We start from the raw sequence: 55706 nt of genomic DNA, 5'->3' as shown, positions 1-55706 counted from the left end.
GTCCTGGCTCCGTGGCCGCGGCCGGCTGAGCGCCGCGGCCGCCGGCCAGCTCGTCCGCAACGGCCGGGCCCTGGACCACCTGCCGGCGCTCGCCGCCGCCTTCGCCGAGGGGGCGGTGTCGGCCGACCACGTCTCGGTGATCGCGCCCGCCGTGAAGGAGAGCCGGCGGGCGGCGGCGCTCGAGCAGGGCCTGGACCTCACGGAACTGGACCAGGTCTTCACCGCGGTCGCCGTCTCCCGTGACATCAAGCAGCTGGGCCGGGTCGTGCAGCACTACCTCGCCCGCCTCGATCCCGACGGCCCGGAGCCCGATCCCACCGAGGAGCGGTCGCTCACCCTCTCGTCGTTCGCCGACGGCACGCTGATGATCCGGGGCCAGCTGGATGCGGTCGGCGGGGAGAAGCTGCAGGCGGCGCTCGAGGCGATCGTCCAGGCCGACCGTCCGAAGGGTGACCGGCGCACCCGCGCCCAGCAGCTCGCCGACGCGTTGGTCCAGCTCGCCGACAACCAGCTGTCCTCCGGCGTCCTGCCGTTCCTGCGCACGGTGAAGCCGACCGTCGTCGTCACCATCCAGCCCGGCGACCTGCTCGACCCGGCTCCTTGCCCGGCGAGCGCGACCACCGCGTTCGGGAGCCTGATCTCGGCCGCGAAGGCGCGGCAGCTCGCCTGCGACGGCAGCGTCGTCCCCGTCCTGGTCGACGGGGACGGGCTCCCGCTGGACGTGGGCCGCACCAAGCGGATCTATCCGCCGCACCTCCGCCGGGCGATCGAGCTGCGCGATGACACCTGCGTCTTCGCCGGCTGCGGGGCGCCGAAGCACTGGTGCGAGGTACACCACCTCATCCACTGGATCTTCGGCGGGGAGACCTCGCTGGAGAACGGTGCCCTGCTCTGCGAACGGCATCACACGAAGGTCCACCACGGGTTCCGGATCGAGCGAGATCGCCAGGGCCGATGGCACACCTACCGGCCCGACGGCACCGAGATCCTCGTCGGCACACCGCTGCTCGTCAGAGCCGTTCACCAGTGCACGGCTGTCACCTGGCTGTTTCCCACCACCGCCGGTGGGGAACGGGGTCCGGATGGGTCGACGAGGCGTGCGCCGGTGAGGGTGCGAGGGCTGTTCGAGCGGGCACTGCGAGCCGTCGAGCGCTGGGAGGTCCTCGACGCCCCCAGCTATCCGATCGAGCACAGCGTGTCCTTGGCCTTCCTGCTGACCGGGCGCTACGCCCGCCCACTGCAGGACGTGCTGCACGGAGTCTGGCTGGGACACCCGCTGCACCCGGCGCTGGTCACCGTGCCGATCGGCTCCTGGACGGCGGCCCTTGCCTTCGACGTGCTCGACGCCACCGGCCGCGGCGGGACCGGTTCCGGGCCGGCCGCCCGCACCGCCGTGCAGGTCGGCGTCGCCGGCGCGGTCGCCTCCGCCGCCACCGGGTTCACCGACTGGCAGCACGCCCACGACCAGGCCCGGCGCGTCGGGCTCGTGCACGCCGGCCTCAACAGCGCCGCCCTCGGGCTCTACACCTGGTCGCTGGCGGACCGGAAGCGGGGCCGGGCCACCCGCGCCCGCGTCACCGCCGCGACCGGCTACGCGATGACCCTCGCCAGCGGCTGGCTCGGCGGCGTGCTGGCCTACCGGCACGGGATGGGCACCGACCACGCCGTCCGCAGCTACGAACCACGACGCTTCGTCGACGTCGCCGCCGAAGCGGACCTACCGGAGGGTGAACCGGTGCCGGTCGACGTCGACGGCATGCCCGTCGTGCTCGTCGCCACCGACGGTGCGGTGCGTGCCGTCGGCGGTCGCTGCCCGCACCAGGCCGGCCCGCTCGGCGAGGGCTGGCTGCACCGCGGTGAGCTGGTCTGCCCCTGGCACGGCTCGCGGTTCTCCCTCACCACCGGACAACCCAGCCAGGGGCCCTCCACCGCTTCGCTGCCCTGCTTCGACGCCCGCATCCGTGACGGGCGCGTCGAAGTCCGCCGGCGGGCCGACTGGCGCACCGCCACCGCGGTCACCGCCATCCAGGAGGCGTCCCGATGAAGGCCGACGAGGTCCTGATCGCCCACCACGACGTGCTGCGCGGCCTGCTCCGCGGTCTGGCGGAGACCACCGGCGAGCAGCTCGGGCGACGGGAGGAGCTCCGCGATCGGCTGCTGCGCGAGCTGGAGATCCACACCCAGATCGAGGACGAGCTGTTCTACCCCGCCGTTCGTGACGTGTCACCGCTGCTCTCGCTGGCCCACGCCGAGCACCGCCAGATCGACGACCAGCTCGCCACCGTGATGCGGACCGCGACCGACGATCCCGAGTTCACGACCGAGGTCCGCATGCTGGAGAAGACGCTGCGCCACCACACGATGGAGGAGGAGCAGCGCATCTTCCCCCAGTCGCACGCGCTCGGCGAGGAGCGCCTCGAGGAGCTCGGCGCCCAGTTGCGGCAGCGGCAGCTGGAACTGACCCGCTCCGGCGGCATGCGGCTGATCGTCCGGCTCAAGCGGGCGGCCCTGCGGCTCGTGTGACGCGGGGCGGTGGTCCCGAACGGGGGAACGGCGGTCGCGCGTCCGGGTGACCCGGCGGCCCCGTTCCTCACCCTTCGGAGGGGGATACCAGCACTTTCCGTGACGAACGGGCCTCACGAGGGGCGGGCGCTCCTAGCCTCTGGTTGCACACCGTCACCGGAATTCTGCCGATGCAGGCTTCGATCAGTCGCACGACGGGAGCGTTCCACGGGGGGATCTGCGACGCGGCACGACTCGTTGCGTCTGCACCCCACGGAAGACCGGCGGGGGTGCGGCCCGCCACGGGGGGACACGCTGTGGCTGCAACGACATCGAAGGGCGAACGGTTCGACCCGTCGTACCGCTCGCTGCCCGTCTTCTGGCCCGTCCGCTGGCGGCTCATGTGGATCGCCCGCAGCGACCGGCGCGCGGGCCTGCCCATCGGCCTGAACGCCGACACGACTCCGGTGCTGCGCGACCTCGTCGCCCGCCGGGACGACGCCTGCGAGCACGAGCGCACCCAGTACTACGCCGACATCCGCGCCATCGACGTCCGGCTGGCCGAGATCGACAGCCAGCTCACCGCCCTGCAGCGCGACCTGGCCGTCCGCACCGAGGCGGCCATCCGCGCCGCCGTCCGGCCGACCGAGCAGGAGCTGACCCGCCGCAAGCCGGGGGAGCGGGACGTGCCCGTGGAACTCGTCCGCGAGCGGCGCGCCACCGAGCACCGGCGGATCGCCGACGCGGCCAAGGCCGCCCAGCTGGAAGCCCAGCTCCGGCTCGACGCCACCCTCGCCGAGGAGGCGCAGCTGGAGGCCCGCCGGCAGAACCGGGCCGACGTCGCCCGCTCCCGCGTGCTCCGTCTCGTCGAGTACGCCGACCGGCTCGCCGCCGTCTACCGGCGTGCCCTCATCCGCCGCCACCCGCAGCGCGAAGCCCTCGTCAGCAGCTGGGCGAGCACGCTCGCCGCACCGCCGTCCTGGGCGCTCACCGACGACCTCACGCCGGCCTCCCGCGAACCCGGGGCCGCCGCATGAGCCGGAAGCGCACGCAGGACGCCCTCCCGGGCCGCGCGGTCGACGGCGCCGAGGGGTGGGCCTTCCGCCATCCGGCCGACCCGCCGCTGCCGCCCCGTCTGCCCGCTCAGGACGCCCGCGACGCCGTCCACAAGGCGGTCACCGAGCTGCACGCCGGCGGCGCGCTCGACGCCGGCAACGGCGACGCCCTCGACGCCTGGATCGACACGCTGCGCCCGCAGTGGATCGCCCACCACGAGGTGGCTGCCGCCGAGACCGACGCCGTCGCCCAACTGGCCGCCGGCCGGTACGAGGCCGCCGCCGTCGCCGCCCGTGGGAAGGCCGAGGCCACGAGGGCCGAGCGCGACTCCACCCAGCGACTGGTCGGCATCTTCGAGCAGCGGCTGCTGGCACCCGCCGAGGCAGCGACCGGCGCGAGCACCGACCGGCGGCGCCGGCCGCGCCCGTCGGTCGACGCGCTGGAAGGGCTCACGCCACAGCGCGGCTGGCGGTTCGTGAGCATCCTGCTGCTCCTGCTCGCCACCGCCGGCGACCTGGCCGCCTTCTACGTCACCCTCGCCGGCATGACCGGTCAGCAGGCTTACATGGTCTGGACGCTGACCATCGCGCTGGCCGCCGCGGCGGTCGGGATCATGCACGTCGTCGGCCGGACGGCGCGCAACCTCCGCGAGGGCCAGGGCGGCCTGGGCCGGACGGCGATCGCGGTCATGACCCTCGGCTGGCTGGCGCTCGGCGCGGCGACCTTCTACGTGCGCACCCAGGTGCAGGATCCGACCGCCGCGACCGGCCAGGTCGCTTTCGGCGGCACCGCCGCGGCAGCGTCCGCCGTCGACCCGCTGCTCCCCGCGGTCCTCCTTGCCGCGCTGTACGTCGGCTCCGGGATCCTCGCGTTCTGGATCGGCTTCTCCGACCACCACCCGCGCATGACGGCCTACCTGACCCTCCGCCGGGACCTCGCCGCCCAGCAGCGCGCGGCCGCCGACGCCGAGCGGAAGGCGGTCGAGGCGGAGCGCCTCGCGACCAACGCCCGCGCCGAGGTCGAGCGGACGGCGGCGCGCACGGCAGCCGCCGCAGCCGGCGTCGACGCGGAGATCGCGGAGCTCAAGGAGCTGGCGCGGATCCACATCGCAGGCTTCCTCGGCGACCCGGCCACCACCAACAACCTCGTCTCCGGACGCGGGCAGTCCGCGGATCGTCCGGCGACGCCGGGCCCCCTCGGGCCGCTCGCCCCCTGGCCGGCTGCGCCGGTCGAGCTGTTCGCGCCGACCCACGGCAACGGCAACGGCAACGGCAATGGCCGTGGCCGGCACGCCGGCGCGCACTGACGGAAGGACTTCTCGTGCCCGGATTCCCGGCCCTGCACCGGCTCGCCGCGGTCGTCGCGTCGGTCGCCCTGCTCGCCGGTACCGCGGCCTGCACGGACAGCGTCGAACCCACCGGCGGCCTGGCGCTGGTCGTCGGTGCCCGCAGCAACACCCCGCCGCCGGCGCTTCCCGGTGCGGCGGCCGATGCCCGGGAGGCCGCGCTCGTCGCCCAGTCGCAGCTGTCCATCGTGGTGGCGGACGGGAAACCGTTCGTGCTCGACGGCGCCGGCGTGCTGGCGGCGCGGGACGAGAACTCCGTCGTCCAGGAGCAGGACCGCGACCGCAACCGGCAGCTCATCGACGAGATGCTCGCCCGAGCCGGGGCGAAGACGGCCGAGACCGACCTGCTGACCGCGCTCGACCTCGCCGCCCGTGCCCTGGATCCCGCGACCGGGACCCGGACGCTCGTCGTCGTCGATTCCGGGCTCTCCACCGCAGGCGCGCTGGACTTCGACGCCGATCCGGCGCTCCTCGACGCCGACCCGACCACCCTGGCCGCCGGGCTCGAGGACGCGGGCGCGCTCCCCGACCTGCGCGGGATCGATGTCGTCCTCGCCGGCCTCGGGGACGTCGTGGCGCCGCAGCAGCCGCTGCCGCTCCCGCAGCGCATCAACCTGATCGCGATCTGGACGGCGATCGCCGAGGCCGCCGGTGCGGCCGAGGTGCTCGTCGACCCGACGCCGCTCAGCGGCCGGCCGGGAGGCACGCTTCCCGCGGTCACGCCCGTCGACCCCGGCGCCGGGCCGGTCTGCGGGACGGTGACGCTGGGCGAGGACGACATCGCCTTCGTCGCCGACAGCGCGGAGTTCCTCGATCGGGCGGCTGGTCTCGCCGCCCTGCAGCCCCTCGCCGACAGGGTGCGGGCCGGCAGCTTCACGGCCGCGCTGACCGGGACGACCGCCGACGTCGGCGACAAGGCAGGCCAGGTCGAACTCAGCCGGCAGCGGGCACAGGCCGTGGCCGACGTCCTCGCCGAGCTGGGGGTGCCGGCCGGCCGGATGACGGTGACCGGGCTCGGCAGCGACTTCCCCGGCTACGACCCGGACGACCTGGCGGCCAACCGCGCCGTGACGGTCACGCTGGCCGGTGGGGGCGTGGCCTGCGGCTGAGCCAGATCCCGGCACCGGCCAGGCCGACCGATGGCTCGGGGGTGGCTACAGGGAGCGACGCCTCGCAGGAGCCCGGCGGGGGGAGGAGCAAAGGCCTGGCTGACGCCGGGAACTCCCTGGCACTTTCCCGTGCGTTCTCGGGGAACTCCGATGCAGGGAGAGACGCATGAGGTGCAGCAGGACGGCCGTGGGGGCGGCTGCGGTCACGGCGCTGATGACGGTGTCGCCGGCGATGGCGAACGCGCAAGGCGGTGAGGACGGCGACGGCGGACCCATCACCACCGTCGTGGGCGGGCTCGACGGGCCACGCCAGCTCAGCGACTACACCGGCGATCGACTCGTCGTCGCCGAGTCCGACAGCGGTGAGGTGTCGTCGGTGGACCCACGGCGCGGCCGGGTCGAGACGCTGCTTACCGGCCTGGGCAACGCGCAGGGGGTCGACTACCAGGACGGGCGCCTCTACGTCGCGGTGGGAGAGACCTTCGGCCCGCCCGTGGAGGGCGTTCCCAGCCAGGTCCTCCTGGAGGCCAAGCCGAACGGGAAGATCGTCCGCTCCTTCGACCTCCTCGCCTACGAGCTCGAGCACAACCCGGACGGTCAGCAGCAGTTCGTGGAGGGCACCGAGGAGCCCGTCGAGACGCTGTCCAACCCGTTCTCGGTCCTCGTCCAGGACAAGCGGATCCTGGTGAGCGACGCCGGCGCCAACGCCGTCCTCTCCATCGACCGGAGCAGCGGGGAGATCAGCACGTTCTTCGTCCCGCCGGTCATCACGGACGTGCCCGGCTGCGAGACCGCCCCTAACAACCCCGGCACCGTCGGCTGCGATCCGGTCCCGACCGAGATCGCAGAGGGCCCCCGCGATCACATCTACGTCGGCACGCTGGGCGCCGAGGTCCCCGGGGCAGGGCGGGTCTACGTCCTGGACCGGCACGGCGAGGTCGTGCGCGTGATCGAGGACCTCACGTCCGTCACCGGCGTCGCCGTCGACCACGGGAAGGTCTACGTCTCCAATGTGATCGCGAATGCGCCGATGAACCCGGACGAGCCGCCGGAGGGCTTCGACCCGGCGACGATCGGTGAGATCACCGAGATCCTGCCGAACGGTGAGCGGACCACCATCCAGGTGACCATGCCGACCGGGCTGGAGGTCGAGGACGGCCAGCTCCACGCCTCCGCGTGGAGCGTGGCGGGCTTCCTGGGCATGCCGAGCGCCGGGGAGGTGCAGCGGATCAGCGACCGGGCGTTCAGCACGCCCTGAGCAACCGGGCGGACCGACGACGGTGCCGCGGCCGGCAGGACCGGTCGCGGCACCGTCGTGTGCGGGTGACCACCGCCACAGCGCCGTCGGAGGCGTCTGCGAGCATCGCCCGGTGGCCCGCCTGCTGATCGCCAACCGCGGTGAGATCGCCGTCCGCATCGCCCGGGCGGCGGCCGCCGAGGGCATGACCTCGGTGGCCGTCACCGCCGCCGACGAACCCGACGCCCCGCACCTCGCCGCGGCCGACGAGGCCTACGTCCTCGCGGGCAGCGGCCCGGCCGCCTACCTCGACGCCGCGGACATCGTGCGGGCGGCGCTCGCCACCGGCTGCGACCTGGTCCACCCGGGCTACGGCTTCCTCTCCGAGAGCACCGACCTGCCGAACGCCTGCGCGGACGCCGGGCTCACCGTGGTCGGCCCGCGACCGGACACGCTGGCCGTGCTCGGCGACAAGGCCGCGGCCCGGGACGCCGCCGCTGCCGCCGGCGTCCCCGTCCCACGGGGCGGCGACGGCGACCCGGCAACCGTCGCCGGCCTCCTCGAGCAGACCGGCGCGGTCATGCTCAAAGCCCGGTTCGGTGGAGGCGGCCGGGCCACCCGGATCCTGCGCCGGGGCGACGACGTGGCCACCGCGATCCACGAGCTCGCGGACAAGGCCCGCGTAGCCTTCGGCACCGGCGAACTGCTGGCCGAGGAGTTCATCGAGGGCGCCAGGCACATCGAGGTGCAGCTGCTCGGTGACGCGCAGGAGGACGTCGTCGTCCTCGGCGACCGCGACTGCTCGCTGCAGCGCCGGCGGCAGAAGGTCGTCGAGATCGCCCCGGCGCCCGACCTCGCCGACGCCGTCCGGAAGCAGCTGCACGAGTCGGCGGCGGCCCTGGCCACCCAGGTCGGGCTCCGCGGGCTGGCCACCGTCGAGTTCCTGGTCCGGCCCGAGCGGACCGTCTTCCTCGAGTGCAACCCGCGGCTGCAGGTCGAGCACACCGTCACCGAGGAGACGCTGGGCCTGGACCTGGTGCGACTGCAGCTGCGGGTCGCCACCGGCGCCACGCTCGCCGAGCTCGGCCTCGGTGACGGCGCACCCCGCCCGGCCGGCTGGGCGGTGCAGGCGCGGGTGAACGCCGAGACGCTCACCGCCGACGGCGCCGTCGTCCCGTCGGCCGGGACGATCACCGGCCTGGTGCTGCCCGGCGGTCCGGGCGTGCGGGTCGACACCGCCGCTCGCCCCGGCGCGCAGCAGAGCCCGCGCTACGACCCGCTGCTGGCCAAGGTGGTCGTGCACGAGCGGCACGGCGGCCTCGCCGACGCGCTGCGCCACCTCGACCGCGCGCTGGCGGAGATCCACGTCGACGGCGTCGCCACCAACACCGGCTTCCTCCGCGCGCTGCTGACCCACCCCGACATCGCAGGCGCGACCACCACGTTCGTCGACGACCACCTGGCCGAGCTGGCCGGGGACACCGTCGAGGTCGAGCAGGGCGAGGGGCTGCGCGCCCCGGTGCCGGGCACCGTCGTCGCCGTCGAGGTGACGGCCGGCAGCACCGTCGAGCCCGGGGGAGCGGTGGTCGTCCTCGAGGCGATGAAGATGGAGCACGTCGTCGCGCTCCCGGCCGGCGGCACCGTGCGCAGCATCGCGGTGCGGGTCGGCGACACCGTCCGGCAGGGCCAGCTGCTCGCCGACGTGGCGCACTCCGAGCCCGGCGAGCAGGAGACGGCGCAGGGCCTCGACCTCGATGCCGACCGCCCCGACCTCGCCGAGGTGCGCCGCCGGCACGGGATGGGCCTGGACGAGCACCGCGCCGAGGCCGTCGCAAGGCGGCACGCGCAGGGCCGGCGGACCGCGCGGGAGAACCTGGCCGATCTGGTCGACGAGGGCAGCTTCCTGGAGTACGGCCCGCTGGTGTTCGCCGCCCAGGAGCGCCGCCGCAGCAAGGAGGAACTGCAGGAACGCACCCCGGCCGACGGTGTCGTCGGCGGGCTGGCAGACGTCAACGGCGGCCTGGTCGGCCGGGACCGGAGCGCGGCGGTCGTCGTCTCCTACGACTACACGGTGCTGGCCGGCACCCAGGGCATGCGCGGACACCTCAAGAAGGACCGGCTGTTCGAGCTCGCCGAGAAGCGGCGGCTGCCGATGGTCCTCTTCGCCGAGGGCGGGGGTGGGCGGCCCGGCGACGTCGACTCTCCGCACGTCTCGGCGCTGGACACCATGGCCTTCACCCTGTTCGGGAAGCTGTCGGGGCTGGTGCCGACCGTCGGCATCGCCAGCGGCCGCTGCTTCGCCGGCAACGCCGCGCTGCTGGGCACCTGCGACGTCGTCATCGCCACCGAGGACGCCACCATCGGCATGGGTGGCCCGGCGATGATCGAGGGCGGCGGGCTCGGCGTCGTCGATCCCGACGACATCGGCCCGATCGACGTCCAGCACGCCAACGGGGTGGTGGACGTCCGGGTCGCCGACGATGCCGCCGCCGTCGCCGCGGCTCGGCAGTACCTCTCCTACTTCCAGGGGCCGGTGGCCGACTGGACCGCCCCCGACCAGCGGGCGCTGCGCCACCTGGTGCCGGAGAACCGCAAGCGGGCCTACGACATGCGCGCCCTGCTGCGGGCGCTGGCCGACGAGGGGTCGGTGCTCGAGCTCCGCGACGGCTGGGGGCACGGGATGATCACCGCCCTGGCGCGGGTCGAAGGAGCGCCGGTCGGGGTGCTCGCCAACGTGCCCACCCACCTCGGCGGCGCCATCGACGCCGACGCCGCCGACAAGGCCGCCCGCTTCCTGCAGCTGTGCGACGCGCACGGGCTGCCGGTCGTCTCGCTGTGCGACACCCCGGGCTTCATGGTCGGCCCGGAGTCGGAGAAGACCGCCACCGTCCGGCACTTCTCCCGGCTGTTCGTCATCGGCGCCAACCTGTCCGTGCCGATCGGGACGGTCGTGGTGCGGAAGGCCTACGGCCTGGGCGCCCAGGCCATGGCCGGCGGCAGCCTCAAGGTGCCGCGGTTCACCGTCGGCTGGCCGACCAGCGAGTTCGGCCCGATGGGCCTGGAGGGCGCGGTGCGCCTCGGCATGCGCCGGGAGCTGGCCGCCATCGAGGACGACGCCGAGCGCGCCGCCTTCTACGACGCCGCCGTCGCCTCCGCATACGAGAACGGCCGCGGGCTCAACGTCGCCGCCCACTGGGAGATCGACGACGTCATCGACCCGGCCGGCACCCGCCGCTGGATCGCCACGCTCACCCGCGAGGTCGCCACCTCGCCCCGGCCGGCGAGGCGGAGGGGGCATGTGGACACCTGGTGAGGGGCCGCTCGGCTTCCTGGGGTGTCGTCCGAGCGGCTGCACGGGTAGTCCTGAGGTTCGTGTTACGCCTGGGCTGATTGAGAGACGAAACGGAGTCGTAAAGCGCGTTAAGCAACTGATCCTGTGGCACCGTCCGGTGCGGCGAGGTCAGAGAGCGATCGATACGTGTCGGTCCTCGACGACGGCCTCAACGACCTGATCGACGGGGAGAAACACGTGACTCAGCCGCCTTATGCGCCACCGCCGGTTCCGCCGCAGGGCGCCCAGCAGTGGCAGGGCGATCAGTCGTACGGCGGACCGCAGGGCCAGCCGTACGGGCAGATGCCTCAGGGGCAGCCTTTCGGCGCACCGGCTCCGCAGCCGCCGGCGAAGACGCCGTTCTACAAGAAGAAGTGGTTCATCGTCCTTGCGGTGATCGTTGCGATCGCCATCATCGCCAACATGACCAACGGCGGAAGCGGTGACACCGGCACTGCAGCCTCGGGCTCGTCCGACGTTGCGGCGGCAGATGCTCCCGTCGCGCCGGCCGAGGAGGCGGCACCCGAGGAGGTGGCACCCGAGGAGTCGAACCCGGGAATCGGAGAGGCAGCCGCGGACGGCGACTTCAGCTTCGTCGTCTCTGGCGTCGACTGCAGCCTGACCCGCATCGGCAACTCGACGTTCGGCACCGACGCGCAGGGGCAGTTCTGCGTGGTCGAGGTCGCTGTGACCAACGTCGGCGACTCGGCGCAGAGCTTCTTCGGTGACAACGCGAAGCTCTTCAACGCCCAGGGCCAGGAGTTCTCGGCCGACACCGAGGCGGCCATCTACCTCGAGGATTCCTCGTCCATCTACGAGGAGATCAATCCCGGGAACACGCTGAACAGCAAGGTCGTGTTCGACGTCCCGGCCGGTACGACGCCGACCTCGGTCGAACTCCACGACTCTGCGTTCTCCGGCGGAGTGACCGTCTCCCTCCAGTAACGAAGTCGGATCGCCAGGGGCGCCCCGCACCGCGGGGCGCCCCTGGCGCTGTTTTTCTGACCTCGAACATCTAGTGATCGACACGGCCGGGCGAGCGCCGCGGTCCGGTGGTTGGGCACGCGCCCGGCAGGGCAGGTAGGAGTCCGACGCAACCCCAAGGAGCCCACCATGGCAGGCATGATCCGCAAGCTCATCGCGTCCGGTGTCGCGGCGAAGGTCATCTCGGAGGCCAAGAAGCCGCACAACCAGGCGAAGATCAAGAAGTTCATCTCGGACTTCCAGAAGAAGAACAGCGGCGGCGGCAAGGGCCGCATGCGCTGACCTGAGCACGTACGACAGCGCCCCCTCCCCGGCTTCCGGGTGAGGGGGCGCTGTCGCGTGCCCGGCCCTGTCCGGAGTGGTCCGACGCCGAGATCGCCACCGAGCCGCGCCTCAGCCGCGAGACCCTGAAAATGCCCGTCAGCAGCGTGCTGCTCGACCTCGTCGCCCGGGACCGCATCCGGGCCGTCATCGCCGCGTACGAGCGGGTTCCTGTCGCGGTGCGCGGCCACCACCGCGATAGCGTGGCGAACGGTGAAGACGCGGGAGGAGCACTGGCAGGAGCGGCTGGCCGTTCCGGTGCTCGTCGCGGCGCTGGCCTCGATCCCGGCCATGTTCCTCACCGTCGCCGAGGGCGCGCTCGGCACCGCCGGTCACGTCATCGACATCGTGAGCGGGCTGGTCCTGGTCGCCGAGACGGGCATCCTGTTCGCCGTCGCGGAGCGCAAGCGCGCCTGGATCCGCGGGCACCTCGGCCTCATCGCGCTCACCGTCGTGGTGGTCGTCGCGGTGGTCTTCGCCCTCGGCCCGGCGCAGGTGCTGCGGCTGGTCCGCACCGTCGGCGCCCTGCGGATCCTGCGCGCCGGACGCATCGTCAAGGCCGCCCGCAGCGTGAGCGCCCGCCTGGGCTTCACCGGCAAGCTGGCCCACATCGCGGCGGCCGGCGCCGGGCTGCTGGTCGCCGTCTTCGTCGGGGTCGTCCTCGCCGACCCGACGTCCCGCTCCCGCGACCTGGTCACCGCCGTGCTCGGCGACATCGGGACGCCGGTCGTCGTCGTGCTGTCCGCGGTCGCCGGCATCGTCCTCGGGGCCGCCACCTACCTGCTGGCCCGCGACCCCGGCAGCGGCCCGGACGCCGAACCGGAGGCCGACGGCCGCCGCCCGGCGTGACTGCGGGATGACGATCGGGCCGCCGAGGGTTCGCCGCGGCTCCAGCGGGCACCGCAGGACGCATGGGACTCATGAGCAAGTTCGCCAAGGCCGGCGTCGCCAAGAAGGTCATGGACGAGGCCAAGAAGCCGCAGAACCAGAAGAAGATCAAGGACGCGATCTCCAACTTCACGAACAAGGGCAAGAGCGGCGGCACCAAGCGTCACTGACCGGCCCGGGAGACCGCAGGTCCGAGAGGAGTACGGCGATGACCGAAGGATCGATGACCGGCCGCCCCTACGGCGGCGCGAACGACCCGTCGGAGGAGGACGGCCTCCCCGGCGAGGTGCGGGAGAAGGACCAGGTCGGCGCCGCGCCGGAGCAGTCACCGCGCGCCGCGCAGGGCGAGATGAGCGACGACGGCGCCGGGGTGCCGGGCGCAGGGACGTCGCCGAACGCGGCCGGCCCGCCGGACGCCGGAACGCGCTGACCTGCCGCGTGTAGTAGACCGGGGGCGTGCACCGCATCGCCGTCCTCGACGACTACCAGTCGGCCGCCGCCGAGTTCACCGACTGGTCGCAGTTGCCGGCGGCGGCCGAGATCGTGGAGTTCCACGACTCGGTCGCCGACCCGGACGAGATCGTCGCGCGCCTGCGGTCCTTCGACATCGTGGTGGCCATGCGGGAGCGCACCCGGTTCAGCCGCGAGGTACTGCAGCGGCTGCCCGACCTGCGGCTGCTGGTCACCACCGGCATGCGCAACAAGTCCATCGACGTCGCGGCCGCCACCGAGCTCGGCATCACCGTCTGCGGCACGGCCTCGCAGGCGGCGTCCACCGTCGAGCTCACCTGGGCGCTCATCCTGGCCAGCCTCCGGCACCTCCCGCAGGAGGACGCCGCGATGCGCGCCGGCGCCTGGCAGCAGACCGTCGGCGGCGACCTCGAGGGCGCCACCCTCGGCGTGATCGGCCTCGGCCGGCTCGGCAGCCGGGTCGCGCGGATCGGTGGTGCCTTCGGCATGGACGTCGTCGCCTGGAGCCAGAACCTCACCGACGAGCGGGCTGCCGAGGTCGGCGCCCGCCGGGTCGAGCGCGACGAGCTGTTCGCCACCTCCGACGTCGTCACCATCCACCTGCTGCTGTCCAAGCGGACCCGCGGGCTCATCGGCGCCGACGACCTGGCGCTGATGAAGCACACCGCCGTCCTGGTCAACACCAGCCGCGGGCCGATCGTCGACGAGGCCGCGCTCGTCGACGTCCTGCGCCGCGGGGCCATCGCCGGAGCCGGCATCGACGTCTACGACACCGAGCCCCTGCCGCGCCACCACCCGCTGCGCGAGCTGCGCCGTGCCGTCCTCACCCCGCACCTGGGCTACGTCACCCGCGGCACCTACGAGCTCTTCTACCGCGAGGCGGTGGAGGACGTCGCCGCGTTCCTCGCCGGGAAGCCGATCCGCGTCCTCCCGTGACCGGCAGGCTGCTGGGTCGTTGGACCGGCATGGACACCCGTAGACCGTCCGGGCCGGGACGACGCCTCGCCGTCGTCCTCGGCGCCGTCCTGCTCACCCTGGCCGGGCTCGCCGCACCCGCCACCGGGGTGCCGAAACAGGCGTCGGACGACGGCGGGCTGCCGCGCCTGAGGATCGACGACACCTACGTCGCGGGCATCTCCTCCGGCGGCTACATGGCCACTCAGCTGCAGGTCGCCTTCTCGGGCCGCGTCGCCGGGGCGGCGATCTTCAGCGCCGGACCGTACTGGTGCGCCATGAACAGCGTCGCCGTCGCGCTGCAGTCGTGCACCGTCTCCACCGTCCCCACGCCGATGCCGGTGATCTACGAGACCACCGAGCGGTACGCGGCGGAAGGGAAGATCGACCCGCTGGCGAACCTGGCGCACTCACCGACGTACTTCTTCCACGGCACGCTCGACCCCACCGTGGTGCGGCCGGTGGCCGACGACCTCGCCGAGTTCTACCACCACTACGACGTGCCGCTGACCTACCGCGACCAGGTCGCCGCCGGCCACGGCTGGATCAGTCCGCTCGGGCCGGTGCCGTGCGATCAGACCGCACCGCCCTACATCAACGACTGCTCGCCCTACGACACGCAGGCCGACGCGCTGCGCACCATGTTCGGCTCGGTCAAGGCGCCCGGCGTCGGCTCGCCGCGCGGCACGCTCCGGCCGTTCGACCAGAACCGGTATGCGGTCGCCCCGCGGCCGGGAAACGGCGACGTCACCCGCACCGGTGGCCCGGCCATCGGCATGGGCAGCACCGGCTACGTCTACACCCCCGGCGCCTGCACCCGCGGGGCCACGTGTGACGTGGTGGTCGCGCTGCACGGCTGCCAGCAGACGGCCGAGCAGATCGGCGACCTCTTCGCCCGCACCTCGGGCTTGAACGCCTACGCCGACACCAACCGGTTCGTGGTCCTCTACCCGCAGGCCCGGCGCGACGGCGGCCCGGTCATCTACAACCCCAAGGGCTGCTGGGACTGGTGGGGGTACCTCGGCACCGACGACGCCGACTACGCCACCAAGCTCGGCCCGCAGATGCGCACGGTCATGAACATGGTGGACGGGCTCGGGGGCTGACACCGGCAGGGCTATCTTCGGCGACCGTGACCCACACCACTGCGCCGCAGAGCCCTGATTCCGACGTCGTGCTGCAGTGGTGGGCCGACGGCGAGCTGGCCGTCGCCGGCATCGTCGACCGGCTGACCGACGACGAACTGTCCGGGGGATCGGTGTGCCAGGGCTGGTCCCGAGCCCACGTCGTCGCGCACCTGGCCCGCAACGCCGACGCGCTGGTCAACCTGCTGACCTGGGCGCGCACCGGCGTCGAGACCCCGATGTACCCCTCCCGCGAGGTCCGCGACTCCGGCATCGCCGCCACCGCCGCGCGGCCCCCGGCGGAGCTGCGTGGCGACTACGTCGTCGCGTGCGCGCGGCTGGCCCAGGCGATCGAGTCCATGCCCGCCGACGCGTGGACGGCGCAGGTGCGCAACGGGCAGGGGGCGACCGTGCCGGCCTCGGTGGTGCCGTGGATGCGGGCCAAGGAGATCTGGGTGCACGGCACCGACCTGCGCGCCGGGCTCTCCTTCGCCGACCTCCCGGACGACTTCTGCGCCGCGCTCGTCGACGAGGTGCTCGGGCTGTTCGCCGCGAGGGGGCAGGCCCCGGACGTCACCGTCGTCGCCACCGACGTCGACCGCACCTGGGGCGACGGCGGTACGCGGGTCGGAGGGCCGGTGGCTGCGGTCGCCGCCTGGCTGACCCGCTCCGAGGCCTCCGGTCTCACCGGCGACGTCCCACCGCCGCCCGCGTGGCTCTGAGACGGACGATCGGCCTCGAGGACGTCAGGCCGAGCGCCACCGGGCCCCCACGCGCCCCAGCGGGCTCAGCCGTACCGATCGGGCGCCGGGAGGAGCGGGTCAGACGAGAAAACGGTAGGCCGTCGTCCCCGGCGCCACGTGCTGGATCCGCAGCGGACTGGCCTCGATCCGCTCCAGCAACCCGGCCAGGCCGTCGGCCGCCCCCAGCTCGATACCGGTGAGCGCGGCGCCGGTCTCGCGGTTGTCGCGCTTCATGTACTCGAACAGCACGATGTCGTCGTCGGGGCCGAGCACCTCGTCGAGGAAGCGGCGCAGCGCGCCGGGCTCCTGGGGGAACTCGACGAGGAAGTAGTGCTTGAGCCCGCGGTGCACCAGCGACCGCTCGACCACCTCGGCGTACCGGCTGACGTCGTTGTTGCCGCCCGAGAGCAGGCAGACGACGGTCTGGCCGGGCTCGACCGGAACCAGCTCACCGCTGAGCGCGGCCGGGGCCAGTGCCCCCGCGGGCTCGGCGATGATCCCGTCGGCCTGGTAGAGGTCCAGCATCTCGGTGCAGATCTGCCCCTCCGGGACGGCGACCAGCTCGGCGCCGGAGTCGCGGACCAGGGGATGGGTGACGGCGCCGGCACGGCGCACGGCAGCGCCGTCGACGAACGTGTCGAGCTCCGGCAGGTCCACCGGCCGGCCCGCGGCCAGGGCGGCGGCCATGCTCGCCGCACCCGCAGGCTCCACGCCCACCAGCCGGGTGGTGGGGGAGGCGACCCGCAGCCAGGTGGCGCAGCCGGCGAGCAGCCCGCCGCCGCCCACCGGCAGCACGACGACGTCGGGCGCGGCGCCGAGCTGCTCCAGGATCTCGACGGCGACCGTCGCCTGGCCGGTCACCGTCGACAGCGCGTCGAACGCCGGCACCAGGGTGGCGCCCGATGCCGCGGCGGCCTGCGCGGCCGCGGCCGCCGCCTCGTCGTAGGAGTCGCCGACGACGACCAGCTGCACCATGTCCCCGCCCAGAGCGGCGATCCGCTCCCGCTTCTGCCGCGGCGTCGTCCCGGGCACGTACACCCGTCCGTGCACCTGCAGCGCCCGGCACGCGTAGGCGACACCCTGCCCGTGGTTGCCCGCGCTGGCGCACACCACCCCGGCGGCGCGCTGGCCGGCGTCCAGCCGGCTGATCGTGTTGTAGGCGCCGCGGATCTTGTACGAGCGGCCGACCTGCAGGTCCTCGCGCTTGAGCCACACGTCGGCACCGGTCAGCCCGGAGAGGCGGGCGTTTCGCTGCAGCGGCGTCCGCTCGGCGACGCCGTCGAGCCGGCGGACGGCGTCGCGGACCTGGGCGGGGAAGTCCAGCGCGTCATCGCCGGGAGTGCTGCTCACGCCGCCCATCGTCGACGACGCGCTCCGGCGGGAGACGAACCGGGCAGAGATCGCGCCGTGATCTGCCCCACGGAGGCATCCCCGGGCCTACCCTCGGCGGCCCCTGAGGTCGCGCGAGGCGGTGAGTGGTCCATGGCCCGAGCCCTGGTCGTCTTCGAGTCGGTGCCCGCCGAGACGCGGCTGATCGCGATGGCCGTCGCACAGGGGCTGGCGACCCGCCTGCCCGTCGACGTGGCCTGCGCGCAGGACGCACCCACGGCCGTGGCCGGTGACGTGCGGTTGCTGGTGGTCGGCGGGCCGGGGCACCCGCCGGCGAGGCCGGCCGCACGCCGGTACGGGCTGCGCGAGTGGCTGGACGCGGTGACGCTGCCGCGCGGGGTGCACGTCGCCGTCTTCGACCTGCGCCCCGACGAGCCGGCCCGGTTCGCCGGCGACGGCGCCATGGGCATCGAGCGGGCGCTGGTGCGCGGTCTGGGCGCCACCGCGGCCGCACCGCCGGAGCACTTCCTGCTCACGGCTGCGCAGGGGCCGCTCGCCGACGGCCAGGAGGACCGCGCGCGCCGGTGGGGGCAGGCGCTGGCCGAGGTGGTGGCGCCGCGCCCGGTGGTCAGTGCGGCTCGAGCAGCCGCAGCCGCAGCCGCGGCTGGGTGACCAGCCGCTTCTCGAACGTGACCCGGTGCCGGCCGTCGTCGCCCTCCACGAACCGCAGTCGGTCGACCAGCGCCCGCATCAGCATCAGGCCGCGGCCACGGTCGTCGGTCGGGGCCGGATCGGTCTCCGTCGCGCTGGCGACGTCGAAGCCCGCGCCGTCGTCCAGCACGCTGATCGTGCACAGCTGCTCGTCGATGGAGACGTCGACCTGGTAGTCCTCGTGGTCGGCCGCGTGGTCCACCACGTTCGCGCAGGCCTCGGTGAGCGCCAGCGTGATCTCCTCGATCACCGGCTGAGTGACGTGGAGGTGCTCCAGCGCCTGCCGCAGCAGCCCGCGGACCAGCGGCACGCTCTGCGCGTCGGTCGGCAGCTGCACGCTGAAGTCGATGTTCATGGCCGGTCAGCCTCCTTCCATCCGGTGGCCTACCCTCGGACGCCGGGACGACCAGGTGAGGGCGGTGAACGGTGACCTTCGACGTGGCACGGACGACGGTTGCCGGGCGGCCGGCCCTCACCGTACGGGGTGAGCTGGACATCGCGACCGCGCCGCAGCTGACCGAGGCCGCCGACGCCGTGCTCGCGGGGTCGCCGTCGGCCCTCGTCGTCGATCTGACCCCCACCACGTTCCTCGACTCCTCCGGCGCCCGGACGCTGATCGTGCTGGCCCGCCGGGCGGCCGCGGGCGGAGTGCTCCTGCACGTGGTGGCACCGCGCGGCAACCGGCCGGTCCGGCTGCCCCTCGACCTGCTCGAACTCGACTCGGTGGTGTCGATCGTGGACTCGGCCGCCGAGCTGCCCGCCGCCGCGGGCAGCGACGCCACGTGACGTCCCGGCGGTGACCGGCCCCGCTGCCGGATCCGGGACCATCGACGACGCGCTGGCGCGCTGCGCCGACGAGCCGATCGCGGTACCCGGTGCCGTCCAGCCGCACGGGGTGCTGCTGGCCGTCACCGAGCTCGACCTGCGTGTCGTCATCGCCTCGGCCAACGCCGAGGGTCTGTTCGGCCGTGCGGTGCGCGGTGCCTCGCTCGCCGAGCTGCTCGACCCCGCCGGCACCGACCGGTTGCGCGACGGGCTGGCCGGCGACCCCGCCGAGGTCAACCCGCTGCACGTCGAGGTGGGCGGAACCGGCGTCGACGTCGTCCTGCACCGGGCCGACGGCCTGCTGCTCACCGAGTGGGAGCCCGTGGAGGGCGCCGGACAGGCCGGTGCCGACTGGCACCGCCGCCTCCCCACGGTGCTCCAGCGGCTGTCGGCCGCCACCACCCTCGACCAGCTCGGCGAGGTGCTGGCCCGTGACGTGCGCGCGCTGACCGGCTTCGACCGGGTGATGGTCTACCGCTTCGACGCCGACTGGAACGGCGAGGTCATCGCCGAGGACCGCCGCGCCGACCTCGAGCCGTTCCTCGGCCTCCGGTACCCGGCCGGCGACATCCCGGCCCAGGCTCGCGCCCTCTACGCCACCAACTGGATGCGGCTGATCCCCGACGCCGGCTACGAGCGGGTGCCGCTGGAGCCGGCCACCTCCCCGCGCACCGGCCGGCCGCTGGACCTCTCCGGATCGATGCTGCGCAGCGTCTCCCCGGTGCACCTGGAGTACCTGGCCAACATGGGCGTGGCCGCCTCGATGTCGATCTCGCTCATCGACCGCGGCAGGCTCTGGGGCCTGGTCGCCTGCCACCACTACGCCGGACCGAACCGGCCCTCCTACGCCGACCGCACGGCCGCGGAGTTCCTCGGCCGCACCGCGTCGCTGCTGCTGCGCACCGTGGTCGCGGAGGGGGAGCAGGGAGGCGTCGTCGAGGTCGCCGAGCGCGCCGTCGACCTCGCCGCCGCCGTCGGTCGCACCCCGCGGGCGCTCGGTGCGGCGCTCACGGAGCGGGAGGTCACGGTCCTGGACCTGCTGCCCGCGGCCGGGGCCGCGGTGCGGCTCGACGGTCAGCTCCGCCTGCTCGGGACGACCCCGCCGCCGGAGCGGGTCGCCGAGCTCGTCGGCGCGCTCCTCGCCGCGGACGTGACCGCCACCGACGCCGCCTCCCGCGTGGTACCGGGCGCCGCGGACCTGGTCGACCGCGCCGCCGGGGTGCTCGCCGTGCCTGTCGGCGGCGGGGACTTCCTCGCGTGGTTCCGGCCCGAGACGCTGCGCGAGGTCACGTGGGGCGGCAACCCGTACGCCGCCGAGCTGGCGCCCACCGACGACGGCGGCCTGCGGCTGAGCCCGCGCCGGTCGTTCGACGCGTGGAGCGAGACGGTGCGGGGGACGTCGCAGCCGTGGCGCGATCACGAGGTGGCCGCGGCCCGCACCCTGGCCGCCCTCCTCACCGAGGCCGCGGTCAACCGCGCTTCCGAGGACAACCGCCTGGCCACCGCCCTCCAGCGCACGCTGCTGCTCGAGGAGCTGCCGAAGATCCCCGGCGTCGCGCTCGCCGCCCGGTACCTGCCGAGCGCCGAGGACGTCGTCGGCGGCGACTGGTACGACCTGGTGCCGCTGCCCGGCGGGCGGGTGTCCTTCGTGCTCGGCGACGTCGCCGGGCACGGTCTCGCCGCCGCCGCGATCACCGCTCAGCTCCGTCATGCGCTACGGGCGCACCTGCTGCGGGCCCCCGGCCCGGGAGCGGCCCTCGACGGCCTGAACGAGGTCATCGGCGCGTTGCTGCCGGGCGAGCTGGCCACCGCGGTGATCGCCGAGGTCGACCCGGCGACCGGAGACGTCGTGGTCGCCAGCGCCGGGCACCTGCCGGTGCTGCACGCCACAGCCGACGGCGCGCGCTTCCTGCACGAGGGGCGCGGCCCGGCGCTGGGTCTGCTGGATGCCGCCGGCTACCGCGAGACCCGGTTGCGGCTGGCCGGGGAGGACCGCCTGCTGCTGTTCAGCGACGGGCTGGTCGAGCGCGGCGCCGGCGGGCTGGACGCGGGGATGGCGGCGCTGCAGGAGGCCGTCAGCTCGGGCCCGGTGCAGCCGCAGGCGCTGCTCGACGCGGTGCTGGGGGCGCTGGACCCGCCGCGCACCGACGACATCACACTGCTCGCGGTCGCCCGCACCTGAGGCTGGCGCGCTCCTCCCACGAGAGCACGTGCCCCGCCCGCCGGGTTCGGGTGACGGCCACAGCTCGAAGCGTTGCCCGGCCGGTGCGGCGGGACGGCTCGGGCCCGGCAGCGCCCTAGCGTCGACGGCCGGCCCCGCCCGGCGGCCACCGGCCGTCGACCTGGGAGCGCGCACGTGACCCTTCTCGCCCAGCCGGCACCCCGGCGCACCGCTGGTTCCCGCGCCGGCCGCCTGGTCGGCGCACTCCTCCTCGTCGTGGTGCTGGCCGGGTGCGCAGCCGGAGCCACCGCGCCCGCGGCCGCGCCGTCGACGACCACCTCCGCGCCCCCGCCACCGCCACCGCCCCCGCCACCACCGGTGCTCTGGCCGCTGACCGGCGTGGACAGCGCCGGCGCCGACATCACCCGGCCCGCGCTCGCGGTGAAGATCGAGAACTCCCTCGCCGCCCGGCCGCAGACCGGCCTGAGCGTCGCCGACCTGGTGTGGGAACAGGTCGTCGAGGGGGGCATCAGCCGCCGTCGAAGGCGTCGGCCACCGAGCCGGTGCTGCTCACCGCTGCCGACGGCAGCCCGGTGACGCTGGCCGCCGGCAACACGTGGGTCGAGCTGGTGCCCAACCGGACGGGTTCGGTCACGCTCCGCTGAGACCGAGGGAGGTAGCACGGCCGTGGTCAGGCGGCGCCGCGCTCGTGCACGCGGGCGCGCACCCAGCCCGCGAGGCAGTGCAGCGCGGCGTGCTGCTCGGCCGAGGCGTAGCCCTGCTCGAACGCCACCGCCTCGAGCAGTGCGGCGCTGGTGACGTCGCCACCCCGGAAGAAGCGCTCCAGCACCTGCCCGGAGTCGGTGCGGCTGACGAAGAAGCCGGCGATGCCGAGGGCGACCGAGTCGGTCACCGCCAGGCTGACGGGGGCGTGCGCCATGGAACCGCGTCGGTCCAGGACCTCCTGGACCTGGCTGACGATCTGGCTCTCGGTGGCGGGCACCGTGGCCCGGCAGGTGATGCGCACCGTTCCCTCCCCGTTCGGATGTCCTCGCAGGAGGGAACGGCCGGTCCGGTGCCGAACTGCACCCCCCGCAGGGGTCAGATCCTGAGCAGCACGCCGGTCTGCTCGCCGCGGTGTCAGACGTCCCCATGAGTGCCGTGCAGCAGCGGAATGCATGTGACACTGCTAGTGTGCATGGCATGACCGTCTCGATGACCATCCGCGACGTCCCGGACGAGACCCGGGACGAGCTGGCTGCTCGGGCGGCGCGCGCCGGGATGTCCCTGCAGGAGTACGTGCGGGCCCAGTTGGTGGGGCTGGCCGGGGAACCGGATCCTGCGCAGCTGTGGGATCGGGTCCGAGCGCGCGTGCGGGCGACCGGCAGCCGACTTCCGGCCGCAGAGATCCTGGCTGCCAGGGATGCCGACCGCGCGTGACACTCGTGGTCGACTCTTCTGCAGTGGTCGCCGCGCTGGTGGACGACGGACCGGACGGTGAGTGGGCGAGCGCCTACCTGAGGAGCGAGCCGTTGGCGGCTCCCGCGCACATGCTGATCGAGGTCTCGAACGTGCTGCGGCGCTCGGTGCTCGCCGACTCGGTCAGCCGTGACGTGGCAGCGCTCGCACACGAGGTGTTGCCGGGGATCCGGGTGACGACCTTCGGCTTTCCCAGTCTCGCCGCGCGGGTGTGGGCATTGCACCCGACGGTGACCGCGTACGACGCCGCATACGTCGCGCTCGCGGAGGAACTGGATGTCCCGCTGCTCACCCTCGACCGCCGACTCGTCCGGGCCAGTGGTCCCACCTGCGTCTTCCTGACACCGCCCGAGTGAACAGCCATCCGACCGTTCAGCTCCCTCCGCACGTGTGACGGCACATGCGGGCACGGGCCGGTCAGCAGGTCAGCAGTCCGCCGTCCTGCTCGGTGAGCCGGCCGGAGTCCACCGCGAACGCCAGCGCCTTCTCCAGCACGGGGGTGACGGAGGGGGCCCGGCGCTTGTAGCCGAACACCGCCGCGGTCGTGGTCAGCAGCTCGTCGCGCTGCATCCCCGCCGCGGCCCGGCACAGCGCCGCCATCGCGTTGGCGATCTCCTCCCGCGCGACGTGCTCGATCGGCCGGTCGGTGCTCGACACCTGCCGGCGGAAGCCGGTCCACCTCGCGCGGTCCAGGCCCTCGGGCCAGAGGTGGTCGCCGTCGACGGCGGAGGGCGGCAGCAGCGACAGCAGCAGCTGCTTGCGCGCCTCGGTCACCCGGTTGAGCCCGAAGGCGCCGACGGTCAGCTTCGCCAGCCGGTCGACGTGGACGGGCCCCTCGGCCTTCACCCCGGCGGTCATCACCCGGCGCACCGCCCGCGCGGCCTTGGACGCCGGCAGCTCGTCCAGCACAGACTTCTCCCCGGCGGTCTTCGGGATCCACGGCACGAACGGCGTCTCGCCCTCCAGCGCCGCCGGACCGGCCGCCTTCTTCGCGGTGGCCGCCTTCGGGGCCGGTCGGGCCGGCGTCGCCGGCACGGCCATGGAGGTCACCGAGGAGCGCAGCGCCGCGACGCCCTTGAACGACTCGACGGCCGCCGTCGGCAGCTGGAGCGGCTCGGCCACCGGCACCGGCGACGCCGGCGCCGCGTCGACCGCGGCTCCCAGCCGGTCGACGACGGGGGACGGGTCGGCCAGCCACGTCGGCAGCCACACCCGCTGCACCACCGGCCAGCGGAGCATGTCGCCCAGCACCTCGACCGGCAGGCCGTCGCGGTCGCCCACGGTGCCCCGGCGGGCCCAGGCCGGGCCGTCCAGCAGCACCGCCATCACCGGGGTCGCCGGGTCGGCGGGCCGGGAGACCGACAGGTCCACCCGGAACTCCGAGAGGCCGACGTCGGTGCGCACGACCAGCCCGCGCTCGCGCAGCGCCGCGGCGATCTCCTCGCGGTGCCGGTCGACGACGGCGGCCGAGCGCGGAGAGCGCGGCAGCACGTCGGTGCCCTGCTCGGCCATGTCCAGATAGGCACGCAGGTGCTTGATCCCGACCGAGGAGGTCTCCTCGGCGCGCAGCTGCGCCGGGTCGAACGACGAGAAGACGACGACCTGGCGCCGGGCCCGCGTGATAGCCACGTTGAGCCGCCGCTCGCCGCCCTGCCGGTTCAGCGGGCCGAAGTTCAGCGGCAGGGTGCCGTCGGCGGTGGGGGAGAAGCCGGTGGAGAAGAAGACGACGTCGCGCTCATCGCCCTGCACGTTCTCCAGGTTCTTGACGAACAGCCCCTCGCCGTCGGAGCGGTCGAGCGCGGCGGCCAGCCGGTCGTCGTCGGCGTCGCGCAGCAGCGCCTCGATGTAGGAGCGTTGCTGGGCGTTGAAGGTGACGACGCCGATCGAGGGCACCGCATCGATGCCCTCCCACTGCGGCACCGCGTCGAACCGCCGCCGGATCTCCGCCACGATCGCCTTGGCCTCGATCGGGTTCGTGCGCAGCAGCCGGCCCGCGCCGGAGCGGTGGAACGTGCCGGGCACGCGCACCAGCGACACCCCGCGGCCGTCGGGCTCGGCGGAGGCCCGCCCGTGCGTGGGCGCGGGGAACGACGACAGCCGGTTCTCGTAGTACTGGGCGTTGGAGAACGCGATGAGCGACTCGTCCTGGCTTCGGTAGTGCCACGACAGCCAGTGCCGGGGCACCCGCGCCTGCACGCACTCGCTGAGGATCGACTCCTCGTCCTCGACCGCCGTCTCCACGACCTCCACCGAGTCGTCCGACGACGACGTCGCCGGCTCGAGGAAGGACGTGGGAGGCATCTGCCTGGAGTCGCCGACGACCACCGCGGCCTTCGCCCGGCCCAGCGCGCCGACGGCGTCGGCCACCCGGATCTGCGAGGCCTCGTCGAAGACGACGAGGTCGAACTGGTTCGCCGCGGCCGGGAAGAACCGGGCGACCGAGTCCGGCGACACGAGCACGCACGGCATCACGGCGGTGATCAGCTCGCCGTACCGGGCGAGCAGCTGCCGCACACCCAGGCCGCGCCGCTGCTTGGCCAGCTCGCGCTGCAGGGCGCCCACCTGCCCGGTGCCCATGGCCGGGTCGAAGGGCCGGGCGCCCAGGACCGCGGCCGGTAGCGCCGCCGTCAGGTGCTCGCGGACCGCCCGGGACGCCGAGGTGAACCGGGTGATCGCCGCCTCGTGGGCCTCGGGGTCGAAGCCGTCCAGCCCGGTGGCGTCCAGCCGCTCGGCCACCGACGCCACGGCCAGCCCGCGGTCCAGCGCCCGCACCGCGTCGTCGGCGGCGATCGCGCCGGTGATCAGCAGCGTCCGTGCGTCGAACAGGCCCGCGTAGCGCAGCGGCTCCAGGGTGTCGAGGAAGGAGACCCAGCGACGCAGCGACATCAGCACCGAGCCGTTCCCGCCGGACCCGGGCGGAGTCAGGGTGCCGCGCTCGGGCCGGGTCATCGACCAGCGCAGCACCAGACCGTCGTCCCCGGCCCAGGTCGCCAGCTGGTCCGACGAGCTGCGGCAGACCCGCAGCAGCGTGGTCACGGCGTCCCGCAGCCGGGCGACTGCCGCAGCCGCCTCGGGCCCGGTGGGCATCCCGGCGACGATCAGCTTGCGCAGCGCCACGTGGAAGGCCGAGGACCCGTCGACGGCGGCACCGGCGCGGCGCAGCCAGTCGACCTCGCGCTCGAGCAGCCCGGGGTCGGTGAACGGGTTCCAGCCCTCCGGTGCCGACAGGCCCGGCACGGCGCGGGCCCGGCCGGCGACCGCCTGCACCGCGGTCTGCACCCGCCAGAGGTTCTCCACCAGCGCGGGCACGTCCTTGGGCCTCACCTTCGCGCCCGGCCGCAGGCACGAGGCCAGCTGGTCGCGCACGGCCGTCAGCCGGCGACGGCGCCCCCACCAGCTCGACGCGGCCGCCGTCTGCGCGGCCACGTAGACCTCGGCCAGCGGGAGGCCGAGCACGTCGGGGGAGGCGACGTCGAGCCCCGGATGCCGGAAGGTGGCGAACGCGGCCACCTCGCCCAGGACCGCGCCGGTCGCCGTCGTCCACCGGCCGCTGAACGTCTCGTCCAGCACGTCGAGGCCCACCGGGGGACCGGACAGCAGGTGCACCAGCGAGTCGAGGTCCTCCGCCGTGCGGACGTGCCGCAGCACGCCGCCGAGCTGGGGGTCGGACCCCACCTCGCGCACCGCGGCATCCACCTCGGCGGCGGCCTCCCGGGCCGCCGGCAGGTCGACCTCGGGCGAGTCGACGAACGCCCACGGGTGCCGCGGCGACGGGCGGGTGAGGTCGGCGATGTCGGGCAGCAGGGCCAGCGCCCGTCGCACCGCGGTCAGCACCTCCGGCGGCGCATTGGCCACGAAGGGCAGCGGCACCGGCAGCGGCTCGACGTCGGTCCCAGCGGTCAGCTCCGCCGTCCGCGCGGTGTACAGCGAGAGCCCGGCGGCGTTCTGGGTGTGCAGGCGGTCGGCGTAGCGGGCCAGCTGTCGGCGGGCCGAGCGCAGCGTCTCCGACTCCGCGGCCAGGCCCTGCTCGTCGACGGCGACGGCGTGCTCCAGCGCCACCCGGATCTGCGCGCGCACCATCGAGGCGCGGGAGCCCTTGTCGTGCAGGTCGAGGGCGAACATGCCCATGCCGACGGCATCCAGGCGCCGGGCCACGACGTCCAGGGCGGCCCGCTTCTCGGCGACGAACAGCACCCGCTTGCCGTCGGCGACCGCCCGGGTGAGCAGGTTGGTGATCGTCTGCGACTTGCCGGTCCCGGGCGGGCCCTCGAGCACGAACGTGCGCCCGGCGCTCGCCTCGGCGACGGCCCGCAGCTGGGAGGCGTCGGCCGCGGCGGGCAGCCGGGCGGCCAGGTCGTCGAGGTCCACGTGGGCCGCCGAGTCGCGGGCCGGGTCGAGGAACGGCTCGTTCGGCTCGTGCACGAGGTGGTGCACCAGCGGGTTCTGGGTGAGGTCGGCCCAGTGCTCGTCGAGGTCCTTCCACAGCCGGTACTTGGCGAACTGCAGGATCGCCAGGTCCGCCGTCGCCTCCACCCGGTAGGGCAGGCCGTGCCCGACCAGCGCGACCCGCATGGCCTCCAGTGCCCGGTCGAGCTCCAGCGTGGTCTCGGCCGCCTCGGTCAGCGTCGGGACGACGAGCCCGTGCACCTGGCGCAGCTTCTCCAGCAGGCAGTAGTTGGGGGTGCTCGACCCCGACTCGTCCAGCGACAGCCGGTAGGAGCCGGTGCGCCCCACGGGCGCGAGGACGACGGGCACCAGCAGCAGCGGTGAGCGCAGCGGCCGCCCGTCGAGCTCCCACACCAGCGAGCCCAGCGCCAGGTACAGGTTGTTCGCGCCGGTCTCCTCCTGCACCGTTTTGGCGCGGTAGGCGAGGTTGCGCAGCCGGGGGAGGTAGCCGCCGGAGGTGACCTCGGCGTGCACCTCGCGCCGCTCGACCAGCAGCTCGGTGAGCTGCTCGGCGGGAAGCTCCGCGGCCCCGGTGAGGCCGCGCTCCTTCTGGACGGCGGCCAGCTGGTCCGCCGGCAGCAGCGTCACCGGGGTGCCGTCGTGGATGAAGTTGTCCAGGATCGGCAGCGCCGTGCCGGGCACCGTGAGCGGCAGGCCGGCGCGCTCGGTGTAGTTGATCAGCCGGTTGCGCAGGCTCAGGTCGAGCAGCGCGTTCTTCCACTGCTGCACCCGGGGCGGCGCCTCGGGGCGGCTGCCGGGCTGCTGCGGCGTCGTCCCGGTGGGGAAGGCCGGCGCGCTGTGCTCGGCCGGCCGGTACTCGACCACCTGCAGCAGGCCCTCCGGCGTCCGGGCGCGGGCCGGCAGCGGCAGGATGCCGTCCCGCCGGGCGCGGTGGACGTCGGTGACGCCGAGGACACGGTCGAGCTCGCCGGTCAGCCAGCCGTCGTAGGCGGCGCGGTGCAGGTCCTCGTCGGCGGAGGCCGAACCGGTGAGCAGCGTGGTCTCGACCAGGCCGATGAGCCCGAGGTCGACCAGGTTCACCAGCGGGGCGGCGTCCGTCGTGGCGGCGCTCTCGGAGCTGCGCTCCTCCCGCCAGTAGCCGAGGAAGGAGTGCCCCTCGGCCAGCCACAGCAGCGGTCGGATGCCGGCCTGCTCGCACGCGGCGGCGAGGAGCACCACGGTGTCCAGGGGGGTGCCCACCCGCCAGGTGAGGACGTCGCCGGGCGAGCGCACCTGCTGCCCGAGGTCGGACCAGCTGGCCGGGGGCTCGGAGTGCCGGACGCCGCGGCGGCGCAGGGCGTCGGCGAGGGCGTGCACCACCTCGTCGACCCGCTCGGCGGTGGCCGCGTAGCCGACCATCGCACCGCTGCCGGTCCGCTGCTCCAGCAGCTCGGCGGCCTCGGCCACCAGACCGGTGACCGCCGGGTGGTTGGGCAGCACATGGGCGGCGAGCATCTCCAGCGCCAGCGGCAGCGGCGTGGCCAGCCACTGGTTGGCGGCGAGCACCTGCACCGGCGTGGTGGCCTCGCCCAGCAGCTCGGCGTCGAGCTCCACCTCGACGTCGACGACGCCGGGGCGCTGTTCCTCGACGTGCAGCATCGCCGCCGGGTCCATGACCAGCCCGATGCCGGTGAGCACGGTGGTGCGGCCGGCGTCGATGTCGGCGAGCAGCTCGACGGGCTGGGCGATCGATCCCTCCGCATCCCGCACGGACAGCCGGACCGTCGCCCCGCGCAGGGGCCGGTCGGCGGTCAGCGCGAGGCGGGAGACGACCGGCAACCGGTTGTGCGCCAGGGCGTAGCTGAGCACCGGGGTGGCGGTGAGCTCGATGGAGACCGCCGTCGACGGCGCGTCGACATCACCGAGCTCGATGTCGGCAGTGATCTCCATGTCACCTGTCTACCGGGTCGGACGGACTGGTCCGCCCATGGTCCCCGACGGGTGGGGCGGATGTGACGGGTGCGGTCGATCGTTGCGCGGGATCACAGGGCCGTTCGCCGTGGGCGGTTCCGGCACCCCGCGGTCCTGCCGATGGTGGACGACCCTCGACGATCGCGGCTGGATGGGACCCTGCTCCCCCCGGGAGCGAAGTCCCGATCCGGAGCCCGGGCCGCGGCCGGTCCGGCTTGCCGTACCGCCGCCGTCCGGGTGAGGGTGCGGGCATGAGAAGCCGCAGCGTCACGACTCCGGGCTCCTCGTCGAGGACCGGGAGCACGTCCGGGTGCTGACCCTCGACCGGCCCGAGCGGCGCAACGCGCTCTCCACCGAGCTGCAGGCCGATCTGGTGGAGCAGTTGCTGCGGGTGGTCGAGGACGGCGTCCGCGCGGTGGTGCTCACCGGCACGGGGCCGGCGTTCTGCGCCGGTTTCGACCTCAAGGAGATCCGGGCCGCCGACGAGCGGGGGGAGCGGTTCCGCCCGCCGATGGACCGGCCGGCCCGGGCGGTCTTCGAGGTGGTCACCGAGACGCCGGTGCCGGTGATCGCCGCGCTCAACGGTCCGGCGGTCGCCGGTGGTTTCGAGCTGGCCCTGGCGTGCGACCTGCGGATCGCCTCGCCGGCAGTCCGCTTCGCCCTGCCGGAGGCCGCGATCGGCATGGGCGCCAACTTCGGCTCGGTGGTGCTGCCCAAGCGGATCCCGGTCGGCATCGCGCTCGAGCTGTTGTTCACCGGCGATCCGGTCGACGCGACCGAGGCGCAGCGGTGGGGGCTGGTCAACCGGCTGGTCGAGCCGGATCAGGTGCTGCCGATCGCGCTCGATCTCGCCGCCCGGATCGCGGCCAACGCGCCCATCTCGGTGCGCCGCATGAAGGAGACCGCGATCAAGGCGCTGGAGCTGCCGCTCTGGCAGGGGCTGCGGCTGGACGTCGGCCCCAACCCCTACCTGAGCGAGGACCGCAAGGAGGGCATCGCCGCCCGGCTGGAGAAGCGGCCGCCCCGCTGGTCCGGCCGCTGATCCGCCGGCCGCGGCGGCAGCGACCTGATGCGGAACGTGGTCGTTCATGACGGTCGCGTAACGGCTCGTCACTCCCGTCGAAACGAGGTGCCGATCGCCGGTCGGTGCTGCCAGGGTCCCCCTGTCCGTGTCGGTACCGATCCCCGAGGAGTCCTCATGACCTGTGCGCACTGCGGAGCCGTGCACCAGCGAGGCCGCTACTGCGTCGGCTGCGGCAAGACCATGCCGCCCTCGACGCTGCCGCCCCGTCCGGTCCGCCTGGCCCCGCGCCCGCCGTACGAGGTCACCGATGAGATGACCCAGCCGGTGCTGCGGTTCGACGTGCGCCCGCGACGGTCGCCGGCGCTCGAGCGGGTCGTGGCCGAGGCCGGCTGAGGGCTCTGCGGGCAGTTGTGCTCCGAGTCCGGGGCGACCCAGAGCGCAACTGTCTGGGCCACCCCGCGGCGGATTCACCCGTCCGGGTGACGAGGCTCACTGCTAGCAATCTGCTTGCAGTAGTTAGCACTCCGCGGATGTGGGGCATGCAAGAGACCGTCAGGTCATCCCCACGTCCTTGGAGCTGCATCTCTCGTGACCGACGACAACGCCAAGATCATCAACCAGCTGCGCGCCCTCGCCCTGCTCACGCAGACCGAGGAGCAGATCGCACGCACCCGCATCTCGCAGGCTCGTACCGACGCCGTCCGTCGCGAGCTGACCCAGAACGCCGACAACGCCGCCGCCCGCTCGCTGGAGATCACCGAGCAGCTGCGCGCGGTGGGTGGGGTCCCCGACGTCGTCACCCCGGTGGTCGGCCGGCTCTCCGCCGCTCTCAAGGCCACTTTCGAGCAGGCCACCTCGGTCGAGGAGGCACTGCTGCAGGACCTGCAGCTCGAGCACCAGCTGCTCGACCGCGCCACCTACCTCAAGGTGCTGGCCGACACCGCCGGTGAGACCAAGGTCCGCCAGCTCGCCGAGAAGCTCGTCGACGCCCACAAGGCGACCGTCGAGTGGCTGACCGTCGTCCTCGCCGAGGAGGCCCTGGGCGGCCCCGCCGCCCTCGTCGCCACCCCGGTGCAGAAGGTCGCCGGTGCCGTCGCCCGCGGCGTCAACGCGCCGGTGCGCTTCTGGGCCAACACGGTCAACAACGCCGTCGACACGGTGAAGCACGCCGGTGAGGAGACCTCCGACCGGTTCTCCGCCGTCACCGACCGGGCCGCCGCGTTGACCGACGCCGTCCGCGAGACCCTGACCGCCGGCCGCAGCGCCTCGCTGCGCCGGGCCGAGCAGGTCGCGAACCGTGAGGGCGACAAGGATGTCGCCAAGGCCGCCCGGACGGCCCGGGAGGAGCTCGGCGACGTCTCCGCCGACGAGCTGCCGATCAAGAACTACGACAATCTCTCCGTCGGCGACGCCGTGAAGGCGATCAAGGACCTGAAGACGCCGCACGACATCCGCGTCGTCATCAGCTACGAGGAGGCCCACAAGAACCGGGCCAACGTGGCCAGCGCCGCGCAGACCCAGCTGGCCGCCCTGGCCAAGGAAGCGGTCGGCGTCAGCAGCTGAGCACCACCCCCTCACCCCGGAGGGGACCGCAGGGCCCGCACCCGCACGGAGGGTGCGGGCCCTCGGCGTGTCCGAGATCGCCCCGTCCGCGGGTTTGGCACGCCGAGCCGGGAGGGGAAGCTTGGACGCATGAGCATCACACCCGAGGCCCTCGAGGCGGAGTTCTCGCTGACGACGGCCGCGACCCGGCTGGACTTCCTCAGTCGCCGCGACAACGGCGACACCGCGCTCAACACCGTCCGCGACGACGACGACCCGTGGGCCGCGACCCTCCGCGACACCGGCACCCAGCTCGACGTCCACGAGGCCCTGGAGCTCCTGGCCCTCGGCGAGGTCGTCTCCCGCAAGGCGCACGACAGCCAGCTGGTCGGCATCCGCGCCGCGCTGCGCGGCGGCGCCGACTGGGACCAGATCGCCGCCGCCCTCGGCGGCAGCCCGCAGCAGGCCTACGACTCCTTCACCGAGGCCGTCGCCCGGCAGCTCGATTCCGACGCCGCAGCGTCGGCCCGCGAGCTCGCCGGTAGCCGCCCGGCCCGCTGAGGGCGGTCAGCGCACCTCGACGCCCTTCCAGAAGGCCACGCGCCCGGCGATCTCCCGGGCAGCGTCCTTCGGCTCGGGGTAGCACCAGGCCGCGTCCCGGTTGACCTGGCCGTCGACCTCCAGGCTGAAGTAGGACGCCGTGCCCTTCCAGGGGCACACGCTGTGCGTCTCCGAGGGTCGCAGGACGTCGTCGCGCACCGCGTCCCGCGGGAAGTAGGCGTTGCCCTCGATCGTGACGATGTCGTCGGACTCGGCGACGACGAGGCCGTTCCAGGTGGCAGTGGTCATGGTCCGATCGTCCCCGTCCTCGACTGCCTGTGCGCGTCGGGAGGAGTGACCGCCGACGCCGTGGGCATGGAGCCGGGGACGGCGGTCACCCGGCCGCTCCCCGATTCCCAGGAGGCTTCGCATGTCGCATCCCGACGACCACGGCCGCGACGACCGACCCGAGGCGGCTGGCGCCTCCCCGGAGGGACGGCGGCGCGGCCGGATCCTCATCCCGCTGGCCATCCTGCTGGTGATCGCCGCGGTGTTCGCCTACATCCTGCTCGTCGGCACGAGCAACGACGAGGCCGCTGAGGACATCGGCGCACCGGCGTCCGCGCCCGTGGTCGCGACGGCGCCGGTCTGACGCCGGTCGACGGGTGAGCACGGCGAACGTGGCGACCGCGTGAGCCCGGCACCATCCTCTGCGCCGAGCCGGTCTGATCCGTCACTCCCGAGTGCCCTGCCGGTCCTCCCGGCGGGCGCCTCGGCCGCGGCGCGCAGCCGCTCCAGGGTCGTCACCATGCCGGCCCGCAGTGCCTCCCGGCGGTCTCCGGCGCGGAACACCTTCTCGATGACGAACCAGCCCACCCGCGTCACCGGCCGCTCCACGTCGTAGCTCTCCACCACCCGCGTGCCTCCGTCGACCGGCTCGAAGCGGTACCGCCAGGCGATCGTCCCGGCGAAGGGCTCGGTGCGGACGAACGCGAATTCCCGGCCCGGGTCGGCGGCGGTGACGACCGGTCGGTTCCTCCACCGCCGGCCCGCAGCGGTGGTGTTGACGGCCTCGAAGCGGGCCCCCACCGCCGGGCCGGTCGCGCCGTCCAGCCAGCGGCAGCTGACCAGGTCGGGGCTGAAGTCGGGCGTGCGGGTCACGTCTGCGACGAGGGCGTAGACCTTCTCGGGTGGGGCGGCGGCGACGGTGCTGACCTCGTCGCGGTCCAGGGTCTGCATGGCGACTCCTCAGGGTGCGTAGGCGGAGAGGAACAGGTCGATCGCTGCGTCGGTGAGCCGGCTGAACACGCCCTCGGCGAAGGGCGCGCCGGGCTGGTTGGCCAGCTGCTGGGAGATCAGCCCGCTCAGGACGACGGTGTAGAGGCGCACCGTGTCGTCGGAGTCGGCCGAGGGGTGGAGCTGGCCCAGGCGCACGGCCTCGGCGAACTCCGCCCGCACATCGGCCATCTCGTCGACCGAGGGCGCGAAGACGGCGGGCGAGGGCTCGAAGCCGGGCACCGGGCGCCAGTGCAGCAGATGGGCCAGTGCGGGGTGCTCGACCGCCCAGTGGACGACGGCCGCCGCCCCGGCGCGGATCCGCGGGACTCCCCGCGGGAGCCCGTCGACCGCGGAACGGACCGCCGCCTGCTGCGCGGTCAGGCCTCGGGCGAAGAGCGCGTCGTAGAAGGCGTGCCGCGAGGGGAAGTACTTGTAGAGCGACGGGCCGCGGATGCCCATCCGCCGGGCGACCTCGGAGACGCTCAACGCGCCGACGCCGTCCGCGGCCATCAGTGCCTGGCCGTGCTCCAGTGCCTCGGCGACGACGGCGGCACGCCGGCGTGCCACGCGATCCGTCCGGCTTGGTGCCGTAGCCACGGCTACAGGGTCTAGCCTCCTGTTCCTGCCGTCAAGGGGCCTGCGTCGGAGCGCCCGCCGGCGACGCGGGCACTCGCCGTCCTGGCCGTCCCGGCGCGCTTCCCCCCGTCGGGACGTGCTCCCCGGAAGGTCTGCCTCTGAGTGCATCTGCACTCAGAGGCAGACCTTCGGACGAGAACCTGTGGCGCCCTGGAGATGACCACAGCGAGCGGGGTAGCACCTTCCCCGTCCACAGCACCGGCGCGGACCGGGGAGGCGGGTGCCCCGGTGGGGCCGGTCGCGGCCGAGCTCGCGGACCTACGGCTGGCGGGCCCTGTCCGCCGACGGACGGAGGCGTCCGGGATGGCCGCCGACCGGGCGTGCGACCTGGGCGGACGCGGCGGACCCGTGCCGGTGGCGGCGTCCGGTCACGACATCTCGCGCCGCATCGGCAGGTGCGGGATGCCGTCCTCGACGTAGCCGGGGCCGCTGCGCCGGAAGCCGAAGCGCGCGTACCACTCCTCGAGGTGGGCCTGGGCGCCCAGCGTGAGCTTGCCGTCGCCGTAGTCGGCGATCGCCTGCTGGATCAGCCGGGCGGCCAGCCCGCGGCCGCGCGCGGCCGCCGCGGTGGCTACCCGGCCGATGGCCCGCGAGGTGCCGTCGTCGAGCACCCGGATGGTCGCCAGCACCGCGCCGCCGTCCTCGAGCCACAGGTGCTCGGTGGCCGGCTCGACGTCGCGGCCGTCCAGCTCCGGGTAGGGGCACTGCTGCTCGACGACGAACACGTCCACCCGGAGGCGGCACAGCGCGTACACCTCGAACGGCGTCAGGTCGGCGAACCGGGCACGGCGCAGGCGCGGGCCGTCGGCGTCGGGAGAGCGCATGTGCTCCGTTGTAGCCCACGGCCCACGCGACCCTGGCGGCTGGCCGGGGCGGGAGCGCGCATGCTTAGGTGTGCCTTGCCTATCTGCAGGAGGACTTTCGTGACCAGGCTCGGCCGCGCGACCGTCGGCGCCCTCTCCACCCTCACCCTCTCGGCGTCGCTGGCCGCCTGTGGTTCGGACGCCGACACGCTGACCGTCTACAGCGCCCAGCACGAGAGCCTGGTGCGCACGATGCTCGCCGACTTCACCGAGGAGACGGGCATCGAGCTCGAGTTCCGCGACGCCAACGACTCCGAGCTGGCCAACCAGATCGTCGAGGAGGGCGACGCCTCGCCGGCCGACGTCTTCCTCACCGAGAACAGCCCGGCCATCGACGTCGTCGACCAGGCCGGCCTGCTGGCGCCGCTGGACGAGGAGGCCCTGGGCCAGGTCGACGAGCAGTTCCGGCCGTCGTCGGGGAACTGGGTCGGTTTCGCCGCCCGCTCCACCGTGCTGGCCTACAGCCCCGAGGCGGTCAGCGAGGACCAGCTGCCCACCTCCATCCTCGAACTGGCCGACCCGCAGTACGAGGGGCGCGTGGGCGTCGCGGCCGGCGGCGCGGACTTCCAGGCCATCGTCAGCGCGGTGCTGGCCCTCGAGGGCGAGGACGCCACCAGGCAGTGGCTGACCGGCCTGGAGCGCAACGCCGAGATCTACGCCAGCAACACCGCGGTGATGAAGGCGGTCGACGAGGGCGAGATCGACCTCGGGGTCATGTACCACTACTACTGGTACCGCGACCAGGCCGAGGGCGGCCTCGTGGGTGACGACGCCGAGCTGCACTACTTCGGCAACTCCGACCCGGGCGCCTTCCTCAGCGTCTCCGGCGCGGGGGTCCTCGCCTCCTCCGACCAGCCCGATCAGGCACAGCGGCTGGTCGCCTACCTGACCGACCGCGCGGCCCAGGAGCGACTGGCCGACAGCGACGCCCTGGAGTACGCGGTGGGCACCGGCGTCGAGTCGGCCGACGTGCTGCCGCCGCTGGCCGAGCTGGAGGCCCCCGAGGTCGACCCCGGCGCCCTCGACGCCCCGCAGGTCACCGAGCTGATGCAGGAAGTGGGCCTGCTCTGACCGCTCCCACGCTCGGCACCGCGAGCCCCGGAGCGCCGGTACCCCCGGCGCCCCGGGGCTCCGGTGCGTCCGCGCGCGGACGCCGGCGGCTGCGGCGGTCCCCGGTCACCGTGGCGCTGGCGGTCTGCGTCGCGGCCCTGGCGCTGCTGCCGCTGGGCTACATCGCCGGCTACACCGTCGAGGTCGGCTGGTCCGGCGTCCGTGAGCTGGTGCTGCGACCACGGGTCGCCGAACTGCTCTGGAACACCGGCCGGCTGGTGCTGGGCACCGTCGCCGTGTGCGCCGTCCTCGGGGTGGGGGCCGCCTGGCTGGTCGAGCGCTCCACGGTCCCCGGCCGGCGGGCCTGGCACGTCCTGCTGGTGGCCCCGCTGGCGGTGCCGGCGTTCGTGAACAGCTTCGCGTGGATATCGCTGCTACCCGGGCTGGACACCTACGCCGGAGCGCTGCTGGTCGTCTCGCTGTCCTACTTCCCGTTCGTCTACCTGCCCGCGGTGGCCGCGTTCCGCGGCTTGGACCCGGCGCTCGAGGAGACCGCCCGCGGACTGGGCCTGTCCGGCTGGGCGGTGTTCGTGCGGGTGCAGCTGCCGCAGCTGCGGGTGGCACTGCTCGGCGGCAGCCTCCTGGTGGCGCTGCACGTGCTGGCCGAGTTCGGAGCGCTGCAGATGCTGCGGTATCCCACCTTCACCACCGCCATCTACGACCAGTACCGGGCGACCTTCAACGGGCCCGCGGCCACGATGCTCGCCGGGGTGCTCGTGCTGCTGTGCCTGTTCCTGCTGGTGGGGGAGCTGCGGTTGCGAGGAGCCCGCGGCTACGCCGGCAGCGGTCGCGGCGCCGTCCGCCCGGTCCGGCCGACCGCGCTGCGCCGGCTGACCGTCCCGGCGCTGGCCGCGCTCGCCGTGCTGGTGGCCGCGGCTCTGCTCGTTCCCCTCGGCGGGATGGCGTACTGGTTGCTCGCCGGCGCCTCCAGCAGCCTCGACGCGGCCGAGCTCGCCGCCACCACGGCCAGCACGCTGGCGCTGGCCGCCGCGGCGGCGCTGGTCACCACGGCGATGGCGCTGCCCACCGGCTGGCTCGCGGTGCGCGCCCGGAGCCGGGTGGCGACGTTGCTGGAGCGGGCCACCTACGTCGGCAGCGCGGTCCCCGGCATCGTCGTCGCCCTGGCGCTGGTGACGCTCAGCATCCGGGCCACCCCGTGGCTGTACCAGACCGTGCCGGTCCTGGTCGCCGCCTACGCCATCCTGTTCCTCCCGCGGGCGGTCGTTCCCGTCCGGGCGGCGGTCGAGCAGTCCCCGCCGCTGTACGACGACGTGGCGGCGTCGCTGGGCTCCTCGGGCGCCGACCGGCTGCGCCGGGTCACCCTGCCGCTGCTCGCGCCCGGGATGGGCGCGGGGGCGGCGCTGGTCTTCCTCGCGGTGGTCACCGAGCTGACCGCCACCCTGCTGCTCGCGCCCACCGGTACGACGACGCTGGCCACGGCGTTCTGGTCGGCGAGCAGTGCCTTCGAGTACGGGGCCGCCGCCCCGTACGCGGTGGTCATGGTGCTGCTGTCCGTACCTGCCACCGTGCTGCTGTCCCGAGACACCCGACGAGGTCTGACCCCATGAGCTCCCTCACCGTGACCGCGCTGACCAAGGCTTTCGGTGCCACCCCGGTGCTCACCGGGGTGGACCTGCACGTGCCGGCCGGTGGCCTGGTCGCCCTGCTGGGCCCCTCGGGCTGCGGCAAGACGACGCTGCTGCGGTTGGTGGCCGGGTTCGACGACCCCGACAGCGGAACCGTCGTCCTCGGCGACCGCGTCGTGGCCGGTGCGGGGAGGGGCGTGCCCGCCCGCAAGCGCGGCATCGGGTTCGTCCCGCAGGAGGGCGGCCTGTTCCCGCACCTGTCCGTGGCCGGCAACATCACCTTCGGCCTGCCCCGGCAGCAGCGGCGCGACTCCGGCCGGGTCCGCGAGCTGCTGGACCTCGTCGGTCTGGACGCCGCCCTGTCCGACCGGTCGCCGCACCAGCTCTCCGGCGGCCAGCAGCAGCGGGTGGCGCTGGCCCGGGCGCTGGCGCCCGAGCCCTCCCTGGTGCTGCTCGACGAGCCCTTCTCCTCCCTCGACGCCGCCCTCCGCGAGGAGACCCGGCAGGCCGTCAGCGCGGCGCTGACCGCGGCCGGGGCCACCGGGTTGCTGGTCACCCACGACCAGGCGGAGGCGCTGTCGATGGCCGACCAGGTCGCGGTGCTGCGCGGGGGACGGCTGGTCCAGCTGAGCGACCCGCGCACCCTCTACCAGCGCCCGGCGGACCTCGACGTGGCCGCGTTCGTGGGGGAGTCGGTCGTCCTGGCCGCCGACGTCCGGGACGGGCGCGCGGAGTCGGTGCTGGGCAGCCTGGTCGTCACGGGGGCCGCCGTCCCGGGCCCGGCCCGCATCCTGCTGCGCCCGGAGCAGCTCCGGCTGGTCCCTCCGGTCGGCGCCGTGCCGCGCGGACGGGTGCGGAGCGTCGACTTCTACGGCCACGACTCCCGGGTGCGCCTCGACCTCCCCGGCGGGTGCTCCGTCACCGCCCGTCTGGAGGGCGCCGACCTGCCCTCGGTCGGTCAGGACGTCGGTATCGAGGTGTCCGGTGCGGCCGTCGCCTTCCCCGCCGCGGGCGATGCGGCGGGGGGTGCCGGGCCGGCCGTCGTCGTCGGTCCCGCCGGTGCGGGCCCGACGCGCCGACGGGCCGTCGAGCCGATCAGTTAGGAGAGCCTAAGCTACCCGGCATGGATCTGTTCCTGTTCACCACCGACGCCGCCTGGGGCCGCGACGTGGTCGCCGCGGGTGCGGCAGGGCTCGTCGTCGACTGGGAGCGGCGCGGCAAGCTGCACCGCCAAGCGGGTGAGGGTACGCAGATCAACGCCGACACCCCTGCGGACCTGTCGCGGGTGCGGGCGGCCACCCCCGGCCGGCTGCTCTGCCGGATCAACGGCCTGGGGCCGTGGACCGCCGAGGAGGTCGCCGAGGCGGTCGACCGCGGGGCCGACGAACTGCTCCTGCCCATGGTGCGGTCGGCCGAGGAGGTCGACCGGGCACTGGACGTCGTCGCCGGCCGCATCCCCCTGGGCATCCTCGTCGAGACCCAGGACGCCGTCGACCGGGTGGGCGAGCTCGTCCGGCGGCCGCTCGCCCGGATCTACGTGGGGCTCAACGACCTGCGCATCGACCGCCGGTCCACCGAGCTGTTCCGGCCGCTCGTCGACGGCACGGTCGACGACGTGCGGGCGCAGGTACCGATGCCGTTCGGGGTGGGCGGCCTGACGCTGCCCGGGCACGGCTTCCCGCTGGCGGGGGACCTGCTGGCCGCCGAGCTGGTGCGGATCGGTGCTCGATTCACCTTCCTGCGCCGTGCGTTCACCGCCGACATGGCCGGTCGCGACCCCTTCGTCGAGGTGCCCCGGCTGCTCGCCGGGCTGGACGAGCTGCGCCGCGCCGACGCCGAGCGGGCCCTGGAGCTCCGGGATGCGTTCGCCGCGGCCGTCGCCGGGCTGCCCGGGGCCCAGGTGGCGCAGCCGGCGTGAGAGCACTGGTGACCGGTGCCGGCGGCTTCGTCGGGCGGCACCTGGTGGCACGGCTGCAGCACGAGGGCTGGCAGGTCACGGGCCTGACCCGCCGCGACGTCGACCTCGCCGATCCGGTCGCCGCTGCGGCCGCGGTGCGGGCGGCCGACCCCGACGTCGCGTTCAGCCTCGCCGCAGGGCGGGCCAAGGGCACGCCGGCCGAACGGGCGGCCACGGTGGCGGTCAACACCAGCCCCTGGCTGGTCGACGCGCTGCCCGATCGCTGCCGCACCGTGGTCCGGCTGGGCTCGTCGACCGAGTACGCCGCCGCCTCCCGCCCCCTGGCGGAGGACGCGCCCCTGGAACCGCGCGGCTTCTTCGGCGCCACCAAGGCGGCCGGCTCGCTGCTCCTCCAGGCGGCCGCCGCCGAGCGGGGCATCCGGGCCGCGGTGCTGCGCGCCTTCCAGGTCTACGGGCCCGGCGACCACCCCACCCGGCTGGTCCCGGTGGTGATGGCCGCGGCCCGCGACGGGGGCACCGTCGACCTGCCCGCCCGGCTGAGCCGGCGGGACTGGGTCTGGGTGGGTGACGTCGTCGACGCGTGCCTCCGGGCCGCCGTGGACGACGGCCTGCCGCCGGGCGTGGTGCTCAACATCGGCACCGGCGTGCAGACCAGCACCGAGGAGCTCGTGGCGGTCGCCGAGCGGGTCACCGGACGGCCGATCGCGACCGTGCCGGGCGCGCACCCCGGCCGTGGCTGGGACACCGCGGACTGGGTCTGCGACCCGGCGCTGGCCCGCCGGCTGCTCGGCTGGTCGCCGACGGTCGACCTCGCCGAGGGGTTGGCACGTACCTGGGCGGCCGGGTGAGCGACGCGGGCACCGGGTCGCGGGTGGCCGTGGTCGTGCCGGTGTACGGGAACGAGGCAACCCTGCCCGAGCTCGCCGACCGGCTGGCCGCCGCGCTTCCCGGCCGGGACTGGCGGCTGCGGCTGGTCATCGACGCCTCCCCGGACGACAGCGCCCGGGTCGCCCGCGAGCTGGCCGCGCGGGACGGGCGGATCGCGGTCACCGGGCTGACGGTCAACGTCGGTCAGCACGCCGCGCTGGCCCGGGGGCTCGCGGAGGAGCCCGACGCGGACGTGTGGGTGTGCCTGGACGCCGACCTGCAGGACCCGCCGGAGGCCGTCCCGCTGCTGCTGGACCGGCTGGCCGCCGGCGACGTGGCGGCGGTCTTCGCCGGCCGGCGCGGTCGCTACGAGTCCCCGCTGCGCCGCGCCACCGGCACGCTGCACCGGCGGGTGGCCGCCGCGCTCACCGGGCTGCCCCCGGACGCCGGCGCCTTCCTCGCCATGGGCCCGGCCGTGCGCGCCGCCGTCGTGGCGGCGGTGGAGCAGCGCGGCGCGCCCAGCGTGGTCCTCGCCGTCGGCCGGTCCGGCCGGACGACGACCAGCGTGCCGGTGGTCCGGGACCAGCGTCCGGTCGGGCGGTCGGCCTGGACGCCCGGTGCGCGGCTGCGGCAGTCGGCCCGGTCGCTGTCCTGGGCGCTGCGCGCCCGCCGCTGAACGGAAGGGCTCAGCGCGCCCACGTCTGGAGGGCCAGGAACGTCTTGTCCGCGGGGAACTCGTACTGCCGGACCATGCGCAGGCCGGCGTCCCGCAGGATCGCGTCGTCGTCGGTGGGTATCGGCTCGCCGCGGACGATGCGGCGGACCAGCCACACCCGGTCCGCGTCGGCCGGGGCGTCGTCCGGGGGGAGGACGACGTCGGGCCGCAGCTGCGGGGCGGACGTGCGCACGTAGTGGTCCAGGCCGATCGCCGAGCGCTGGTCGGCGGCGACGATCGGCTCGCCGGCCTCGTGCAGCTCGGTCAGGAGCGCCACGACCTCGTCGGCCCGCTCGCGCGGTCCCCGCTCCGCCAGCGGCGCGGCGGCGAGCAGCGAGCAGCCGACCAGCACGGCCGCGACCGGCACCCGGGCCACGCGCGGCAGGGACATCGCCCCCGCGGCAGCGAGCACGCCCAGCCCCAGCAGGCCGGCCAGCAGGTAGCGGGGGAGGAAGACCGGCCGCACGAGCTCGGCGGCGAGCAGCAGCAGCAGCGGCACCACCACCCAGCTGGTGGCGACGACGCGGGCACCGCGGGCGCGGACCGCGCCGACCAGCGCGAGCACGAGGGTGAGGTAGAGCAGCGGGGTGCGCCCGCCCGCCCACGCCTCCGCGGCCATCCCGACGAGCCCGCCGTCGGTGTCGCGCAGGTGCTCGGCGTTGCGCGCACCGGTGCCGTTGAGCACCGCGAGGGCCACGAAACCCACGGGCGGCAGGGCGGCCAGCGCCCCGGTGAGCACGACCGGGATCGCGCGGCGGCGCCGCAGCAGCACCGCCGCGGTGACGAAGGCGGCGAGCACGGTGACCGCGTACCAATGAGCCAGCCCCATGCCGGCCCCGGCGAGCCCGAACAGCAGCAGTCCCCGGGGCGCCTCCTGCAGCCAGCGGGCCAGCCCGAGCGCCGTCGCCCCGGTGGCGAGCACGGCCAGCCCGTAGCTGCGCGCCTCCACGGCCTGCTCGAGCACCAGCGGGTTCGCCGCGAGGACGAGGCCCGCGAGGAGGCCGGTGCCCCGGCCGGCGAGGCGGGTGAGCGCCCGGGTGGCCAGGGTGAGCCCACCCGCCGTGGCCAGGAGGGAGAGCACCCGCAGCGACGTGTCCCCGCCCAGCCCCGGGACGGCGTGCCACACGTACATGACGAGGTAGTAGGGGGCGTTGTACGACGGCGGGACGTCGGCCAGGTAGCTGGTGGTACCCACTCCGGTGGTGATCGCGGTGAGGATGTCGCCCAGCGGCAGTCGGCCCACCTCGGCGGTGAAGAGCTCGTCGAACCACAGGCCGTGCCCGGGGGCGAGCAGCACGACGCCCAGGACGGCGACGAGGAGCGCGGGCAGCAGCTCGACCGGCGACCAGGGCGCCCCTGCTTCGGCTCCGGCATCCGTCCGCGAGCCGGCCGGCGACCCCACCTCCGTCGCAGTCGTCACCCCTGCAGGTTAGGTGACCCTCTCCTGGCCGTCGGGCACCCGGCCCGACATGGTGCGGCAGCGGACCGCCCGCGAGCCGGATGGGATGCGGACGCCGTCGCGGGGTAGGGACCGGACCATGTCGATGTCGAGCCCGTTCGAACCGCACCTCGGCCGTCCTGACGACGGCATCCCCGCCGCTGACCCGGGGCCTGGCGCACCCCCACCCGCGGAGGGATACGGCCCCGCCGGGGAGGAACCCGACCGTCCCGCCGAGGCGACCCGCCCACCGGCCGAGGGAGGCGACGCGCAGACCGACCCGCCGGAGGAACCGCCGTTCCGCACGCCCGACCCGCACGACATCGGGCCGGCGTCGGAGAACTGACCGACGACGGGCCGGCGGTCAGCTGCCGAAGCGGGCGGCTGACCGGGCCCGCGCCTTGGCCGCCTCGACCTCCCGGTCCTTGGGCGGTGCCGTGGTCACCAGGCTCTCCAGCAGCCGGGCCGAGGCGGCGGCCACCTCGGCCACCGCGCGGTCGAACGCCTCGCCGTTGGCCCGCGACGGCTTGGCCGTACCGCTGATCTTGCGGACGTACTGCAGCGCGGCAGCGCGGATCTCGTCGTCCGCGGCGGGCGGCTCGAAATGGGCCAGCGGGCGGATGTTGCGGCACATGCGCCGCAGCGTAGGAGTCGGGGGGAGGGGGGAGCGCGGTGCTCGTCGTGGTGGATGTCGCCAACGTGGTGGGCAGCCGTCCCGACGGCTGGTGGCGGGACCGGGCCGGGGCCGCCGGCCGGCTGCTGGGCCGGCTGGCCGGGCTGCCGGGTGCCACCGTCGAGGGGCCGGAGGGCACGCCGCTGACCTGCACCGGCGTCGTGGCCGTCGTGGAGGGGGCGGCGCGGGATGTGGCGGCGCCGGACGGCGTCCCGGTGGTGCGGGCGCCCGGCAGCGGCGACGACGCGCTGGTCGCAGCGGTGGCGGAGCTCGACTCCCCGACGCTGGTGGTGACCGCCGACCGGGGGCTGCGGGCGCGGCTGCCCGACCGGGCCGACCGGGTCGGTCCGGGCTGGCTGCTGGCGTGTCTGGCCCGGCTCGACGGCATGACCGGCGGCACGACCGGGTAGTGCGCGACCGACATCGGGCGGCCGGGGATGCGGCGCCCCTCTGCTGGCGAGGAGAACCCGTGTCGATCCCCGAGGGCACCCGACGCCCGCTCACCGCCCTGGTCACCGGCGCCTCCAGCGGCATCGGCCGGGCCACCGCGGTGCAGCTCGGCGAGCGCGGCGCCCGTGTGGTGCTGGTCGCCCGCGGACGGGAGTCGCTGGAGGAGGCCGCGGAGGAGGTGCGAGCCGCGGGGGCGGCCGCGGTGCGGGTCTGCCCGGCCGACGTGCTCGACGAGGAGGCCGTCGCGGGGGTCGTCGCCGCGACGGTGGCGGAGTTCGGCCGGCTCGACGTCGTCGTGCACTCCGCCCAGGTGATGGCCTACGGCCGGATCGAGGACGTGCCCAAGGAGGTCTACGAGCGGGTCGTCGCCACGTCGCTGAACGGCACGGCGACGGTGGCCCGGCAGGTGCTCCCGGTGTTCCGCCGGCAGCACGCCGGACACCTGGTGATCGTGAACTCGCTCCTCGGCACCGTGACGACCCCGCTGCTGGGCAGCTACACCGTCGCCAAGTGGGGGCAGCTGGCGCTGGCGCGGGTGCTGCAGCAGGAGACCCGGGACGAGCCCGGCATCTCGGTCTCCATCGTGCAGCCCGGTGGGGTCGACACGCCCATCTACGTGCAGGCAGCCACGTACGCCGGGGTCCACGGGTCACCCCCGCCGCCCGTCTACTCGGCGCAGCGGGCGGCCGGCATCATCCTCTCGACGCTGGACCGGCCCCGGCGCGTCGTGCAGGCGGGGCTGCTCAACCCGCTGATCACCGCCGGTTTCCGGCTGCTGCCCGGCGTCTACGACCTGCTGGTCGAGCCGCTGCTGCGGCGGCTGGCGATGGCCGACGAGCCGGTCGGCCCCACCGAGGGCAACGTCTTCCGGTCCAATCCGGCCGGCAACGCCGTCGACGGGCGCTCGGCCGCCCGGTGAGCGACGGCCGGGGAGGGCGGGTGCACGCGCCCTCCCCGGCAGCGGAGCTCAGGGCGTCCGGTCCTCGCCGCCGACGCCCCGCTCGGCCGACACGGACTCGGTCAGCCCGTGGTGGGAGTGCGACTCCTCGACCTCGTGCGCTGCCTCGGAGAGGACGGGCACCGCGGCCTTGCCGGGCAGCAGCCGGCGGACCAGCGGCCAGAGCAGGACGAGCACGACGATCACGTAGACGGTCACCGAGAGCGGGGTGACGAGCCCGCCGAGGTCCCCGTCGCTGATCTGCAGCGCGGTGCGCAGCCGCTCCTCGGCGAAGGGCCCGAGGATGACGCCGATGATCGCCGGCAGCACCGGCAGCCCGTAGCGCCGCATCATGAAGCCCAGGCCACCGATCGCCAGGAGCAGGAAGAGGTCGAACGGCGAGGCGTTGACCGCGTACGCGCCCAGGGCGGAGAAGAACAGGATCCCGGCGTAGAGGTACGAACGCGGGATCCGCAGCAGCCGTGCCCACAGCGGTGCCAGGGGGAGGTTGAGCACGAGCAGCATCGTGTTGCCGATGAAGAGGCTGGCGATCAGGCCCCACACGAGTTCGGGCTCGGTGTCGAACAGCCGCGGTCCCGGCTCGATGCCGTAGGTCTGGATGGCGACCAGCAGGATCGCGGCGGTGGCGGTCGTCGGGAGTCCGAGTGTCAGCAGGGGGACCAGGCCGCCCGCGGCCGAGGCGTTGTTGGTGGCCTCCGGTCCGGCCACGCCCTCGATGGCGCCGTGCCCGAACTCCTCGGGGTGCTTGGAGAGCTTCCGCTCGGTGACGTAGGAGAGGAAGGTGGGGATCTCCGCCCCGCCGGCCGGAACGGCGCCGAAGGGAAAGCCGATCGCGGTGCCGCGCAGCCACGGCTTCCAGGACCGCCGCCAGTCGTCGCGGCTCATGTGGCCGCTGCCGACGGGGATGATCTGGATCGGTGCCCGGCGCAGGTGCGCGGCGGTCCACAGGGCCTCGCCGACGGCGAACAGCCCGACCGCGACGATCACGATGTCGATGCCGTCGGCCAGCTCGGGGATGCCGAAGGTCAGCCGCTGCTGACCCGAGGTCGCGTCGATCCCGACCAGGCCGATCGTCAAGCCGAGTCCCAGGGCGGCGAGGCCGCGCACCCGGGAGCTGCCGAGCACGGACGTCACCGCGATGAAGGCCAGGACGATGATGGCGAAGAAGTCCGCCGGACCGATGAGGAGCGCGATCTCCGCGACGGTCGGCGCCAGCAACGCCAGCAGCAGCGTCGCGATGGTGCCGGCGACGAACGACCCGATGGCGGCGGTGGCCAGCGCCTGGGCCGCCCGCCCCCGTTTGGCCATCCGGTTGCCCTCGATGGCGGTGACCACCGACGCGCTCTCGCCGGGCGTGTTCAGCAGGATCGAGGTGGTGGACCCGCCGTACATGCCGCCGTAGTAGATGCCGGCGAACATGATCAACGCGCTGGTCACCGGCAGGGCGTAGGTCAGCGGGAGCAGCAGGGCGAGCGTCATGGCCGGCCCGATGCCGGGCAGGACCCCGATGGCGGTGCCCAGCAGCACGCCGAGGAAGGCGTACAGGAGGTTCTCGGGGGACAGGGCGGTGCCGAACCCGTTGAGCAGTTCGCCGAGCGCGCCCATCAGAGGATCCCCCGCAGCACGCCGACCGGGAGGGCGATGCCCAGCCCGAGGACGAACAGGTACCAGCTGCCGACCGACAGCACGAGCGCGATCACCACGTCCCTGACGTAGTGCCGGCTGCCGAGTGCGAAGGCGGCTCCCCAGAAGAGGATCGCGCCCGAGATCGGCCAGCCCAAGCTCTCGATGAGCAGCGCGTTGGCCGCGAACGCCGCGACCAGGAGTGCCATGGTGGCCCAGTCGCTGCGGCCGGTCAGGTCGACGTCCTCGCCGCCCTCGGGCTCGCCGCGCCCACCACGCGCGATGTCGACGGCCAGCACGACGGCGACGATCACCAGCAGGGTTCCCACGACCAGGGGCACCGCCTTGGGTCCGACCGGACCCCGGACGATCAGGCTCTCCGGCAGGAGCAGCGCCTGGACGATGACGAGGACGCCGAGCGCGCCGAGGAACAGGGCCACTCCGAACTCGGAGCGGCCCTGCTCCCTGGTGCTGCCGGGGGCGGCAGAGGTCACGCCAGCCCCAGCTCGCCGAGGATGGTCTGGACGCGCTGGCTCTCCTCGCCGAGGAACTCGCTGAACTCGTCACCGGTCAGGAAGGCGTCGGTCCAGCCGTTGGTCTCCAGCGCCTGCTGCCACTCCTCGCTGTCGTGCATCTCGGTGACGAGGTCGACGTGGCGCTGGGTCTCCTCCTCGGAGATCCCGGGGGCGGCGACGATGCCGCGCCAGTTGGTGAAGACCAGGTCGACGCCCTCGTCCGTCAACGTCGGCGCGTCCACGCCCTCGACGGGCTCCTCGCTGGTGACGGCCAGGATGCGCACATCGCCGGCGGCTGCCTGCTCGGCGACCTCGCCGATCCCGGTCGCGCCGAAGGCGATCTGGTTGCCGAGGATCGCGGCCAGCAGTTCTCCGCCACCGTCGTAGGAGACGTAGTTGACGGTGGTCGGGTCCAGGCCCACGGCGTCGGCCAGCAGCATCGGCGTCAGGTGGTCGGGGCCACCGGGGTTCGAAGCGCCGCCGACCGGGACGGCGCCCGGGTCGGCCTTCCAGGCCTCGATGAGCTGGTCCAGCGTCTGATAGGGGGAGTCGGCCGGGACGACGATCGCTTCGGACTCCTCGATCAGCCGCGCGATGGGCGTGGTGTCCTCGAGCGTCGCCTCGGACTCGTTGGTGTACGAGGCGCCGACGACGCCCAGGCCCATCTGCATCAGCAGATCGGCGTTGCCGTCCTCGTTCACGAGCCGCTGGAGGCCGACCGTGCCACCGGCGCCCTCGAGGTTGAACACCTCGATGCCGCTGGCCAGCTCGACGTCCTCCATCGTCTTGGCGACGACGCGGGCCGTGGTGTCGTACCCGCTGCCCGGGGAGTTGGGGACCAGGACCCGGAGGCCGCTGACCGGTCCGTCCTCGCCGCTGCCCGACGCCGAGCCGCCCTCGGCGGTCGTGCCGCAGCCGGTGAGCACCAGCCCGGCGGCGACCGCGCCGACGGTGAGCTTCCGCAGGGAAGCAGTGCGCATCTTGTCCTCCTGAGTCTCGGGTGGGGGGAACCACCGCGTGAGGCGAAGATGGCAACGGCCGTGGGTGGTGTCACCCTTGCGTGCGCAATGAGCTTTGTGGTCGTTGTGTCCACGCTCACGGCCTCGTGACCTGCGTGGTGGACTGCCCGCGCCCACTCCTCCGACCGTCAGGAGACACCGATGACCCGGCGGCTCTCGCTCGCCGGCCAGCTGCTGGCCCTGCAGGTGGTGATCATCTGCGTCGTGCTGGTCGGTGTCGCCGCCGTGACCGTCGCGCAGTCGACCAAGCGGGCCCAGGAGACCGAGGGACGGCGCGCCCTCGCCGTCGCCGAGACGCTGGCCAACGCCCGGATCCTCCGCGAGGCGGTGGCCGAGGGCGGGGAGGCCTACATCCGCGTGGCCGCCGAGAGCACCCGCAGCGTCTCGGGCTCGGCGTCGGTCGTGGTGGCCGATGCCGACCGGAGGGTGCTGGCCAGCGCGGACCCGGCGCAGCTGGGCACCCGCTTCCCGCTCGGGAACAGCGCCGTGCTCGAGGGCCGGGCCTGGGTGGGGGAGCGGGAGTACGAGACCAGCCCCGCCGCGATCGCGATGGTGCCGGTGCTGACCGGCCCGCAGCGGGAGGTGGCCGGTTTCGTGGCCGTCCAGCGCCGCTACCCCTCGCTGCTCGACGGCCTGGCCGCCGCGACGCCGAACCTGCTCACCTACCTCGGTGTGGCCAGCGCGATCGGCATCGGTGGGTCGCTGCTGGTGGCCCGCCGCGTCAAGCGGCAGACCCTGGGTCTGGAGCCGGCCGAGATCACCGGCCTGGTGGAGCACCGGGATGCGATGCTGCACGGCATCCGGGAGGGCGTCGTCGGCCTCGACCTGCGTGGCCGGGTCACGCTGATCAGCGACGAGGCGATCCGGTTGCTGCGCATCCCCGGCGACGCCCTCGGCCGCACGCTGGAGGACCTGGGCGTGGGCGAGGAGATGCGCCAGGTGCTGCTCTCCGGAGAGGTCGAACGGGACCGCGCGGTGGCCAGCGCCGGCCGGGTGCTGGTGGTCAACCGGCTGCCCCTCACCAGCCGCGGGCGGCGCATCGGCTCGGTCACCACCCTCCGCGACCGGACCGAGCTGCTCGAGCTGCGCCGGGAGCTCGACCTGACCCGGCACGTGACCGACACGTTGCGCGCCCAGGCCCACGAGTTCAGCAACCGGTTGCACACCATCGCCGGGTTGATCGAGCTGGGCGAGGCAGAGGAGGCGGTGCGCTTCGTCCACCGGATCAGCTCCAGCCGGTCGGAGCTCACCGGAGCCGTCACCGACGCCGTCCGCGATCCCTCCGTGGCGGCGCTGCTGATCGCCAAGGCCAGCCAGGCCGCCGAGCTCGGGGTCGAGCTGCGGATCGCCCCGGAGTCCGCGCTGCCGGTCCTCGACGGCGAGCTCAGCTCCGACGTCGCCACCGTCGTCGGGAACCTCGTGGACAACGCCCTGGACGCCGCCGCGACGTCGGCGCACCGGTGGGTGGAGGTCGCGCTCGGCTCCGTCGACGGCGACGTGGAGGTGGTCGTGCGCGACTCCGGAGCCGGGGTGCCGGCCGGGATGGAGCGGGAGGTGTTCCGCCGCGGGGTGTCCACCAAGGGCGGGACGCCGCTGCCGTCGTCGGCCGGCGACGCCGGCGGACTCCCCTCGAAGGAGCGCGGCATCGGCCTCTCCCTGGTTCACCTGGTCTGCACCCGGCGGGGCGGGGAGGTGACGGCGTCCTCGGACGGCGTCTCCACGTTCACCGCCCGGCTGCCCGTCGAGCCGGCACTGGTCAGCTCGTGATCGGCGTGCTGATCGTCGACGACGACTTCATGGTGGCCAAGGTGCACGCCGGCTTCGTCGGCGCACTGGAGGGCTTCGAGGTGGTCGGCACGGCCGCGACCGGCACCGAGGCCCTGGCGGCCGTGGACCGGCTGGCGCCGGACCTGGTGCTCCTCGACGTCTATCTCCCGGACATGACGGGGCTGGACGTGCTGAAGCGCCTGCGGGCGGGCGGCTCGTCGGTCGACGTCATGGTCATCAGCGCGGCGCGGGATGTCGACAGCATCCGCAGCGCGCTGCACGGCGGCGTCCTGCAGTACCTGGTGAAGCCGTTCGATCGCCGGGCGTTCGAGGACCGGATGCAGCACTACGCGCGGGTGCGGGCCGATCTCGACGTCCTCGACCAGGCGGGGCAGGCCGACGTCGACCGGGTGTTCGCCGCTGCCCGCGGCGCCGCCCCGGCCCCGGCGGCCACGCCCAAGGGGATCGCCCCGGAGACCCTCGAGCTGGTGCGCACGGTGCTGGGCGAGGCGGGGACCGACGGGCTCTCGGCGTCGGAGTGCAGCGAGCGGACGGGGCTGGCGCGGGTGAGCGCCCGGCGGTACCTGGAGCAGCTGGTCGCCCAGGGGCAGGCCGAAGTCCGCCAGCGGTACGGGACGGCCGGTCGGCCCGAACGCCGGTTCACGCTCCGGTCGGCGCGCTGAACCCACGCCGACGCAACGACCGAAACGACCGTTAGCTGCACAATGCTGCCGCGCCCGTCCCCATCGGCCAGGATGCCCGCATGACCATCGTCGTGGGCTACGTCCCCACCCCCGAGGGCGAGGCCGCGCTCACCGCCGGCATCCGCGAGGCGCGGCTGCGGGACGAGCCGTTGCACGTCGTCAACACCACCCGCGGCGACTCGCTGGTGGATCCCCGCTTCGCCTCGGCCGAGGCGCTGGCGACCGTCCGGGAAACGCTGGAGCAGTCCGGCATCGTGTTCGAGATCGACCAGCAGGTGGGCCACGTGCCGGCCGAGGAACTGGTCGAGGTCGCCGACCGCGTGAAGGCGAGCCTGCTGGTGATCGGCATGCGGCGCCGCACGCCCACCGGCAAGCTGATCACCGGCAGCTCGGCGCAGCGCATCCTGCTCGACGCGCACTGCCCCGTCCTGGCGGTCAAGGCCTCCTACTGACGGCCTCGCCTCAGCGCAGCACGTCGAGGCCGGCGGCGGGGGTGGAGGCGAGATTCCGGAAGATCGTCGCGACGCTGTCGGCCAGGTGATCGGCGGTCAGGGCGGCCGCGGTGTCGGCGTCCCCGCGCAGCAGCGCGTCGCAGATGGCCAGGTGCTCGACGACCGAGACGTCGACGCGCGCCGGATCGACGTGCGACAGGTTGCGCAGCCGCGCGGTGTGCGGACGCAGCTCGCCGATGGTCCGCCGCAGGTGCTCGTTGCGGGTCGCCCCGATGACCGCCCAGTCGAAGCGGTCGGCCAGCGCGTAGAAGTCCCGGGCGCGGGCCGGCGACGCGGCGCGGCGCTGGATGCGGGCGAACTCGCCACGCATCGCGGCGAACGACCGGCGGACGGCGGGGTCGCAGGCGGCGGCCTCGGTGGCCTGGCGGATCGCCGCGGGCTCGAGTAGCGCCCGGAAGTCGAACAGGTCGCGGACGCTCTGCAGCGACACCCGGGACACGCGGGCGCCCTGCCGGGGCACCAGGTCCACCAGCCCCTCGGCCGCCAGCCGGCGCAGCGCCTCGCGGACCGGTGTCCGGGAAGCCCCGGTGCGCTCGACCAGCCACAGCTCCGACAGCGGGGTGCCCGGAGCCAGCTCGCCGAGCTCGATCTCCTCCCTGAGCCGCCGGTGCACCAGCTCGGCCTTGCTGACCTCGGCCGGGGAGTCCGGTGCCGTCCCGGTGGTCATCGCGACGCTCCGGCCGGAAAGTGCACCCCGGTCTCGTCGGCCAGCGCGCGCAGCTCGGCCAGCGACTGGTCGGCCAGCAGGACGCCGCCCGCGGCGAGGTTCGCCGTCTCGGCGCGGTCCTCCACCTCCCCGGGGTAGAAGATCTCGTCGAAGCCCTGGGCGAGCGGGACGTCCTTGACCTCGTCGACGAGTTGCCGCACCCGCTGCTCGTACCCGGCGGGGTCGCCGAAGGCGGCCGGGTCGAGGGCCAGGAAGAGGTGGCCGCAGCCGCTGGGCCGGTCGGACTCGTACGGGCCGTGCACGCCCGTACCCACGGCGCTGCCGGTGAGCGCGCCCGAGAGCACGTCCATCAGGAAGCTGATCGCATAGCCCTTGTGCCCGGCCATCGGCAGGATCACGCCCAGCACGCCTTCGGCGGGATCGGTGGTCGGCGCGCCGGCGGCGGTGAGCGCCCACGTCTCCGGGATGGGCTCACCGCGGTTCTGTGCCAGGTAGATCTTCCCGCGGGCCACGGCGGTGTTCGCGATGTCGACCACCACGACCCGGCCGTCGGGGCCGGGCGCGGCGATCGACCAGGGGTTCGTGCCGATCCGCTTCTCCCGCCCGCCCCAGGGCGCCATCGCCGGGCTGGCGTTGGTGGTCAGGACGGCGACCAGCCCGTCGGCCGCGGCACGCCGGGTGAAGTACATGGCGGTGCCGAAGTGGTTGGAGTTCCGGACCCCCACGACGCCGACGCCGTGGGCACGGGCCCGCTCGCTCGCCAGCCGCCGGGCGCGGTCGGTGAGCACCTGGCCGACGCCGTCGCGCCCGTCGAGCAGCAGCAGGGGACCGGTGTCGGAGAGGACGGCGGGGTCGGTGACCGCGCGCATGGCCCGCGAACGCAGCCGGGCGGCGTACCAGGGCAGCCGGAGCAGGCCGTGCGACTGGTGGCCCCAGAGGTCGGCCTGCATGAGGCTGTCGGCGACGAGGGCGGCATCGCCGGCGGGCACGCCCAGCGACCCGAGGACGTCGGTGCCGAAGGCGCGGAGATCGTGGGCGGAGAGCCGCACCGGACTGGATGCCATGCTGTATACAGTAACGCATACACAGCCCCGGAGGATCGGAGAGCGACGGATGTTCAGCCTGCTGGTGCAGATGGAAGTGCGGCCGGATCGGCGGGAGGAGTTCCTCGCCGGGATCGCGGCCAACGCGGAGGCGTCGGTGCGCGACGAGCCGGGGTGCCTGCGCTTCGACGTCTGCTCGGTGGAGGGCGACGAGAACCGCTTCCTCCTCTACGAGCTCTACACCGACGCCGCGGCCTTCGCGGCCCACAAGGCGGCGCCGCACTTCGCGCGGTGGCGCACCGTGGCCGAGCAGGTCCTCGTCGGTCAGGCCAACACCCCCGGCCGGCTGCTGGTCACCCACGCTTGCGAGGAGTCCGCATGAGCACCGTGCCCGCAGCCCAGCCCGCCCCGCCGTCGATGGTGCTGCGGCCGGAGGAGATCGAGCGCTTCGACCGCGGCAACGGCGTCGCCACCCTGCCGTTCGTCGGGAAGTGGAACTGTGCGGACAACCGGGTCACCACCGGGATGACCGTGTTCTCGCCCGGCACCGGTATCCCGCTGCACTCGCACAACGTCGAGGAGACGGTGCTGGTGTTCGAGGGAGAGGCGACCGCGGTCGTCGGCGACGACGAGTTCGAGCTGGTGGCCGGCCAGGCCACCTGGGTCCCGGCCGGCGTCCCGCACTGCTTCCGCAACCGCGGGCAGGGCTCGATGACCATCTACTGGGTCTACGGCGGCCGCGACGTCACCCGCACCGTCACCGCCACCGGTGAGACGTTCGAGCACCTGTCCGACAGCGACCGCGGTGCGACCCCCGCGTGAGCGCCGTCGTCACCGTCGACCCGGCGACGGGTGAGCGACTCGCCGAGTACCCGGCCCTTCTCCGGCGACGACGTCGATGCGGCACTGGACCGCGCGGCCGCCGCGCAGGCCGGCTGGGCGCCGTCTTCGTCGACGCAGTCGTCGCCACCGATGTGCGATCGCCGTTCGGCGGCACCCGGGCCAGCGGCTACGGCCGGGAGCCGGCCGCCTCCGGGGTCCGGGAGTTCGTCGACGTCCGCACGTGGTGGGTCATGGAGCAGCCCGCCGCCACCGGGCCCGCGCCCGAGTAGCCGAGGAGAGAACAGCCATGTCCACGATGCGTCCCTACCGGCTGGGCGTCCTGCCCGGCGATGGCATCGGACCGGAGATCGTGCCCGCAGCCGTCCGGGCGATCGACGCCGCCCTCGCGGCCGCCGGCGCCCCGCCGGCCGAGTGGCACGACCTGCCGCTCGGGGCCGCCGCGATCGAGACGCACGGCAGCGCGCTGCCGGCGGTCACGGTCGAGACGCTGGCCGAGCTGGACGGCTGGTTGCTCGGCCCGCACGACAGCGCGGCGTACCCCGAGCCGCATCGGTCGCAGCTCAACCCCAGCGGATCGCTGCGCAAGCGCTTCGACCTCTACGCCAACATCCGTCCCGCCCGCGGCTTCGAGGGCGGGACGGCCATCGCGCCGGACACCGACCTGGTGATCGTCCGGGAGAACACCGAGGGCTTCTACGCCGACCGCAACACCGTGGCCGGGTCCGGGGAGTTCATGCCCGCCCCCGGCGTCGCGATCGCGATGGGGATCTTCACCCGCCCGAAGATCGAGCGGATCGCGCGCGCCGCCTTCGAGCTGGCCCGGCGCCGCCGGAACAAGCTCACGATCGTGCACAAGGCGAACGTGCTGCAGCTGAGCTCGGGGCTGTTCAAGCGGGTGTGCCTGGAGGTGGGCGAGGGCTACCCCGACGTGGCGGTGGACGACTTCCACATCGACGCCATGACCGTGCACCTGCTCCGGCGGGCGCGGGAGTTCGACGTCGTCGTCACGGAGAACATGTTCGGCGACATCCTCTCCGATCTGGCCGGCGAGCTCGCCGGGTCGCTCGGCATCGCGCCATCGGTCAACGCCTCCGACGACCGCGCGATGGCGCAGGCCGCCCATGGGTCCGCGCCGGACATCGCCGGGCGTGGGCTGGCCAACCCGATCGCGATGATCCTGTCCGCGGGGATGCTGCTGGACTGGCTCGGGACCCGGTTCGCCGACCGGCGGGCGATCGATGCCGCCGCGCGGATCGACGCCGGGGTGCGGGCGACGGTCCGCAGCGGCGTCAGCACCTCCGACCTCGGTGGCACCGCCTCGACCGGGGAGTTCGCCGACGCGGTCGTCGCGCGTATCGCCGGGGCCTGAGGCCGGGCCGCTCAGGAGCCGGGGCGGCCGTCCACAGCCAGCCGCCGGGCGGCGACGCCGACCACCGCGAGCGCGGCGGCGGTGGCCCAGAGGACGCCGGCCGCTCCCACCCCGACGGCGACCAGTCCGACCGTGCTCGGGATGAGCACCTGACCGAGCCGGTTGCCGGTGAGCCGCAGCGACATGGCCCGGCCGCGCAGCCCGGCGGGGGCGACCTCGGCGAGCCACGACATCGTGAGCGGTTGGCCGACGCCCAGCCCGAGACCGAGCAGCACCACGACGGCGGCCATGGCGAGCGGGGGGAGTGGTGCGGCGACGACGCCCATCGCCCCCGCCGACAGGGCCACGCTGGCGATCATCAGCCGGCGCCGCCCGACCAGGGTGACGAGTCGGCCGAGGAACAGGCGCGAGGCCATCGAGGCCACCGCGCGCAGGGTCAGCAGGAGCCCGACGAAGCCCGCTGCCAGGCCCCGGTCGGCCCCGAGGGCAGGCAGGTAGACCAGCGTGATGTCGACGGCGGCCAGCACCACACAGCTGACCAGCAGGGCGCGGAGCAGACCTGGCAGTCGCAGCAGCGTGCCCATCCCGCCCTGCTGGGGGGCGGATCCCGGCGCGGCGCGGGCAGGCATGTGGAGGAACGCGGTGCACCCCAGCAGCGCGACGCCGAGCACGGTGGCGGTCAGGAATATCGGTGCCGTCTGCGGGAGCGCGCCCGAACCGCCGATCAACGTGATCAGTGCCGGTCCGGCTGCCTGCCCGAGGGAGGCGGCGAAGGTGTAGTAGCCGAACGCGGTGTCGAACCGGCCGGGCCCGGCGGTGTTGGCGACGGCGGACTGCTGACCCACGACGGCGAGCAGATGGCCCGTGCCCAGCACGACGCTGCCGACGACGAGCCCGGCCGCGCCGCCGCGTTCGGTGGCGAAGACGGCGGCGGCGAGGGTCATGAGCACCGCGCCGACGAGCATCACCCGCCGCTCCCCGAAGCGGTCGGTGGCCTGGCCCGACGGCACGGCGAGGAGCAGCGGGACGACGGCGAAGGACGCGGTGAGCGCCCCGAGCCAGGCCGCCGGAACGTCGAGCTCGAGCGCCCGGTAGGCCGACGTGGGGCGCAGCACGAAG

General features: G+C 74.3%; 57 protein-coding genes and 1 pseudogene (2 of these 58 cut by a window edge). 42 read left to right on the top strand and 16 right to left on the bottom strand.

The features are described 5' to 3' along the window. The 15 genes from QOZ86_RS08645 to QOZ86_RS08575 all read left to right on the top strand — a co-directional run. Positions 1-2044 carry the 3' portion of a DUF222 domain-containing protein gene (locus QOZ86_RS08645; protein WP_284491553.1) on the top strand. It extends 191 nt beyond the left edge of the window, so 2044 of the gene's 2235 nt are visible here — the last part of the coding sequence; its start codon lies beyond the left edge, outside the window; the stop codon is at positions 2042-2044. After that, a complete protein-coding gene (locus QOZ86_RS08640) occupies positions 2041-2523 on the top strand; it encodes a hemerythrin domain-containing protein (RefSeq protein ID WP_284491552.1) in 483 nt (160 codons plus the stop codon). The genes QOZ86_RS08645 and QOZ86_RS08640 overlap by 4 nt, the downstream gene beginning before the upstream one ends. A 296-nt stretch (positions 2524-2819) precedes the next feature. After that, positions 2820-3539 (top strand): hypothetical protein, encoded by a 720-nt coding sequence (locus tag QOZ86_RS08635; protein ID WP_284491551.1) that lies wholly within the window; start codon positions 2820-2822, stop codon positions 3537-3539. Then, complete coding sequence (locus QOZ86_RS08630) at positions 3536-4864, top strand: hypothetical protein (RefSeq protein WP_284491550.1); 1329 nt, start codon at positions 3536-3538, stop codon at positions 4862-4864. Before QOZ86_RS08635 ends, QOZ86_RS08630 begins: the two co-directional genes overlap by 4 nt. Before the next feature lie 14 nt (positions 4865-4878). Then, positions 4879-6012 (top strand): OmpA family protein, encoded by a 1134-nt coding sequence (locus tag QOZ86_RS08625; RefSeq protein WP_284491549.1) that lies wholly within the window; start codon positions 4879-4881, stop codon positions 6010-6012. 166 nt (positions 6013-6178) lie between these two features. Then, the gene (locus QOZ86_RS08620) at positions 6179-7270 is read left to right on the top strand and encodes a ScyD/ScyE family protein (RefSeq protein WP_284491548.1); all 1092 of its coding nucleotides are present in this window, start codon (positions 6179-6181) and stop codon (positions 7268-7270) included. Positions 7271-7382: 112 nt separating this feature from the next. After that, positions 7383-10562, top strand: a complete 3180-nt coding sequence (locus QOZ86_RS08615; RefSeq protein WP_284491547.1) for an acetyl-CoA carboxylase family protein — start codon at positions 7383-7385, stop codon at positions 10560-10562. A gap of 216 nt (positions 10563-10778) precedes the next feature. Then, complete coding sequence (locus QOZ86_RS08610) at positions 10779-11525, top strand: DUF4352 domain-containing protein (RefSeq protein ID WP_284491546.1); 747 nt, start codon at positions 10779-10781, stop codon at positions 11523-11525. A gap of 168 nt (positions 11526-11693) precedes the next feature. Then, on the top strand, positions 11694-11846 hold the full coding sequence (locus QOZ86_RS08605) for a hypothetical protein (RefSeq protein WP_284491545.1): 153 nt from the start codon (positions 11694-11696) through the stop codon (positions 11844-11846). A gap of 252 nt (positions 11847-12098) precedes the next feature. Beyond that, complete coding sequence (locus QOZ86_RS08600) at positions 12099-12734, top strand: hypothetical protein (protein WP_284491544.1); 636 nt, start codon at positions 12099-12101, stop codon at positions 12732-12734. A 71-nt stretch (positions 12735-12805) separates the two neighbouring features. Next, positions 12806-12943 (top strand): hypothetical protein, encoded by a 138-nt coding sequence (locus QOZ86_RS08595; protein ID WP_284491543.1) that lies wholly within the window; start codon positions 12806-12808, stop codon positions 12941-12943. 38 nt (positions 12944-12981) lie between these two features. After that, entirely contained in the window at positions 12982-13203 is a 222-nt protein-coding gene (locus QOZ86_RS08590) for a hypothetical protein (protein ID WP_284491542.1), read from the top strand. A 26-nt stretch (positions 13204-13229) separates the two neighbouring features. After that, the gene (locus tag QOZ86_RS08585) at positions 13230-14180 is read left to right on the top strand and encodes a D-2-hydroxyacid dehydrogenase family protein (protein WP_284491541.1); all 951 of its coding nucleotides are present in this window, start codon (positions 13230-13232) and stop codon (positions 14178-14180) included. Positions 14181-14209: 29 nt separating this feature from the next. Then, a complete protein-coding gene (locus QOZ86_RS08580; protein WP_284491540.1) occupies positions 14210-15304 on the top strand; it encodes an extracellular catalytic domain type 2 short-chain-length polyhydroxyalkanoate depolymerase in 1095 nt (364 codons plus the stop codon). 26 nt (positions 15305-15330) lie between these two features. After that, entirely contained in the window at positions 15331-16044 is a 714-nt protein-coding gene (locus QOZ86_RS08575) for a maleylpyruvate isomerase family mycothiol-dependent enzyme (RefSeq protein WP_284491539.1), read from the top strand. Positions 16045-16143: 99 nt separating this feature from the next. Here QOZ86_RS08575 and ilvA read toward each other — a convergent pair whose 3' ends face one another. Beyond that, a complete protein-coding gene (ilvA, locus tag QOZ86_RS08570; RefSeq protein WP_284491538.1) occupies positions 16144-17415 on the bottom strand; it encodes a threonine ammonia-lyase IlvA in 1272 nt (423 codons plus the stop codon). A 132-nt stretch (positions 17416-17547) separates the two neighbouring features. On the opposite strand from ilvA, the gene QOZ86_RS08565 reads away from it, so the two are divergent. After that, positions 17548-18066 carry a hypothetical protein gene (locus QOZ86_RS08565; RefSeq protein ID WP_284491537.1) on the top strand — a complete coding sequence of 173 codons (519 nt, stop codon included), beginning with the start codon at positions 17548-17550 and terminating at the stop codon, positions 18064-18066. On the opposite strand, the gene QOZ86_RS08560 is transcribed toward QOZ86_RS08565, so the two are convergent. After that, positions 18023-18460, bottom strand: coding sequence for an ATP-binding protein (locus QOZ86_RS08560; protein ID WP_284491536.1), 438 nt, complete (start codon positions 18458-18460; stop codon positions 18023-18025). The genes QOZ86_RS08565 and QOZ86_RS08560 overlap by 44 nt on opposite strands. A 71-nt stretch (positions 18461-18531) precedes the next feature. Here QOZ86_RS08560 and QOZ86_RS08555 point away from each other — a divergent pair, with 71 nt between their 5' ends. The 3 genes from QOZ86_RS08555 (at position 18532) to QOZ86_RS08545 (ending at position 21688) form a co-directional block, all read left to right on the top strand. After that, positions 18532-18891, top strand: a complete 360-nt coding sequence (locus tag QOZ86_RS08555) for an STAS domain-containing protein (RefSeq protein ID WP_284491535.1) — start codon at positions 18532-18534, stop codon at positions 18889-18891. 10 nt (positions 18892-18901) lie between these two features. Further along, positions 18902-21112, top strand: a complete 2211-nt coding sequence (locus QOZ86_RS08550; protein ID WP_284491534.1) for a SpoIIE family protein phosphatase — start codon at positions 18902-18904, stop codon at positions 21110-21112. Between the two features lie 174 nt (positions 21113-21286). Further along, the gene (locus QOZ86_RS08545) at positions 21287-21688 is read left to right on the top strand and encodes a DUF3048 domain-containing protein (RefSeq protein ID WP_284491533.1); all 402 of its coding nucleotides are present in this window, start codon (positions 21287-21289) and stop codon (positions 21686-21688) included. 94 nt (positions 21689-21782) lie between these two features. Here the strand turns inward: QOZ86_RS08545 and QOZ86_RS08540 are convergent, their stop codons facing one another. Next, on the bottom strand, positions 21783-22118 hold the full coding sequence (locus tag QOZ86_RS08540; RefSeq protein ID WP_284491532.1) for a hypothetical protein: 336 nt from the start codon (positions 22116-22118) through the stop codon (positions 21783-21785). A 176-nt stretch (positions 22119-22294) separates the two neighbouring features. Between QOZ86_RS08540 and QOZ86_RS08535 the strand changes: the two genes are divergently transcribed. Then, positions 22295-22531, top strand: coding sequence for a FitA-like ribbon-helix-helix domain-containing protein (locus QOZ86_RS08535; RefSeq protein ID WP_284491531.1), 237 nt, complete (start codon positions 22295-22297; stop codon positions 22529-22531). Beyond that, a complete protein-coding gene (locus QOZ86_RS08530; RefSeq protein WP_284491530.1) occupies positions 22528-22926 on the top strand; it encodes a type II toxin-antitoxin system VapC family toxin in 399 nt (132 codons plus the stop codon). Before QOZ86_RS08535 ends, QOZ86_RS08530 begins: the two co-directional genes overlap by 4 nt. A 61-nt stretch (positions 22927-22987) precedes the next feature. Here QOZ86_RS08530 and proA read toward each other — a convergent pair whose 3' ends face one another. After that, positions 22988-28906 carry an anti-phage protein ProA gene (gene proA, locus QOZ86_RS08525; protein ID WP_284491529.1) on the bottom strand — a complete coding sequence of 1973 codons (5919 nt, stop codon included), beginning with the start codon at positions 28904-28906 and terminating at the stop codon, positions 22988-22990. A 328-nt stretch (positions 28907-29234) separates the two neighbouring features. Between proA and QOZ86_RS08520 the strand changes: the two are divergent. The 4 genes and pseudogenes from QOZ86_RS08520 to QOZ86_RS08505 form a co-directional block, all read left to right on the top strand. After that, positions 29235-29969, top strand: a pseudogene (locus QOZ86_RS08520) (enoyl-CoA hydratase/isomerase family protein); the annotation flags it as partial. 156 nt (positions 29970-30125) lie between these two features. Then, the gene (locus QOZ86_RS08515) at positions 30126-30344 is read left to right on the top strand and encodes a hypothetical protein (protein ID WP_284491528.1); all 219 of its coding nucleotides are present in this window, start codon (positions 30126-30128) and stop codon (positions 30342-30344) included. Positions 30345-30539: 195 nt separating this feature from the next. Next, positions 30540-31514 (top strand): ferritin-like domain-containing protein, encoded by a 975-nt coding sequence (locus tag QOZ86_RS08510; protein ID WP_284491527.1) that lies wholly within the window; start codon positions 30540-30542, stop codon positions 31512-31514. Between the two features lie 129 nt (positions 31515-31643). After that, positions 31644-32054: a hypothetical protein gene (locus tag QOZ86_RS08505; protein WP_284491526.1), complete on the top strand. Its 411-nt coding sequence runs from the start codon at positions 31644-31646 to the stop codon at positions 32052-32054. A gap of 6 nt (positions 32055-32060) precedes the next feature. On the opposite strand, the gene QOZ86_RS08500 is transcribed toward QOZ86_RS08505, so the two are convergent. Next, complete coding sequence (locus tag QOZ86_RS08500; RefSeq protein ID WP_284491525.1) at positions 32061-32342, bottom strand: DUF427 domain-containing protein; 282 nt, start codon at positions 32340-32342, stop codon at positions 32061-32063. A gap of 121 nt (positions 32343-32463) precedes the next feature. On the opposite strand from QOZ86_RS08500, the gene QOZ86_RS08495 reads away from it, so the two are divergent. Then, on the top strand, positions 32464-32685 hold the full coding sequence (locus QOZ86_RS08495) for a hypothetical protein (RefSeq protein ID WP_284491524.1): 222 nt from the start codon (positions 32464-32466) through the stop codon (positions 32683-32685). On the opposite strand, the gene QOZ86_RS08490 is transcribed toward QOZ86_RS08495, so the two are convergent. The 3 genes from QOZ86_RS08490 to QOZ86_RS08480 all read right to left on the bottom strand — a co-directional run bounded on the left by QOZ86_RS08490 (position 32592) and on the right by QOZ86_RS08480 (position 34771). Then, positions 32592-33272, bottom strand: a complete 681-nt coding sequence (locus tag QOZ86_RS08490) for an SRPBCC family protein (protein WP_284491523.1) — start codon at positions 33270-33272, stop codon at positions 32592-32594. The two genes, QOZ86_RS08495 and QOZ86_RS08490, sit on opposite strands and share 94 nt — an antisense overlap. 9 nt (positions 33273-33281) lie before the next feature. Then, positions 33282-33878, bottom strand: coding sequence for a TetR/AcrR family transcriptional regulator (locus tag QOZ86_RS08485; RefSeq protein WP_284491522.1), 597 nt, complete (start codon positions 33876-33878; stop codon positions 33282-33284). A 437-nt stretch (positions 33879-34315) separates the two neighbouring features. Further along, on the bottom strand, positions 34316-34771 hold the full coding sequence (locus QOZ86_RS08480; protein ID WP_284491521.1) for a GNAT family N-acetyltransferase: 456 nt from the start codon (positions 34769-34771) through the stop codon (positions 34316-34318). Between the two features lie 99 nt (positions 34772-34870). Here QOZ86_RS08480 and QOZ86_RS08475 point away from each other — a divergent pair, with 99 nt between their 5' ends. From QOZ86_RS08475 to QOZ86_RS08450, 6 genes are all read left to right on the top strand, one after another. After that, complete coding sequence (locus QOZ86_RS08475) at positions 34871-35881, top strand: iron ABC transporter substrate-binding protein (protein WP_284491520.1); 1011 nt, start codon at positions 34871-34873, stop codon at positions 35879-35881. Between the two features lie 110 nt (positions 35882-35991). Next, positions 35992-37488, top strand: a complete 1497-nt coding sequence (locus QOZ86_RS08470; RefSeq protein ID WP_284491519.1) for an ABC transporter permease — start codon at positions 35992-35994, stop codon at positions 37486-37488. Further along, positions 37485-38609, top strand: a complete 1125-nt coding sequence (locus tag QOZ86_RS08465) for an ABC transporter ATP-binding protein (protein WP_284491518.1) — start codon at positions 37485-37487, stop codon at positions 38607-38609. The genes QOZ86_RS08470 and QOZ86_RS08465 overlap by 4 nt, the downstream gene beginning before the upstream one ends. A gap of 20 nt (positions 38610-38629) precedes the next feature. Beyond that, positions 38630-39424, top strand: coding sequence for an aldolase/citrate lyase family protein (locus QOZ86_RS08460; RefSeq protein ID WP_284491517.1), 795 nt, complete (start codon positions 38630-38632; stop codon positions 39422-39424). Further along, positions 39421-40272: an NAD-dependent epimerase/dehydratase family protein gene (locus QOZ86_RS08455; RefSeq protein WP_284491516.1), complete on the top strand. Its 852-nt coding sequence runs from the start codon at positions 39421-39423 to the stop codon at positions 40270-40272. The genes QOZ86_RS08460 and QOZ86_RS08455 overlap by 4 nt, the downstream gene beginning before the upstream one ends. Continuing rightward, positions 40269-40967: a glycosyltransferase gene (locus tag QOZ86_RS08450; protein ID WP_284491515.1), complete on the top strand. Its 699-nt coding sequence runs from the start codon at positions 40269-40271 to the stop codon at positions 40965-40967. Before QOZ86_RS08455 ends, QOZ86_RS08450 begins: the two co-directional genes overlap by 4 nt. 10 nt (positions 40968-40977) lie before the next feature. Here QOZ86_RS08450 and QOZ86_RS08445 read toward each other — a convergent pair whose 3' ends face one another. Next, on the bottom strand, positions 40978-42426 hold the full coding sequence (locus QOZ86_RS08445; RefSeq protein ID WP_284491514.1) for a hypothetical protein: 1449 nt from the start codon (positions 42424-42426) through the stop codon (positions 40978-40980). Positions 42427-42544: 118 nt separating this feature from the next. On the opposite strand from QOZ86_RS08445, the gene QOZ86_RS08440 reads away from it, so the two are divergent. Further along, positions 42545-42790, top strand: a complete 246-nt coding sequence (locus QOZ86_RS08440; RefSeq protein ID WP_284491513.1) for a hypothetical protein — start codon at positions 42545-42547, stop codon at positions 42788-42790. 18 nt (positions 42791-42808) lie between these two features. Here the strand turns inward: QOZ86_RS08440 and QOZ86_RS08435 are convergent, their stop codons facing one another. Then, positions 42809-43078 carry a DUF2277 domain-containing protein gene (locus tag QOZ86_RS08435; protein ID WP_284491512.1) on the bottom strand — a complete coding sequence of 90 codons (270 nt, stop codon included), beginning with the start codon at positions 43076-43078 and terminating at the stop codon, positions 42809-42811. Between the two features lie 38 nt (positions 43079-43116). Here QOZ86_RS08435 and QOZ86_RS08430 point away from each other — a divergent pair, with 38 nt between their 5' ends. Further along, positions 43117-43527 carry a hypothetical protein gene (locus QOZ86_RS08430; protein WP_284491511.1) on the top strand — a complete coding sequence of 137 codons (411 nt, stop codon included), beginning with the start codon at positions 43117-43119 and terminating at the stop codon, positions 43525-43527. A gap of 59 nt (positions 43528-43586) precedes the next feature. Then, on the top strand, positions 43587-44486 hold the full coding sequence (locus tag QOZ86_RS08425) for an SDR family NAD(P)-dependent oxidoreductase (protein WP_284491510.1): 900 nt from the start codon (positions 43587-43589) through the stop codon (positions 44484-44486). 48 nt (positions 44487-44534) lie between these two features. On the opposite strand, the gene QOZ86_RS08420 is transcribed toward QOZ86_RS08425, so the two are convergent. Genes QOZ86_RS08420 through QOZ86_RS08410 form a run of 3 tightly spaced genes read right to left on the bottom strand, consistent with a single transcriptional unit; the run spans position 44535 to position 47643 of the window. After that, the gene (locus tag QOZ86_RS08420) at positions 44535-46130 is read right to left on the bottom strand and encodes a tripartite tricarboxylate transporter permease (RefSeq protein ID WP_284491509.1); all 1596 of its coding nucleotides are present in this window, start codon (positions 46128-46130) and stop codon (positions 44535-44537) included. Then, positions 46130-46642, bottom strand: coding sequence for a tripartite tricarboxylate transporter TctB family protein (locus QOZ86_RS08415; RefSeq protein ID WP_284491508.1), 513 nt, complete (start codon positions 46640-46642; stop codon positions 46130-46132). The genes QOZ86_RS08420 and QOZ86_RS08415 overlap by 1 nt, the downstream gene beginning before the upstream one ends. Beyond that, positions 46639-47643: a Bug family tripartite tricarboxylate transporter substrate binding protein gene (locus QOZ86_RS08410; protein ID WP_284491507.1), complete on the bottom strand. Its 1005-nt coding sequence runs from the start codon at positions 47641-47643 to the stop codon at positions 46639-46641. The genes QOZ86_RS08415 and QOZ86_RS08410 overlap by 4 nt, the downstream gene beginning before the upstream one ends. Before the next feature lie 180 nt (positions 47644-47823). On the opposite strand from QOZ86_RS08410, the gene QOZ86_RS08405 reads away from it, so the two are divergent. From QOZ86_RS08405 to QOZ86_RS08395, 3 genes are all read left to right on the top strand, one after another. After that, entirely contained in the window at positions 47824-49449 is a 1626-nt protein-coding gene (locus QOZ86_RS08405) for a sensor histidine kinase (protein ID WP_284491506.1), read from the top strand. Next, complete coding sequence (locus QOZ86_RS08400; RefSeq protein ID WP_284491505.1) at positions 49446-50132, top strand: response regulator; 687 nt, start codon at positions 49446-49448, stop codon at positions 50130-50132. The genes QOZ86_RS08405 and QOZ86_RS08400 overlap by 4 nt, the downstream gene beginning before the upstream one ends. A gap of 80 nt (positions 50133-50212) precedes the next feature. Then, positions 50213-50605: a universal stress protein gene (locus QOZ86_RS08395; RefSeq protein ID WP_284491504.1), complete on the top strand. Its 393-nt coding sequence runs from the start codon at positions 50213-50215 to the stop codon at positions 50603-50605. 10 nt (positions 50606-50615) lie between these two features. On the opposite strand, the gene QOZ86_RS08390 is transcribed toward QOZ86_RS08395, so the two are convergent. Together QOZ86_RS08390 and QOZ86_RS08385 are read right to left on the bottom strand one after the other, a co-directional pair. Further along, on the bottom strand, positions 50616-51332 hold the full coding sequence (locus QOZ86_RS08390) for a GntR family transcriptional regulator (RefSeq protein ID WP_284491503.1): 717 nt from the start codon (positions 51330-51332) through the stop codon (positions 50616-50618). Continuing rightward, positions 51329-52396 carry an Ldh family oxidoreductase gene (locus tag QOZ86_RS08385; protein ID WP_284491502.1) on the bottom strand — a complete coding sequence of 356 codons (1068 nt, stop codon included), beginning with the start codon at positions 52394-52396 and terminating at the stop codon, positions 51329-51331. The genes QOZ86_RS08390 and QOZ86_RS08385 overlap by 4 nt, the downstream gene beginning before the upstream one ends. A gap of 49 nt (positions 52397-52445) precedes the next feature. On the opposite strand from QOZ86_RS08385, the gene QOZ86_RS08380 reads away from it, so the two are divergent. From QOZ86_RS08380 to QOZ86_RS08365, 4 genes are read left to right on the top strand one after another with little or no spacing between them, the layout of a single operon-like run. Beyond that, a complete protein-coding gene (locus QOZ86_RS08380; protein ID WP_284491501.1) occupies positions 52446-52757 on the top strand; it encodes a putative quinol monooxygenase in 312 nt (103 codons plus the stop codon). Beyond that, complete coding sequence (locus QOZ86_RS08375; RefSeq protein WP_284491500.1) at positions 52754-53197, top strand: cupin domain-containing protein; 444 nt, start codon at positions 52754-52756, stop codon at positions 53195-53197. The genes QOZ86_RS08380 and QOZ86_RS08375 overlap by 4 nt, the downstream gene beginning before the upstream one ends. Beyond that, on the top strand, positions 53194-53487 hold the full coding sequence (locus QOZ86_RS08370; RefSeq protein ID WP_284491499.1) for a hypothetical protein: 294 nt from the start codon (positions 53194-53196) through the stop codon (positions 53485-53487). Before QOZ86_RS08375 ends, QOZ86_RS08370 begins: the two co-directional genes overlap by 4 nt. A gap of 17 nt (positions 53488-53504) precedes the next feature. Further along, positions 53505-54587 carry an isocitrate/isopropylmalate dehydrogenase family protein gene (locus QOZ86_RS08365; RefSeq protein ID WP_284491498.1) on the top strand — a complete coding sequence of 361 codons (1083 nt, stop codon included), beginning with the start codon at positions 53505-53507 and terminating at the stop codon, positions 54585-54587. Between the two features lie 11 nt (positions 54588-54598). Here the strand turns inward: QOZ86_RS08365 and QOZ86_RS08360 are convergent, their stop codons facing one another. Then, on the bottom strand, positions 54599-55706 hold the 3' portion of the coding sequence (locus QOZ86_RS08360) for an MFS transporter (RefSeq protein WP_284491497.1). Its footprint extends 71 nt past the window's final position; 1108 of the gene's 1179 nt are visible here — the last part of the coding sequence; the start codon falls outside the window, past its right edge; the stop codon is at positions 54599-54601.

Origin of the sequence: Blastococcus capsensis, assembly GCF_030165005.1 — a bacterium.
In the GTDB taxonomy this organism is placed as follows: domain Bacteria; phylum Actinomycetota; class Actinomycetes; order Mycobacteriales; family Geodermatophilaceae; genus Blastococcus; species Blastococcus capsensis.
This window is presented reverse-complemented; position numbering and strand designations above follow the sequence as displayed.

Bases quoted from the DNA above. Each gene is read 5' to 3' on its own strand.
- QOZ86_RS08640 (WP_284491552.1), top strand. From the start codon at position 2,041: ATGAAGGCCGACGAGGTCCTGATCGCCCACCACGACGTGCTGCGCGGC.
- QOZ86_RS08630 (WP_284491550.1), top strand. From the start codon at position 3,536: ATGAGCCGGAAGCGCACGCAGGACGCCCTCCCGGGCCGCGCGGTCGAC.
- QOZ86_RS08620 (WP_284491548.1), top strand. From the start codon at position 6,179: ATGAGGTGCAGCAGGACGGCCGTGGGGGCGGCTGCGGTCACGGCGCTG.
- QOZ86_RS08605 (WP_284491545.1), top strand. From the start codon at position 11,694: ATGGCAGGCATGATCCGCAAGCTCATCGCGTCCGGTGTCGCGGCGAAG.
- QOZ86_RS08595 (WP_284491543.1), top strand. From the start codon at position 12,806: ATGAGCAAGTTCGCCAAGGCCGGCGTCGCCAAGAAGGTCATGGACGAG.
- QOZ86_RS08590 (WP_284491542.1), top strand. From the start codon at position 12,982: ATGACCGAAGGATCGATGACCGGCCGCCCCTACGGCGGCGCGAACGAC.
- QOZ86_RS08580 (WP_284491540.1), top strand. From the start codon at position 14,210: ATGGACACCCGTAGACCGTCCGGGCCGGGACGACGCCTCGCCGTCGTC.
- QOZ86_RS08565 (WP_284491537.1), top strand. From the start codon at position 17,548: ATGGCCCGAGCCCTGGTCGTCTTCGAGTCGGTGCCCGCCGAGACGCGG.
- QOZ86_RS08560 (WP_284491536.1), bottom strand. From the start codon at position 18,460: ATGAACATCGACTTCAGCGTGCAGCTGCCGACCGACGCGCAGAGCGTG.
- QOZ86_RS08535 (WP_284491531.1), top strand. From the start codon at position 22,295: ATGACCGTCTCGATGACCATCCGCGACGTCCCGGACGAGACCCGGGAC.
- proA (WP_284491529.1), bottom strand. From the start codon at position 28,906: ATGGAGATCACTGCCGACATCGAGCTCGGTGATGTCGACGCGCCGTCG.
- QOZ86_RS08515 (WP_284491528.1), top strand. From the start codon at position 30,126: ATGACCTGTGCGCACTGCGGAGCCGTGCACCAGCGAGGCCGCTACTGC.
- QOZ86_RS08505 (WP_284491526.1), top strand. From the start codon at position 31,644: ATGAGCATCACACCCGAGGCCCTCGAGGCGGAGTTCTCGCTGACGACG.
- QOZ86_RS08500 (WP_284491525.1), bottom strand. From the start codon at position 32,342: ATGACCACTGCCACCTGGAACGGCCTCGTCGTCGCCGAGTCCGACGAC.
- QOZ86_RS08495 (WP_284491524.1), top strand. From the start codon at position 32,464: ATGTCGCATCCCGACGACCACGGCCGCGACGACCGACCCGAGGCGGCT.
- QOZ86_RS08490 (WP_284491523.1), bottom strand. From the start codon at position 33,272: ATGCAGACCCTGGACCGCGACGAGGTCAGCACCGTCGCCGCCGCCCCA.
- QOZ86_RS08480 (WP_284491521.1), bottom strand. From the start codon at position 34,771: ATGCGCTCTCCCGACGCCGACGGCCCGCGCCTGCGCCGTGCCCGGTTC.
- QOZ86_RS08465 (WP_284491518.1), top strand. From the start codon at position 37,485: ATGAGCTCCCTCACCGTGACCGCGCTGACCAAGGCTTTCGGTGCCACC.
- QOZ86_RS08460 (WP_284491517.1), top strand. From the start codon at position 38,630: ATGGATCTGTTCCTGTTCACCACCGACGCCGCCTGGGGCCGCGACGTG.
- QOZ86_RS08440 (WP_284491513.1), top strand. From the start codon at position 42,545: ATGTCGATGTCGAGCCCGTTCGAACCGCACCTCGGCCGTCCTGACGAC.
- QOZ86_RS08435 (WP_284491512.1), bottom strand. From the start codon at position 43,078: ATGTGCCGCAACATCCGCCCGCTGGCCCATTTCGAGCCGCCCGCCGCG.
- QOZ86_RS08420 (WP_284491509.1), bottom strand. From the start codon at position 46,130: ATGGGCGCGCTCGGCGAACTGCTCAACGGGTTCGGCACCGCCCTGTCC.
- QOZ86_RS08410 (WP_284491507.1), bottom strand. From the start codon at position 47,643: ATGCGCACTGCTTCCCTGCGGAAGCTCACCGTCGGCGCGGTCGCCGCC.
- QOZ86_RS08405 (WP_284491506.1), top strand. From the start codon at position 47,824: ATGACCCGGCGGCTCTCGCTCGCCGGCCAGCTGCTGGCCCTGCAGGTG.
- QOZ86_RS08395 (WP_284491504.1), top strand. From the start codon at position 50,213: ATGACCATCGTCGTGGGCTACGTCCCCACCCCCGAGGGCGAGGCCGCG.
- QOZ86_RS08390 (WP_284491503.1), bottom strand. From the start codon at position 51,332: ATGACCACCGGGACGGCACCGGACTCCCCGGCCGAGGTCAGCAAGGCC.
- QOZ86_RS08385 (WP_284491502.1), bottom strand. From the start codon at position 52,396: ATGGCATCCAGTCCGGTGCGGCTCTCCGCCCACGATCTCCGCGCCTTC.
- QOZ86_RS08380 (WP_284491501.1), top strand. From the start codon at position 52,446: ATGTTCAGCCTGCTGGTGCAGATGGAAGTGCGGCCGGATCGGCGGGAG.
- QOZ86_RS08375 (WP_284491500.1), top strand. From the start codon at position 52,754: ATGAGCACCGTGCCCGCAGCCCAGCCCGCCCCGCCGTCGATGGTGCTG.
- QOZ86_RS08365 (WP_284491498.1), top strand. From the start codon at position 53,505: ATGTCCACGATGCGTCCCTACCGGCTGGGCGTCCTGCCCGGCGATGGC.